General features: G+C 47.3%; 55 protein-coding genes and 1 pseudogene (2 of these 56 cut by a window edge). 34 read left to right on the forward strand and 22 right to left on the reverse strand.

Features of this window, described 5'->3' with window-relative positions:
* Positions 1-603 carry the 5' portion of an acyl-CoA desaturase gene (locus tag J3U76_RS08200; RefSeq protein WP_208005583.1) on the reverse strand. It extends 522 nt beyond the left edge of the window, so 603 of the gene's 1,125 nt are visible here — the first part of the coding sequence; it begins with the start codon at positions 601-603; its stop codon lies beyond the left edge, outside the window.
* 144 nt (positions 604-747) lie between these two features.
* Here J3U76_RS08200 and fabR point away from each other — a divergent pair, with 144 nt between their 5' ends.
* Both fabR and J3U76_RS08210 read left to right on the forward strand, forming a co-directional pair.
* Positions 748-1,359: an HTH-type transcriptional repressor FabR gene (gene fabR / locus J3U76_RS08205; protein WP_208005483.1), complete on the forward strand. Its 612-nt coding sequence runs from the start codon at positions 748-750 to the stop codon at positions 1,357-1,359.
* A 23-nt stretch (positions 1,360-1,382) separates the two neighbouring features.
* The gene (locus J3U76_RS08210) at positions 1,383-1,760 is read left to right on the forward strand and encodes a YijD family membrane protein (protein ID WP_208005484.1); all 378 of its coding nucleotides are present in this window, start codon (positions 1,383-1,385) and stop codon (positions 1,758-1,760) included.
* A gap of 71 nt (positions 1,761-1,831) precedes the next feature.
* Here J3U76_RS08210 and sseA read toward each other — a convergent pair whose 3' ends face one another.
* Positions 1,832-2,689: a 3-mercaptopyruvate sulfurtransferase gene (gene sseA, locus J3U76_RS08215; RefSeq protein ID WP_208005485.1), complete on the reverse strand. Its 858-nt coding sequence runs from the start codon at positions 2,687-2,689 to the stop codon at positions 1,832-1,834.
* Between the two features lie 993 nt (positions 2,690-3,682).
* Between sseA and J3U76_RS08220 the strand changes: the two genes are divergently transcribed.
* Positions 3,683-4,012: a putative signal transducing protein gene (locus tag J3U76_RS08220; RefSeq protein ID WP_208005486.1), complete on the forward strand. Its 330-nt coding sequence runs from the start codon at positions 3,683-3,685 to the stop codon at positions 4,010-4,012.
* A 43-nt stretch (positions 4,013-4,055) separates the two neighbouring features.
* Here the strand turns inward: J3U76_RS08220 and J3U76_RS08225 are convergent, their stop codons facing one another.
* A complete protein-coding gene (locus J3U76_RS08225; RefSeq protein WP_208005487.1) occupies positions 4,056-4,373 on the reverse strand; it encodes a DUF1145 domain-containing protein in 318 nt (105 codons plus the stop codon).
* Positions 4,370-4,966, reverse strand: a complete 597-nt coding sequence (gene rsmD, locus J3U76_RS08230; RefSeq protein ID WP_208005488.1) for a 16S rRNA (guanine(966)-N(2))-methyltransferase RsmD — start codon at positions 4,964-4,966, stop codon at positions 4,370-4,372. The genes J3U76_RS08225 and rsmD overlap by 4 nt, the downstream gene beginning before the upstream one ends.
* A gap of 225 nt (positions 4,967-5,191) precedes the next feature.
* On the opposite strand from rsmD, the pseudogene ftsY reads away from it, so the two are divergent.
* From ftsY to glpX, 6 genes and pseudogenes are all read left to right on the forward strand, one after another.
* A pseudogene (ftsY, locus tag J3U76_RS08235) lies at positions 5,192-6,424 on the forward strand (signal recognition particle-docking protein FtsY); the annotation flags it as partial.
* Positions 6,425-7,099, forward strand: coding sequence for a cell division ATP-binding protein FtsE (gene ftsE, locus J3U76_RS08240; protein WP_208005490.1), 675 nt, complete (start codon positions 6,425-6,427; stop codon positions 7,097-7,099).
* Positions 7,086-8,033, forward strand: coding sequence for a permease-like cell division protein FtsX (ftsX, locus tag J3U76_RS08245; protein ID WP_208005491.1), 948 nt, complete (start codon positions 7,086-7,088; stop codon positions 8,031-8,033). Before ftsE ends, ftsX begins: the two co-directional genes overlap by 14 nt.
* Positions 8,034-8,250: 217 nt before the next feature.
* Entirely contained in the window at positions 8,251-9,108 is an 858-nt protein-coding gene (gene rpoH / locus J3U76_RS08250) for an RNA polymerase sigma factor RpoH (RefSeq protein WP_208005584.1), read from the forward strand.
* Positions 9,109-9,198: 90 nt separating this feature from the next.
* Positions 9,199-9,852, forward strand: a complete 654-nt coding sequence (gene can, locus J3U76_RS08255; protein ID WP_208005492.1) for a carbonate dehydratase — start codon at positions 9,199-9,201, stop codon at positions 9,850-9,852.
* Positions 9,853-9,888: 36 nt separating this feature from the next.
* The gene (glpX, locus tag J3U76_RS08260) at positions 9,889-10,896 is read left to right on the forward strand and encodes a class II fructose-bisphosphatase (RefSeq protein WP_208005493.1); all 1,008 of its coding nucleotides are present in this window, start codon (positions 9,889-9,891) and stop codon (positions 10,894-10,896) included.
* Between the two features lie 214 nt (positions 10,897-11,110).
* Here the strand turns inward: glpX and J3U76_RS08265 are convergent, their stop codons facing one another.
* Together J3U76_RS08265 and J3U76_RS08270 are read right to left on the reverse strand one after the other, a co-directional pair.
* Positions 11,111-12,472 (reverse strand): class II fumarate hydratase, encoded by a 1,362-nt coding sequence (locus J3U76_RS08265; protein WP_208005494.1) that lies wholly within the window; start codon positions 12,470-12,472, stop codon positions 11,111-11,113.
* 53 nt (positions 12,473-12,525) lie between these two features.
* Positions 12,526-12,912, reverse strand: coding sequence for an acetyl-CoA sensor PanZ family protein (locus J3U76_RS08270; protein ID WP_208005495.1), 387 nt, complete (start codon positions 12,910-12,912; stop codon positions 12,526-12,528).
* Positions 12,913-13,035: 123 nt separating this feature from the next.
* On the opposite strand from J3U76_RS08270, the gene J3U76_RS08275 reads away from it, so the two are divergent.
* Positions 13,036-13,287, forward strand: coding sequence for a YkgJ family cysteine cluster protein (locus tag J3U76_RS08275; protein ID WP_208005496.1), 252 nt, complete (start codon positions 13,036-13,038; stop codon positions 13,285-13,287).
* Positions 13,288-13,392: 105 nt separating this feature from the next.
* On the opposite strand, the gene envC is transcribed toward J3U76_RS08275, so the two are convergent.
* Entirely contained in the window at positions 13,393-14,538 is a 1,146-nt protein-coding gene (gene envC, locus J3U76_RS08280; RefSeq protein WP_243454150.1) for a murein hydrolase activator EnvC, read from the reverse strand.
* A 58-nt stretch (positions 14,539-14,596) separates the two neighbouring features.
* Positions 14,597-16,129, reverse strand: a complete 1,533-nt coding sequence (gene gpmM, locus J3U76_RS08285; RefSeq protein WP_208005498.1) for a 2,3-bisphosphoglycerate-independent phosphoglycerate mutase — start codon at positions 16,127-16,129, stop codon at positions 14,597-14,599.
* 246 nt (positions 16,130-16,375) lie between these two features.
* Between gpmM and J3U76_RS08290 the strand changes: the two genes are divergently transcribed.
* The 3 genes from J3U76_RS08290 to gpsA are packed head-to-tail and all read left to right on the forward strand — an operon-like array spanning position 16,376 to position 18,328.
* Positions 16,376-16,804 (forward strand): rhodanese-like domain-containing protein, encoded by a 429-nt coding sequence (locus J3U76_RS08290; RefSeq protein WP_208005499.1) that lies wholly within the window; start codon positions 16,376-16,378, stop codon positions 16,802-16,804.
* Positions 16,805-16,832: 28 nt separating this feature from the next.
* A complete protein-coding gene (secB, locus tag J3U76_RS08295; protein ID WP_208005500.1) occupies positions 16,833-17,324 on the forward strand; it encodes a protein-export chaperone SecB in 492 nt (163 codons plus the stop codon).
* Positions 17,324-18,328, forward strand: a complete 1,005-nt coding sequence (gene gpsA / locus J3U76_RS08300; protein ID WP_208005501.1) for an NAD(P)H-dependent glycerol-3-phosphate dehydrogenase — start codon at positions 17,324-17,326, stop codon at positions 18,326-18,328. The genes secB and gpsA overlap by 1 nt, the downstream gene beginning before the upstream one ends.
* A 145-nt stretch (positions 18,329-18,473) precedes the next feature.
* Here the strand turns inward: gpsA and nfuA are convergent, their stop codons facing one another.
* Together nfuA and J3U76_RS08310 are read right to left on the reverse strand one after the other, a co-directional pair.
* Complete coding sequence (gene nfuA, locus J3U76_RS08305; RefSeq protein ID WP_208005502.1) at positions 18,474-19,052, reverse strand: Fe-S biogenesis protein NfuA; 579 nt, start codon at positions 19,050-19,052, stop codon at positions 18,474-18,476.
* Positions 19,053-19,123: 71 nt separating this feature from the next.
* Positions 19,124-19,819, reverse strand: coding sequence for a ComF family protein (locus J3U76_RS08310; protein ID WP_208005503.1), 696 nt, complete (start codon positions 19,817-19,819; stop codon positions 19,124-19,126).
* A gap of 28 nt (positions 19,820-19,847) precedes the next feature.
* On the opposite strand from J3U76_RS08310, the gene bioH reads away from it, so the two are divergent.
* The 9 genes from bioH to J3U76_RS08355 all read left to right on the forward strand — a co-directional run bounded on the left by bioH (position 19,848) and on the right by J3U76_RS08355 (position 30,629).
* Positions 19,848-20,627, forward strand: coding sequence for a pimeloyl-ACP methyl ester esterase BioH (bioH, locus tag J3U76_RS08315; RefSeq protein WP_208005504.1), 780 nt, complete (start codon positions 19,848-19,850; stop codon positions 20,625-20,627).
* Between the two features lie 366 nt (positions 20,628-20,993).
* Positions 20,994-21,707: an aspartate/glutamate racemase family protein gene (locus J3U76_RS08320; protein WP_208005505.1), complete on the forward strand. Its 714-nt coding sequence runs from the start codon at positions 20,994-20,996 to the stop codon at positions 21,705-21,707.
* A 68-nt stretch (positions 21,708-21,775) separates the two neighbouring features.
* Entirely contained in the window at positions 21,776-23,152 is a 1,377-nt protein-coding gene (locus tag J3U76_RS08325; RefSeq protein ID WP_208005506.1) for an NCS1 family transporter, read from the forward strand.
* Positions 23,153-23,299: 147 nt separating this feature from the next.
* Positions 23,300-23,995 carry a GntR family transcriptional regulator gene (locus J3U76_RS08330; protein WP_208005507.1) on the forward strand — a complete coding sequence of 232 codons (696 nt, stop codon included), beginning with the start codon at positions 23,300-23,302 and terminating at the stop codon, positions 23,993-23,995.
* A 208-nt stretch (positions 23,996-24,203) separates the two neighbouring features.
* The gene (locus J3U76_RS08335) at positions 24,204-24,527 is read left to right on the forward strand and encodes a hypothetical protein (RefSeq protein WP_424022305.1); all 324 of its coding nucleotides are present in this window, start codon (positions 24,204-24,206) and stop codon (positions 24,525-24,527) included.
* Positions 24,528-24,581: 54 nt separating this feature from the next.
* A complete protein-coding gene (locus J3U76_RS08340) occupies positions 24,582-25,064 on the forward strand; it encodes a nucleoside deaminase (RefSeq protein ID WP_208005508.1) in 483 nt (160 codons plus the stop codon).
* Between the two features lie 282 nt (positions 25,065-25,346).
* Positions 25,347-25,994, forward strand: a complete 648-nt coding sequence (locus tag J3U76_RS08345) for an aspartate/glutamate racemase family protein (protein ID WP_243454151.1) — start codon at positions 25,347-25,349, stop codon at positions 25,992-25,994.
* Between the two features lie 167 nt (positions 25,995-26,161).
* Positions 26,162-26,626, forward strand: a complete 465-nt coding sequence (locus J3U76_RS08350) for a PACE efflux transporter (protein ID WP_208005509.1) — start codon at positions 26,162-26,164, stop codon at positions 26,624-26,626.
* Between the two features lie 841 nt (positions 26,627-27,467).
* On the forward strand, positions 27,468-30,629 hold the full coding sequence (locus J3U76_RS08355) for a DEAD/DEAH box helicase (protein ID WP_208005510.1): 3,162 nt from the start codon (positions 27,468-27,470) through the stop codon (positions 30,627-30,629).
* 6 nt (positions 30,630-30,635) lie between these two features.
* On the opposite strand, the gene J3U76_RS08360 is transcribed toward J3U76_RS08355, so the two are convergent.
* The 8 genes from J3U76_RS08360 to J3U76_RS08395 form a co-directional block, all read right to left on the reverse strand.
* Positions 30,636-31,901 carry a type II toxin-antitoxin system HipA family toxin gene (locus tag J3U76_RS08360; protein ID WP_208005511.1) on the reverse strand — a complete coding sequence of 422 codons (1,266 nt, stop codon included), beginning with the start codon at positions 31,899-31,901 and terminating at the stop codon, positions 30,636-30,638.
* A gap of 1 nt (position 31,902) precedes the next feature.
* Positions 31,903-32,208, reverse strand: a complete 306-nt coding sequence (locus J3U76_RS08365) for a helix-turn-helix domain-containing protein (RefSeq protein WP_208005512.1) — start codon at positions 32,206-32,208, stop codon at positions 31,903-31,905.
* Between the two features lie 30 nt (positions 32,209-32,238).
* Positions 32,239-33,450, reverse strand: a complete 1,212-nt coding sequence (locus J3U76_RS08370; protein ID WP_208005513.1) for a Wadjet anti-phage system protein JetD domain-containing protein — start codon at positions 33,448-33,450, stop codon at positions 32,239-32,241.
* A gap of 4 nt (positions 33,451-33,454) precedes the next feature.
* Positions 33,455-36,862, reverse strand: a complete 3,408-nt coding sequence (locus J3U76_RS08375; RefSeq protein ID WP_208005514.1) for an ATP-binding protein — start codon at positions 36,860-36,862, stop codon at positions 33,455-33,457.
* On the reverse strand, positions 36,855-37,460 hold the full coding sequence (locus J3U76_RS08380) for a DUF4194 domain-containing protein (RefSeq protein ID WP_208005515.1): 606 nt from the start codon (positions 37,458-37,460) through the stop codon (positions 36,855-36,857). Before J3U76_RS08380 ends, J3U76_RS08375 begins: the two co-directional genes overlap by 8 nt.
* A 1-nt stretch (position 37,461) precedes the next feature.
* Positions 37,462-38,949, reverse strand: a complete 1,488-nt coding sequence (locus tag J3U76_RS08385; protein WP_208005516.1) for a DUF3375 domain-containing protein — start codon at positions 38,947-38,949, stop codon at positions 37,462-37,464.
* The gene (locus J3U76_RS08390) at positions 38,946-39,842 is read right to left on the reverse strand and encodes a WYL domain-containing protein (RefSeq protein ID WP_208005517.1); all 897 of its coding nucleotides are present in this window, start codon (positions 39,840-39,842) and stop codon (positions 38,946-38,948) included. The genes J3U76_RS08385 and J3U76_RS08390 overlap by 4 nt, the downstream gene beginning before the upstream one ends.
* 197 nt (positions 39,843-40,039) lie before the next feature.
* Positions 40,040-40,909 carry a LysR family transcriptional regulator gene (locus J3U76_RS08395; protein WP_208005518.1) on the reverse strand — a complete coding sequence of 290 codons (870 nt, stop codon included), beginning with the start codon at positions 40,907-40,909 and terminating at the stop codon, positions 40,040-40,042.
* Between the two features lie 388 nt (positions 40,910-41,297).
* Here J3U76_RS08395 and J3U76_RS08400 point away from each other — a divergent pair, with 388 nt between their 5' ends.
* Positions 41,298-42,143 carry a bifunctional allantoicase/(S)-ureidoglycine aminohydrolase gene (locus J3U76_RS08400; protein WP_208005519.1) on the forward strand — a complete coding sequence of 282 codons (846 nt, stop codon included), beginning with the start codon at positions 41,298-41,300 and terminating at the stop codon, positions 42,141-42,143.
* 174 nt (positions 42,144-42,317) lie between these two features.
* Here J3U76_RS08400 and yjjG read toward each other — a convergent pair whose 3' ends face one another.
* The gene (yjjG, locus tag J3U76_RS08405) at positions 42,318-42,992 is read right to left on the reverse strand and encodes a pyrimidine 5'-nucleotidase (protein WP_208005520.1); all 675 of its coding nucleotides are present in this window, start codon (positions 42,990-42,992) and stop codon (positions 42,318-42,320) included.
* Positions 42,993-43,182: 190 nt separating this feature from the next.
* On the opposite strand from yjjG, the gene J3U76_RS08410 reads away from it, so the two are divergent.
* The 8 genes from J3U76_RS08410 to cyoE all read left to right on the forward strand — a co-directional run bounded on the left by J3U76_RS08410 (position 43,183) and on the right by cyoE (position 51,744).
* Entirely contained in the window at positions 43,183-43,791 is a 609-nt protein-coding gene (locus J3U76_RS08410; protein WP_208005521.1) for a LysE family translocator, read from the forward strand.
* 363 nt (positions 43,792-44,154) lie between these two features.
* Positions 44,155-45,696 (forward strand): acetyl-CoA hydrolase/transferase family protein, encoded by a 1,542-nt coding sequence (locus J3U76_RS08415; protein ID WP_208005522.1) that lies wholly within the window; start codon positions 44,155-44,157, stop codon positions 45,694-45,696.
* Positions 45,697-46,133: 437 nt separating this feature from the next.
* A complete protein-coding gene (locus J3U76_RS08420) occupies positions 46,134-46,547 on the forward strand; it encodes a hypothetical protein (RefSeq protein ID WP_243454152.1) in 414 nt (137 codons plus the stop codon).
* Positions 46,548-46,803: 256 nt separating this feature from the next.
* The gene (gene cyoA / locus J3U76_RS08425) at positions 46,804-47,766 is read left to right on the forward strand and encodes a ubiquinol oxidase subunit II (RefSeq protein WP_208005523.1); all 963 of its coding nucleotides are present in this window, start codon (positions 46,804-46,806) and stop codon (positions 47,764-47,766) included.
* 5 nt (positions 47,767-47,771) lie between these two features.
* Positions 47,772-49,748: a cytochrome o ubiquinol oxidase subunit I gene (gene cyoB, locus J3U76_RS08430; protein ID WP_208005588.1), complete on the forward strand. Its 1,977-nt coding sequence runs from the start codon at positions 47,772-47,774 to the stop codon at positions 49,746-49,748.
* Positions 49,748-50,371, forward strand: coding sequence for a cytochrome o ubiquinol oxidase subunit III (gene cyoC, locus J3U76_RS08435; RefSeq protein WP_208005524.1), 624 nt, complete (start codon positions 49,748-49,750; stop codon positions 50,369-50,371). The genes cyoB and cyoC overlap by 1 nt, the downstream gene beginning before the upstream one ends.
* Positions 50,368-50,685 (forward strand): cytochrome o ubiquinol oxidase subunit IV, encoded by a 318-nt coding sequence (cyoD, locus tag J3U76_RS08440; protein ID WP_208005525.1) that lies wholly within the window; start codon positions 50,368-50,370, stop codon positions 50,683-50,685. The genes cyoC and cyoD overlap by 4 nt, the downstream gene beginning before the upstream one ends.
* Before the next feature lie 171 nt (positions 50,686-50,856).
* Entirely contained in the window at positions 50,857-51,744 is an 888-nt protein-coding gene (gene cyoE, locus J3U76_RS08445) for a heme o synthase (protein WP_208005526.1), read from the forward strand.
* 100 nt (positions 51,745-51,844) lie between these two features.
* On the opposite strand, the gene J3U76_RS08450 is transcribed toward cyoE, so the two are convergent.
* Together J3U76_RS08450 and J3U76_RS08455 are read right to left on the reverse strand one after the other, a co-directional pair.
* Positions 51,845-52,225 carry a VOC family protein gene (locus J3U76_RS08450; protein ID WP_208005527.1) on the reverse strand — a complete coding sequence of 127 codons (381 nt, stop codon included), beginning with the start codon at positions 52,223-52,225 and terminating at the stop codon, positions 51,845-51,847.
* Between the two features lie 128 nt (positions 52,226-52,353).
* The gene (locus J3U76_RS08455; RefSeq protein WP_208005528.1) at positions 52,354-53,223 is read right to left on the reverse strand and encodes a LysR substrate-binding domain-containing protein; all 870 of its coding nucleotides are present in this window, start codon (positions 53,221-53,223) and stop codon (positions 52,354-52,356) included.
* 110 nt (positions 53,224-53,333) lie between these two features.
* Between J3U76_RS08455 and J3U76_RS08460 the strand changes: the two genes are divergently transcribed.
* The gene (locus J3U76_RS08460; RefSeq protein WP_208005529.1) at positions 53,334-54,260 is read left to right on the forward strand and encodes a DMT family transporter; all 927 of its coding nucleotides are present in this window, start codon (positions 53,334-53,336) and stop codon (positions 54,258-54,260) included.
* A gap of 83 nt (positions 54,261-54,343) precedes the next feature.
* Here J3U76_RS08460 and J3U76_RS08465 read toward each other — a convergent pair whose 3' ends face one another.
* On the reverse strand, positions 54,344-55,942 hold the full coding sequence (locus J3U76_RS08465; RefSeq protein ID WP_208005530.1) for a BCCT family transporter: 1,599 nt from the start codon (positions 55,940-55,942) through the stop codon (positions 54,344-54,346).
* A 171-nt stretch (positions 55,943-56,113) separates the two neighbouring features.
* Between J3U76_RS08465 and J3U76_RS08470 the strand changes: the two genes are divergently transcribed.
* Positions 56,114-56,848: an endonuclease/exonuclease/phosphatase family protein gene (locus J3U76_RS08470; protein WP_208005531.1), complete on the forward strand. Its 735-nt coding sequence runs from the start codon at positions 56,114-56,116 to the stop codon at positions 56,846-56,848.
* 281 nt (positions 56,849-57,129) lie between these two features.
* Positions 57,130-57,671, forward strand: the 5' portion of a protein-coding gene (locus J3U76_RS14615; RefSeq protein ID WP_208005532.1) for a putative bifunctional diguanylate cyclase/phosphodiesterase. Its footprint extends 1,756 nt past the window's final position; only the first 542 of its 2,298 coding nucleotides appear in the window; the start codon lies at positions 57,130-57,132; its stop codon lies off the right edge, out of view.

Consider the following 57,671-nt stretch of genomic DNA (forward strand, 5'->3'; position numbering starts at 1 on the left):
ATGCGCTAATGAATTAATAAAAAAGGTCACGTGGTGCCCCAAAAACAACCGCAAGCCCCCAGCCAATAGCAGCATGCCCCACATATCGCCGTTCCATAGCCCAAGTAATAACGGCAGGCCCGCGTTCATTAATACTGTTAATAATAAGTAGTGTTTATGCTGAAACGCCAAAATGTTATTACGTTTAAGGTCGGCAATATTGCTGTCGTCTGGGCTGCTGTAATGGCGCAACATCCACCCCATGTGTGAAAACCAAAGGCCTCTACTCGCCGAGTAAGGGTCTTTATCAGTGTGATCAACATGGCGATGATGACGACGATGATCGGCGCACCAATGGTAGGCGGAGTTTTGCAGCGACAAAGCGCCACCCAAGGCAAATATCCATTGTAATAATGGGTGAGCAGCATAAGATTTATGTGCCCATAAACGGTGATAGCCGGCGGTAATCGATAAGCAGCTATAGCTAAATAATATCAGCATGGCGAGCCACTGCCAGCCATCAAAGCCATGGCTGAGTCCATACCAAGGCACGAGTATCAATGCTGCTAATCCCGTAACAGAAAAAACGGCCAGATTGGTCCAAATAATAGGGGGTTTTTGCATCATGATTATCCATTGAGCGAACAACTGTACGCTATTTTTGACCGTAATTGCGATAGGGTCAATCAAAAAATGAGCGAACAGAGCTGATCGTATTGCGACAAAGGGGTATGATCGGAGTTTGAATATGCTAGATCTTGGTGTGCAGTGGGCATTCGCGCAGAACAAAAAGAAAAGACTCGACGCACGTTAATTGATGCGGCTTTTAGTCAGTTAAGTGCAGAGCGTAGTTTTTCCAGTTTAAGTTTGCGCGAAGTAGCGCGAGAGGCCGGGTTAGCGCCTACTTCTTTCTATCGTCATTTCAAAGACATGGAAGAGCTAGGGTTAACATTAGTTGATGAGGGTGGGCTCACTCTAAGACAACTTATGCGTCAAGCTCGCCAACGTATTGCCGATGGTGGTAGTGTTATTCAAATATCGATAAAAACCTTTATGGAGTTTATCGAACGAAGTCCGGATGTTTTCCGTTTATTATTACGAGAACGCTCTGGTACTTCGGCGGCGTTTCGTCAGGCGGTAGCCCGTGAAATTCAACACTTTACGGCTGAACTGACAGATTATTTAGAAGAAAAGCAGCAGACTAGCCGAAGTTATGCTGAAATGCAGGCTCAGGCTATGGTCACTATTGTATTTAGTGCCGGTGCAGAAGCACTAGATATGAATGAACATGAGCGAACGGCTTTGGCCGAGCGTATGACCTTGCAACTGCGGATCATTGCCAAGGGCGCAGATGCATATAATAAAGCAAAAAGGCTTTAAGCCTTATATGAGGAAGGATGATCATGTCAGCAAGTAAACTTATTCGTCGTAAACCGATTTTGTTGGCTCTGTTAGTCGGCCTATGTGGTAATGCCACGTTAGCGACTCTGAGCGTTAGCCAGGTGAGCTTTTCTATTTTCCCGATTATAGCGTTGGCGCTGGCCGCTCGTATGCTATATCGCGAATACCTGAGTGCTCCTATGGAAGGGGATACTCCAGTGTGCACCTTACTTGCCTTTTTGGTAGGGGTGTTTGGTTATTCCGCTATATTACGTACTGAGTTTCCAGAAATGGGGACGAACTTTTTGTCGGTTATGATTAGCCTAATATTAGTTATTTGGTTAGCCATAAAAATGGGTGTAGCCGCGCGCCCTGTAGCAGAAGAAGACGTTAAGTCGTAGCCTGATACTCACTTTTACTGAAAAGCCCGCCTGTTAATGGCGGGCTTTTTATTAGTCGATTTAGTCTGTGACTACTCTGTGACTACGGGGAGTTGGGTTGAACCACCCCACTCGACCCAAGAGCCATCGTAAACGGCAATATGCTGATGTCCGATAATATCGGCTGCTAACGCTAAAATAGCGGCGGTAACGCCAGAGCCACAGCTGCAAATTAAATGCTGTTCAGGTGAAAGTAGTTTGGTAAGTTTATCTGCTAGTTGTGCTTTAGGTAAAAAGTGCCCTTGTTGTAGTAACTCAGCAAAAGGTAAGCAGGCTGCACCGGGCATATGACCGGGTCTTACTCCTGGGCGGGGGTCTGGAGCTTGTCCGCTAAAGCGCTCGATACTTCTGGCATCTAGAATACGGCTAGTTTTTGGTTGTGACAGTGCGGCTTGCACGTGCTTAGTGTCAGCGACCCAAGTCGTTTGTAACTTAGCCTCAAAGTGTCCCTGAGTGACAGTTTCAGCTTCACCGCTTGTAACAGGTAAGCCTTGTGCTACCCAACTAGGTAAGCCACCATCTAACACCGCCACCTGTTTATGTCCCATGGCTTTAAACATCCACCAAGCTCTAGGCGCCGCAAATATGCCGCTACCATCGTAGATCACAATGCGGCTTTGATTACTTACACCTAACAAAGATACTTGTCGAGAAAATTGTTCGGCGGGTGGCAGCATATGTGGCAGTGGACTACTCTCATCTTTGACTTTACTGTCAAAATCAAAGAAACGGGCACCGGGAATACGCTGCTCTTGCCATTCTTGTTTTCCTGAGCGCTGAGCGGCAGGCATATACCAGCTGGCATCCAAAATCACTAAATTGGGGTCGTGCAGGTGGGCCGCTAACCACTGATAATCGACTAAAGGGGTGGGCAAGGTTAGTTGAGTCATCTTGTTATTCCTCATGTATTAGTTGGTTTATCGTAAGCGGACTAGGTTATTCAGGCTACTTTTTGTTAATAATAGTTGGCACTTTTGCTATTGGTTTCAGCGTTCTTTCGTCGCAAGTAAGCTGTTTATAGCAGCACTCTCCTTTCTGTTGATCTTAAATTGTAAGAGATCCGCCCGTTATGTTGTGCGTAATAACTTAACACTGTGGTGGATAACACGCTTTAGGTTGCAGACTTGTTGCCACATAATATTTATTTCATTTAATAAACAAAAGCTTACACTTTTTCTTTATGATGAGCCTTAATTTGATAATGCTTATCCTATTGAGAGATAAGTTAAAACATCTATAGTTAGTGTTGCAGGGAGCGAGGAAGTCCGTCAGGAAGATAGGCTTGCCAAGCAGGGTAAATAGGAACACCCGCAGGATGCGGTAAGGGACACCTCCAGGATGGAGAGAGTACGCGACTCAGGATGAATCGCAGTCAGGATGACACAAAGGACACGCCTAAGGATAGGTAAGAGGAAAGACCTTAAGGATTAAGGTAATACGTCAAGGAGTGCAGGGAGCAACTTGGTTTAAGGAACAGAGCCGAACGACAACCCAAAAGGGGGTGACATAATGTCACCCCCTTTTCTATGGGCGCTGTTCGTCACAATGAAGCATGTTGTTGGTAGGTGCTGTTTGGCGCTAGGTGAAATTAAGCCAGTTTTTGATCTTTACCCAGCCATAGCGTAAAGCTGTTATACCAAGCTTAGAAAGTAGCTTATCTATGTATCGCCCTGTAGAAGTAGAACCCTTCATCCTCCTTGATGCTACAGAGCTGCCTAATCGTGTGGCCTATAGTCAACTCGGTGCCTCAGATATTAAGACTTAAAGGTGATAAGAGCTTTACTGTAATTGCAATAACCCCATACCTATCTCTACTCGATCTTTAGCAAACAATAGCGTAAACCTGTTACTTAATCTGTGTACTGCATTAAAAGGTCAAAGGTATGAGTGAGTGGGTAAGGGTCTATCAGGCGGCCAATAGCTTAGAAGCGCATGCTATTAAAGGCGCCTTAGAAGTCTCTGGCATTAAAGTACAGCTTAAAGGTGAAGCACTGGCGGGTGCGCTAGGTGAACTGCCTGCTAATGCCATAGAAGTGACCTTGCATGTTCGCCCTAAAGATATCACGCAGTCGCAGTTAATATTGACGCGTTATCAGCAAGAGCCGCGACCCGATTGGTACTGTTCACACTGTGGTGAACATAATGCGGGTAGCTTTGAGCTTTGCTGGCAATGTGGCCAAGATGCAAAAGTGCTTCAAAGTGAAGAGTCATAACAGGCAAGTCATTAGGGGCGAGGTTCGCCCCTAAGTCAGCAGATTATTTATCTTGTTGCTGCTTTCTTTGTGCGTTTTTCTGCTTGTTTTCTTCCATGATCTCTTTCAAGCGCGCGCGGTGTTTGTGCATAGCAAAGGAGCCAAACACCAATACACCCAGATAATCTTGAGTGCTGGGGTTCAGTATATTAGCCACGCGCTTCAGCATAAGTACTTGTAATAGATGCATAACCAGTACAATTGCACCCAAAATAAGCGGCATTAAGCCCACTTCTTGAAAATCTGGGCCAACCAGAGCGTAAATAACCCCAGCCCAAAATAGCAACATAATCAGTTTCATTGCTAAGTTTAGTAATTTCATTGTGCATTTTCCCTTTGATAAAGTTGATAAATAACGTGGCCTGCGTGCTTATCTTTTAATAGTCGCCAATTCGTTGGCAGTGATAATGATTCAGATGATTGCTCTCGCTCGATATAAATTTTTGCATTATCATTTAGCCAGCCGTTTTCTTCTAACCACTGGCAGACATTGGGTAGTAATTCACGGTGAAATGGCGGATCGAGAAAAACTAAGTCAAACGCGCTAGCCGGAGTCTGTAAAAAACGTTCGGCATCGTTATGAATGACTTTGCCTTGGGCTGCTGGCAAACTGGCAAAATTGTGTTGTAACTGTTGGGCGACTTTGGCGTCTTTTTCTATTAAAACGACCTCTTTCGCGCCACGGGATAAGGCTTCAAAGCCCAAGCTGCCGCTGCCGGCAAACAGGTCTAAGCATCGGCAATGGCGAATATCGAACATTAACCAGTTAAACAATGTCTCTTTTATTCGATCGCTGGTTGGCCTTAAACCTTCGCTATTGAGCACGGGTAATTTGCGCCCACGCCATTGTCCGCCAATCAAGCGAATTTGTCCGGTACCTGCTGCGGCCTTTTTAATTGGTTTTGCTTTTGCCATCTCGTTTCGCCGTGTTTCAATAAAGTGCTAGTATAAGGCGGTTTGCACCCATAAGGGGTGAGTATTCTAAAGAAGGTGCCGAGTTACGGCTAGTCCTAATCACCCTGACATTTAGTGAGTAATATCAGAATGGCAAAAAAAGGTTTATTTTCTTGGCTGGGCTTTGGCAAAAACAAAGATCAGCAAGCAAGGGACGTAGAGCAAGAACAACAAGCGCAACAGCTTGCTGAAGAGGCTAAGGCGGCTGAGGAAGCGCGGTTGGCGGAAGAAGCCAAAGCGGCCGAGCAAGCTCGGTTGGCGGAAGAGGCCAAAGCGGCCGAGGAAGCACGGTTGGCGGAAGAAGCCAAAGCGGCCGAGCAAGCGCGGTTAGTGGAAGAAGCCAAAGCGGCCGAGGAAGCACGGTTGGCGGAAGAAGCGAAAGCGGCTGAAGCAGCACGGTTAGCGGAAGAAGCCAAAGCGGCTGAAGCAGCACGGTTAGCGGAAGAAGCCAAAGCGGCCGAAGAGGCACGGTTGGCAGAAGAAGCCAAGGCACCTAAAAAAGGTTTTTTTGCTCGCTTAAAAACAGGCCTGCTTAAAACACGACAAAATATAGGATCCGGTTTTTTTGGCCTCTTTAGCGGTAAAAAAATTGATGATGATTTATTTGAAGAGCTAGAAACCCAGCTGTTAACGGCAGATTTAGGCGTAGAAACCACACTCTCAATTATTGATAACCTAACGCGTCAAGCCAACCGCCGTCAGCTAAAAGACGGCGAGGCCTTGTATGAGCTGTTAAAAGAAGAAATGGCCGCTATCTTAAACAAGGTAGAGCAGCCCTTGGTGATTGATAATGATCATAAGCCCTATGTTATTTTAATGGTGGGGGTGAATGGCGTGGGTAAAACCACCACCATTGGTAAAATGGCGCGTCAGTTTCAAGGTGAAGGAAAATCAGTGATGCTGGCTGCAGGGGATACCTTTCGTGCCGCAGCGGTAGAGCAATTACAGATTTGGGGCGAGCGCAATGATATTCCTGTTATTGCCCAACATACCGGTGCCGATGCGGCTTCTGTTATCTATGATGCCGTATCAGCGGCTAAAGCACGAAAAGCTGATGTACTGATTGTTGATACTGCTGGGCGCCTACAAAATAAATCGCACCTAATGGATGAGCTGAAAAAAGTGGTGCGCGTTATGCAAAAAGTGGATGGCGGCGCACCACACGAAATTATGCTTACCTTAGATGCGGGTACAGGCCAAAACGCAATTAGCCAAGCCAAAATATTTAATGATGCCGTGCCAGTCACTGGCATTACACTGAGCAAGCTCGATGGCACAGCCAAAGGAGGGGTTATCTTCTCTGTGGCTGATAAATTTGGTATTCCTATTCGTTATATTGGGGTGGGTGAACAAATTGATGATTTACGCCCCTTTGTTGCCCAAGAGTTTATTGAAGCCCTCTTCACGCAGGATGAATAAATGATCCGCTTTGATCAGGTTAGCAAGGTATATAGCGGTGGCTTTCAAGCGCTGCAAAAGGTCAGTTTCCACCTAGGAAAAGGGGAAATGGCCTACCTCACTGGGCACTCGGGGGCGGGTAAGAGTACCCTGCTTAAGCTGATAAGCGTGATGGAGCGACCCACAGATGGCCAAGTGTTATTTAATGGCCAAGATGTGAGTCGCATTCGCCGTGGCCACATACCCTATGTGCGCCGCCGCATTGGCATGATATTTCAAGATCATCATCTCATTAATGCCCGCACCGTATTTGATAATGTTGCCTTACCGCTAGTTATTGAAGGCTATAGCCATCAAGATATTCGCAGACGCGTGTCGGCGGCATTAGATAAAGTAGGCTTATTGGGCAAAGACCGATATTTTCCTCTGATGTTATCTGGCGGTGAGCAACAAAGAGTAGGCATAGCGCGCGCCATTGTGAATAAGCCCTTATTGCTATTAGCGGATGAGCCCACAGGTAATTTAGATCCTGAATTATCAATGGAAATATTACGGTTATTCGAAGCTTTTAATAGCGTGGGCGTGAGTGTACTCATTGCCACTCATGACACGGGATTAATTAACTCGCAGCGTCACAGAACTTTAACCCTTAATGCAGGCCGACTAGAGCTGGAGAGCCGTGATGAGCAAATATAAATTATCTTTGCTACAGCGCTTGGTGATGTATGGCACTGATCATATACGCCAGCTTTTTACTAGTTTAGGCGAGCTATGGCGCACACCATTAAGCTCGCTAATGACCATTGCCGTATTAGGGGTGAGCTTGGCGCTGCCGGCCAGTTTTTATGTACTATTAAAAAATGCCGAGTCGGTGAGTGCGGTGTGGCAAAGTAAGGCGCAAATTAGCCTCTACTTACAGCAAGAAACAACAGAACAACAAGTGACCGAACTGCAAGCCCATTTGGCCGCCTTACCCGAAATAGACAAGGTGACCTATATTAGTGCCGAGCAAGGGTTGGCTGACTTTAAGGGGGCTGCCGGTTTTGCTGAGGCTCTCGATTTATTGGCAGAAAACCCCTTGCCAGCGGTCTTTATTGTGGGGCTATCGGAAGTAGGGCGCAGCCCAGAAGCTGCCGAGCAGTTGCTGGCCGACATTAAAGCTGAGCCTATTGTTGAGACGGCAAGGTTGGATATGGCTTGGTTAGCGCGTTTATCAGGCATAGTCGACTTATTGCGCCAAGCTGTGGTAGGTATGGCGAGTTTACTGCTGGCAGGCGTATTGCTGGTGGTGGGCAACACCTTACGACTCAATATTTTAAATAGCCGCTACGAAATAGAAGTCATGAAGCTGGTGGGCGCCACGGATCGCTTTATTCAAAGACCTTTTTTATATGTTGGGCTTTGGTATGGCATAATAGGCGGCCTATTAGCTTGGTGGTTAACCTTAGTGATGGTGTTTTGGCTTAGTCACAAGGTCAGTGCCTTAGCTGACTTATATCAAAGTGATTTCAATTTGTTGGGCTTAGGCGTAGAAGAGAGTGTGCTATTAGTGGTGACCGGTACACTATTGAGTCTACTTGCGTCTGGTTTTTCAGTGCGTCGGCATATTCGTGCTATAGAGCCGCAGTAAAGCGAGTCTGTTATTTGATTAAACTTGAACTTAATGAGTGAAGTGTGGTCTTATATGACCAGTACAACACCATTTCTAGAGCTTTGTTTTAAATAAATACATTTTCCGCGTTGCAGCGTTCGGCAGGCATTGCTTGTGGCTAACCCCTAGGGATTAGCATAAATAAGCCGCCAACGCTGCCGTTATACGGAGTCATGTAACAATGAATACGAGTGTAATGACGACAGATTTTCAGCGCCATTTCTCCCTTGTACCGCAAGGTAGCCTGGAGGCTTATATTCAGGCAGTAAATACCATTCCTGTATTGAGTGCAGAAGAAGAAAAGTCACTCGCTGAACGACTACAAAGCGATGGTAGCCTATCTGCTGCCCGACAGATGATTATGTCGCATTTGCGCTTTGTGGTGCATATTGCCCGTGGCTATTCTGGTTATGGTTTGCCACAAGCAGACCTGATCCAAGAGGGTAATATTGGCTTAATGAAGGCGGTTAAGCGTTTTGACCCAGGTGTTGGGGTGCGCTTAGTTTCGTTTGCCGTGCATTGGATTAAAGCCGAAATTCACGAGTATGTATTACGCAATTGGCGTGTAGTGAAAGTTGCCACCACTAAGGCACAACGTAAGTTGTTCTTTAATCTGCGTAAATCTAAAAAACGTTTGGGTTGGTTTAACCAAGATGAAGTTAATATGGTTGCCGAAAATCTAGGTGTGCAGCCCTCTGAAGTGTTAGAAATGGAATCGCGCATGAGTGCGCAAGACCAAGCCTTCGATTTAGCATCAGATGACGACGAAAAAGAAACTAACTTTTCGCCAGTTCAATATCTACAAGATCACAGTTCAGATGTGGCAACTCAAGTAGAAGACGACAACTGGGAGCAAACGGCAAATCGGCGTTTACGCTCAGCGCTAGCTACATTAGATGAGCGTAGCCAACATATTATTCAAGCCCGTTGGCTAGACGAAGATGACAAGACCACTTTACAAGTGTTAGCTGATCAATACGGTGTATCCGCAGAGCGAATCCGTCAGTTAGAAAAAAGTGCACTTAAAAAGTTAAAAGTGGCCATGGATTCTTGAAGGTGAATGAAGACTGAAGAAAAGGCCCCGTTGGGGCCTTTTTTTCCGCCAACAATCTATTCTAATAGAAGAAAAAAGCAGGAATACCCCATGAGAATATTGAAGCAGCTGTTTAACAATAACCAGGAATGGTCAGAGAGGATCAAAGCGGAAGATCCGACCTTTTTCGAGCAATTAGCGTTACAGCAAACACCTGAATATTTATGGATCGGCTGTTCAGATAGCCGTGTTCCTGCCAACCAGTTAACAGGGTTATTACCCGGTGATGTATTTGTACACCGTAATGTGGCAAACCTGGTGATGCATACCGATTTCAACTGTTTGTCGGTGGTACAATATGCGGTAGAAGTACTAAAAGTGAAGCATATTATCATTTGTGGCCACTATGGCTGTGGCGGTGTTAGAGCTGTAATGGATGATATGGAACTTGGGTTGATTGATAATTGGTTATGTAGCCTTAAAGACTTATATCAGCGTTATCGTAAAGACTTACACGACTTAGAAAGTGAGCAGTTACAAGAAGACGCACTGTGTGAACTAAACGTAGTAGAGCAGGTTTCCAACCTGTGCCGAACCAGCATAGTGCAGCACGCATGGCAGCGAGGACAAGAGTTATCTATTCACGGCTGGGTATACGGTATTAAAGATGGCAGATTGCATGATTTAGATGTCTGCGCATCAGAAAAAATGGAGACACCCGATGTATATCGTATTTTGCAGCAACGTATTTTAGATAACAGGTGATGCCAATAGCGATCATTTGAACGATTAGGAAAGATCATGAGACGTGAATTAGCCATTGAGTTTTCCCGCGTAACCGAAGCGGCCGCCTTGGCCGGTTACAAGTGGTTAGGTAGAGGCGATAAAAATACCGCTGACGGTGCTGCCGTGGCAGCAATGCGTCATGTATTAAATGAAATTGAAATTAACGGTGAAGTGGTTATCGGCGAGGGCGAAATTGATGACGCCCCTATGCTCTATATTGGTGAGCAAGTCGGCCTTGGCGGTGAAGACGTTGATATTGCCGTTGATCCCATAGAAGGTACGCGCATGACGGCCATGGGTCAGTCTAATGCTCTCGCCGTGATTGCCGTGGGCGAAAAGGGCGCTTTTTTGCGTGCCCCCGACATGTATATGGAAAAGCTAATTGTAGGCGCGCGGGCCAAAGGTGCCATCGACTTGTCTAAGTCGATTGAACAAAATATAAAATCTGTTGCTAAAGCGCTTGATAAGCCACTATCACGCTTTACTGTGATTACCTTAGCCAAGCCCCGCCACGACAAAGCCATTAAAACCATGCAAGCATTGGGTGTGCGCGTGTTTGCTGTGCCCGATGGTGATGTGGCTGCTTCTATTTTGGCCTGTGTGCCAGAAAGCGAAGTAGACATGCTGTATTGCATTGGTGGCGCTCCTGAAGGTGTGATTTCGGCAGCGGCCATTCGCTCGTTAGATGGCGATATGCAAGCGCGCCTAGTTCCGCGTTACGAAGTAAAAGAGCCAACAGAAGAAAACGTTGAACTGGGTAAGCAAGAAGTAGCACGTTGCCAAGAAATGGGCATTGAAGTGGGTAAAATTTTAAAATTAGAAGATATGGCCCGCACCGACAACGTACTGTTTGCTGCCACCGGCATTACTAAGGGTGATTTGCTAGAAGGTATTAGCAGCGATGGTTATTATGCCCATACCGAAACGCTAGTGATCCGCGGTAAGTCGCGCACTGTACGCCGCATTCGCTCTACCCATATTTTATCTCGTAAGCAACAAGCACTAAAAGATATTATTTTGTAGAAGCTAACATGCTAGCAATAGAAAAAGGGATGCCACGGCATCCCTTTTTATTATGCTATTGGGCCTGAGCCCACTTCGTCATTGCGAGAAGTGCAACGACGCGGTAATCCATCTAACAAGCTGCCGTACGCTTTACGCTGAGCGCCTTACGAAAAAACAAAACCGCCGTTTTCTTTAACATAAAGCGTATGGCGTACCACGTACAGCTGTATGTTTAACGCGTAAGCGCAGCGGGATCGAGCAGGGTGCGTAGTTCGTCCTCCGACAGCTCGGTGTGCTCAAGTGCCACATCCAATATCGGTCTTTGCTCTTTGTAAGCTTGTTTGGCAATTTTAGCTGCATTATCGTAACCAATAACCGGGTTTAATGCTGTTACCAAAATAGGGTTTTTAGCTAAGTTCTCATCAATATGCGCCTGATTGATAGTAAAACCACTAATGGCATCGGCTAACAAGGGCGCTGAGTTACTCAGTAATTGGGTCATGGTTAATAGGTTGCTGGCTACTAAGGGTAGCATCACATTCAGCTGAAAGTTACCCGACTGGCCGGCCACTGTGTTGGCTGAATCTAGGCCAATAACTTGTGCTGCTACCATGGCAATGGCTTCAGGTATTACCGGGTTAACCTTACCCGGCATAATAGAAGAGCCAGGTTGTAGAGCAGGCAATTGAATTTCGCCAATGCCGGTCAGGGGGCCTGAGTTCATCCAGCGTAGATCATTGGCAATTTTCATTAGTGCCACCGCCAATGTTTTTAGCTGACCCGACAGCTCTACCGCTGTGTCTTGACTGCTTAAACTATAAAAATAATCTTCTGCTGGGCAAAAGTGTAACTCTGTTTGCTGATTAAGATAATCACAAGCTAACTGCGCTTGGCGTGGATCGGCATTAATACCAGTACCAATAGCTGTGCCCCCCAGAGCCAGTTGCTGTAGTCGGCTTTGCAGGCCATCCAGTCGCTGGCTGGCATAGCGTATTTGTGTGGCCCAACCGCCTAGCTCTTGGTCAAAGCGCAGTGGCATGGCATCCATTAAATGGGTACGGCCGGTTTTTACTTGGTCGGTTAGCTGCTCACCTTTAGTGAGTATGGCTTGTTCTAGTTGTAACAGCGCCGGCATTAAGCTTCTGGTAAGACTCAGCGTTGCACTTAGGTGCAGAGCAGAGGGGATAACGTCGTTTGAACTTTGGCCCATATTAACGTCGTCATTGGCGCCTACCTTTTTACCCAGCGCGCTACTGGCTAAGTGTGCTAGCACCTCATTTACGTTCATATTGGTGCTGGTGCCAGAGCCGGTTTGGTAGATATCAATCGGAAACTCATTAGGATGCTGACCATCAATGACGGCGTTAGCGGCGGCAATAATGGCGTCGGCTTTGTCTTGGTCTAGCCGCTTAAGTTGAGCGTTAGCCTGCGCACACGCGGCTTTTATGCTGGCAACCGCACTAATAAAAGCGGGGGGCAAAGGCTGGCCTGAGATGGGGAAGTTATTAATGGCTCTTTGTGTTTGCGCACCATAAAGTGCGTTGGCGGGTACTGTTACTTCACCCATAGAGTCGGTTTCAGTTCTCATCTTCATTCTATCTCCTTAAAAGGCTAAGCCATTTGGTTCGATAAACAGTCAGCGTGGTATTAATGACAGCTTAGCAAAGTTGTTTGTGCATTAAAGCCTTGGCTGGTTAAAAACGCGACTAGATCGTTTTGTTGTACCCCAGGAGCTTGTTGAATATGGCAGCTAATGTGTGGGTGGCCATTGGCATGGGCGTCTTGCTTAATTTGGCGCAATAACTCTTGGCCAATACCACGACGGCGCGTAATATCGCGCACGGCAATAAAGTTGAGCTGTGGTGTTTGCTGTGCTTTATGGTGTTGTAACCAAGCCAGTGCCACGGCTTTATCGTTAAAGGTTGCCAGGTAAAACATGGCCTGCTCGGGCAGTTTGTGACCCTGTAAAATAAGGTTCACATGGTGGCAATATTGTTCGGGAATGTGCGCTAAACGATGTACAGTGAGGCGCATAATGGCTCCTTAAAAAGCTCAGTTTATCATGCTATGTGTCTAGCATTAGTGCTAACTAGCTATGTTTTTTGGTCTAATACTCTTTACCTAAAAAGAGAAGCCGACAACAGTGAGAGAGTGCTAATGGAATGTCGAAGTGGTTGCGGTGCCTGCTGCATTGCGCCAAGTATTAGTGGGCCTTTGCCCGGCATGCCTAATGGTAAGCCTGCGGGTGCGCCCTGTGCGCAGTTAATGGCGGATATGCGGTGTGCTATTTTTGGCCAACCCGAGCGCCCAGCGGTGTGTGCAAGTTTTAAGGCGATGAATGATGTATGCGGCGAGTCCAAAGACCAAGCCATTTGGCTGATTAGCGAACTAGAAAAGGCAACGAGTTAGTAGCGCCCGGCACCCAGCACCCAGCTTAACATCCTAAAGCCAAAACCTGATGTGCATCAGGAGGGTGTTTGCTTTTTAGCTAGGCGCTTGGTGCTCGGCGCTGTATTAAGACTTTAACCAGGGTAGGGGATTGACGGCTGAGCCTTGGTAGCGAATTTCGAAGTAGAGGCCAGTTTTATTTTGCGCGCCACTGTCGCCACTTAACGCTATGGGCTGACCGACTTTAACTTTATCGCCTGGGTTAAGTAACAGCGACTGATTATGACCATAAAGACTCATATAGCCTTTGCCGTGCTCAATGACCATCACCATACCAAAGCCATTTAGCCAATCGGCATACACCACCTGTCCATTGGCAATGGCCTTTATTTCTTTGCCTGCGGGGGCACTAATAAATAGCCCTTTCCACTGTAATTGGCTGGTGCGTTTACTGCCAAACTTTTGTATTAATTTGCCTGTTAATGGCCAAGGCAAGGTGCCTTTTTTTAAGCCCGCAAAACTACCACTCAGCTTTGCCACTACTGGGGTTCGCCCCGAGCTGCCGGTTCGTTGCGCGGCTCGCGCTTCTCGCTCAGCACGTTCGCGCTCGGCTTTTTCTTGGGCGGCCTTAATTTGGCGCTCTAAATGATTAGCGGCTTGGCGCAGGCTAGTTAGCCTTTGGTTACCCTTATCTAAGGCGTTATTCAGCTGCTTAGCGGTGGCCGCTCGTTTACGTTGTTGGGTGCTTAAGTTGTCTTGCTCTTGTTGCTGGCGAGCCAGTAATTGATTTAATTGCTGGCGGCTTTGTTCAGCTTGGTGGCGGTTGTTAGCCAGCTGTTGTTGAGTTTTGGCTAATTGCTGTAAGGCTTGGGCGCGCGCTTTATTTAAATGGGCGTAATAGTGTAATAAGCGGTCTATTTCGGTGCTGTCTTGGCCATTGAGCAATAATTTTAAATAGTCGTGGCGACCATTTTGATAGGCAGCGCGGAGTTGTTCGGCGAGTAACACTTGTTGCTGTTGAGCTTGTTGGGTTAATTGCTGATGCTCTTTATCTAACTTAACCAAGGCAGCTTCGTTATCGCTTAACTTATTTTGTGTTTGGTTAAGTTTACGCGCCATGGTAGAAATGGCTTTTTCATCTTTCGCAAGTTGTTGTTGTAACTGCTTTAATTTGTTTTTTTGCTGCTGCAAGTTTTGTTGCTGGCTGGCAATTTGTCCTTGTACGTTTTTTAGCTCTTTACTGTCGTCTGCCAATGCGAAAGTGCCGATCATAAGACCGGCACTTAATAACACTAATGTAATGAACTGTCGCTTTTTGCCCATAGGCTGATTATTTCAGAACCATCAGCGGCTTACCAGTCATTTGCTCAGGTGTTTCCATGCCTAGCAAGTTCAACATGGTTGGCGCTAAGTCCGATAAACGTCCTTTAGCGGCAGGCGTTGCGTCTCTGCCCACATAAATAAGCGGAACCGGCAGAGTAGTGTGTGCGGTTTGCACTTGTCCTGTTACTGGGTTGATCATTTGTTCAGCGTTACCATGATCGGCAGTAATTAATGCCTCGCCACCCACTTCTTTTAGTGCCGCGACAGCGCGGCCCACAGATTTATCTATGGCTTCACAGGCTTTTACTGCTGCTTCAAACACACCGGTATGGCCCACCATATCGCCATTGGGGTAATTACAAATAATCACATCAAAGGCTTGGCTTTTAATGGCTGCTACTAGCTTGTCGGTGAGTAGTTCAGAGTTCATTTCTGGCTGCAAGTCGTAAGTGGCCACTTGTGGGCTTGGGATCATTTCCCGCTGTTCACCCTTAAAGCAGGCTTCGCGGCCGCCATTAAAGAAGAAGGTAACGTGAGCGTACTTCTCGGTTTCAGAAATGCGCAGCTGAGTTTTACCGTGCTCCGCTAGCCACTCCCCTAGGGTATTAGGCAAGTCCTCGGGCGGATAAGCACAAGCAGTTTCAATATCGGCGGCATACTCGGTGAGCATCACAAAGTCACTCAGCGCGGGGCACTGGGTGCGAGTAAATTCGCTAAAGTCTTTTTGCACAAAAGCGCGCGTCAGTTCACGGGCGCGATCGGCGCGGTAATTCATAAAAATCACGGCATCGCCGTCTTCAATACGCACCGGCTCGCCTAAGGTAGTGGCGGTTAAAAACTCATCGCTTTCGCCTCGCTCGTAAGCCGCCTGCAACCCGGCTGTGCCATCAGCGGCATGATATTCAGCCGCACCTTGGGTGAGTAAGTCGTAAGCCACTTGCACCCGCTCCCAGCGGTTATCGCGGTCCATGGCAAAATAACGACCCACAATAGAGGCTAAACGGCCTTTACCTAGTTTGGCGCATTCATTTTCGATTAACTCAATAGAGCTTAATGCCGAACGAGGAGCCACATCTCGACCATCTAAAAAACCGTGTATATAAATTTTATCAGCCCCGCGCTCGGCGGCCATTTTTATCATAGTCACCATTTGATCTTGGTGGCTATGCACGCCCCCCGCCGACAGTAATCCCATAATATGCACAGCTTTGCCCTGCTCGGTGGCACCGTCTATGGCTTTGGTTAGGGTGGGGTTAGTAAAAAAGTTGCCGTCTGCAATGGCTTTATCAATGCGTGTTAAATCTTGATAAACAATACGACCCGCACCAATATTAACGTGTCCCACTTCAGAGTTGCCCATTTGGCCCTCGGGCAAGCCTACATCATGGCCCGAAGTGGAAATCAGCATTGAAGGACAGTCTTGCATTAAGCCATCCAGTACCGGGGTGTGTGCGGTGTGAATAGCGTTATGTTCGGTGTTTTCACTATAGCCCCAGCCATCCATAATGATGAGCACTAGGGGCTTTTTGGTCGAGTTCATAGTGTAAGCCTAAGTTTGTGATTTTAAAGTGCAAGTCGAGAACAACAATCATTGCTATTTTACTCTGGCCATCTTACTACAAATGGCAATTTACTGGCCACCCGAAGCCGATGGCGGTAGCGAAAAGAGTGACCTGTGTCCGGTATTTGTGGCCGTTCACAAAAACGGAGCTGCTGTTATTTACCGATACGCCATGTATACTCGTTTTTTTGTGTATTTTGACCTTAAACTTAAAGAAGTAATCCCATGCAAGAGTATCTTGATTTTTTTACAGACAGCCCCATGCTGGTCATTGTTTGGTTTGGTTTAGTGGTTGCCATTATTGCAATGAGCATTATGGCTAAGTTGAGCAAAGTAACTGTGCTTAGCACGCAAGAGGCAGTGACGCTTATCAATAAGCAAGAGGGTGTGGTTATTGATATACGAGGCGCCGAAGACTTTCGTAAAGGCCATATAGCCAATGCCATTAATGTGCCCGCCTCTCAGCTGAAAGAGAATAACTTAAACCTGATTAAAAAATATCAGGGTAAGCCCGTTTTGTTAGTCTGTGAAACGGGTGTCACAACAGCGAGTGTGGGTCGATTATTATCTAAGGGTGGCTTTGCACAGGTTAACACCTTACGCGGTGGTATGACCGAATGGCGCACTCAAAATTTACCCGTGACTAAACGTTAATTTTTAATACATTTAATAAGGATATCCCATGGCTGAAGAAGTAAACGGTGCAGGCGCTGAAGAGCAGCAACAAGTTGAATTTCAAATCCAGCGTATTTATCTAAAAGACGTGTCTTTTGAAGCACCAGGTACGCCGGTTGTTTTTCAAAAAGAATGGCAGCCCGAAGTAAAGCTAGACCTAGACACTAAGAGTTCTCGTTTGGGTGACAATATTTTTGAAGTGATTTTAACGCTCACAGTAACCTGTAAGCTGGGTGAAAACGAAACGGCTTACTTGTGCGAAATTCAGCAAGCGGGTGTGTTCACGATTGGCAATATGGCCGATCAGCAACTGGCGCACTGCTTGGGTGCCTTCTGCCCTAATGTTTTGTTCCCATATGCACGTGAAACTGTGAGTAGCTTAGTGGGCCGAGGTTCTTTCCCTCAGCTAAACTTAGCGCCCGTTAACTTTGATGCTTTGTTTGCGGCACACGTACAGCGTGCTCAAGAGCAGCAGCAAGCACAGCAGGCTGATGCCTAATGCATAACGACGCCGCCATCTCGGTATTGGGTGCCGGCTCTTATGGTACCGCCTTGGCCATTGCCCTTGCGCGCAATGGCCATAAAACCCTGCTGTGGAGCCATAGGGCTGAACAAGTTGCGACCCTATCAGCTGAGCGCTGTAATCGGGTGTTTTTACCCGATGCGGCTTTTCCTGATAGCTTGATACCCATAGCTGATTTGCAGCAAGCGGTGCAGGCTAGCCGTAATTTGCTTATTGTGGTGCCCAGCCATGTGTTTGCCGATGTGCTAAGACAAGTTAAACCCTTTTTGCGTCCAGACAGTCGTGTTGCTTGGGCAACCAAAGGTCTTGATCCTAATACTGGTGCATTGTTGCAAGACGTAACGCGAGATGTATTAGGTGAGCAAACGCCATTGGCCGTATTGTCGGGCCCTACCTTTGCTAAAGAGCTGGCCATGGGCTTGCCGACCGCGATTTCTTTGGCGGCTACTGAGCCCGAATTTGGCCAAGATTTAGCGGATTTATTGCACTGTGGCCGTTCATTTAGGGTGTATTTGAATGACGACATGGTGGGCTTGCAGCTAGGTGGTGCGGTTAAAAATGTGATTGCGATAGGAGCAGGCTTAGCCGATGGGTTAGGCTTTGGCGCCAATGCCCGCACCGCACTAATTACTCGTGGCTTGGCAGAGTTACAGCGCTTAGGGGTTGCCTTAGGTGCTCAGCACGAAACCTTTATGGGCATGGCCGGGCTTGGCGACTTAGTACTAACCTGTACCGATAATCAGTCCCGTAACCGTCGGTTTGGGTTAGCGTTAGGTCAGGGCAAAGATGTGCAAACCGCCATGGCTGATATTGGCCAGGTGGTAGAAGGGTATCGCAACGCCGCTGAAGTACAGCAATTGGCACAGCGCAATGGGGTGGAAATGCCCATTTGCGAGCAAGTGTATCAAGTCTTGTATCAAGGCAAAAATGCCAAAGAAGCCGCCATTGCTTTACTTAGCCGCCATCGTAAAGCGGAATAACTAAAAGCAGCGCCTAGCGCCCAGCACCAAGCGCCGAGCTAAAACGGTCCAATGAATTGGACCCTACAGAAGCCGAATTGCCATAAAAAAGGGAACCGTTTAGGTTCCCTTTTTATTTGGTAGTGCGGGGCCAACAGACTGTTAATTAGTAATAAGAGTGCTCGCCGCGTTCGTGATCTGTGGCATCACGCACGCCGGTAATTTCACCGGCAAACTGCTCAAGCAGTTGTTTTTCTATGCCATCTTTTAAAGTGACATCAATCATAGAGCAACCATTACAGCCGCCGCCAAATTGTAAAATGGCTAACCCTTCTGGTGTAATCTCGGTTAACACCACTTGGCCACCGTGGCTGGCAAGCCCTGGGTTAATTTGCGATTGCAACACATACTCAACGCGATCGGTTAAGGGGGCATCATCAGGCACCTGCGCCATTTTAGCGTTAGGCGCTTTTAGGGTTAACTGCGATCCCATTTGGTCGCTCACAAAGTCAATTTCAGCGTCTTGTAAAAAAGACTCACTTTGCTTATCAACCACAGCTTCAAAGCCGTTATACGGCAAATGTATATCATCATGCTCAACCGCATCCGGTGGGCAGTAAGACACCCCACACTCCGCATTTGGGGTGCCGGGATTGACCACAAACACACGAATATTAGTGCCTTCTGGTTGCTGCGATAGCAATTTACAGAAGTGTTCCTGTGCTGTTTCGGAAATATTAATCATCGCTATCCTCGTAAACCTGACTAGACAACTCAACTTTTATCATACTCTTGTTGCCCCTGCTTGAATAGCCGTTAACGGCCAAGAGTGCGGCATACTGCCCATACTTCTACTTTTACAACGCCTTGATCGTACAATAGCTGGGTCAGCTCGGCCATGGTACTGCCAGTGGTAATCACATCATCTAATAGCGCCACATGCTGATAAGAGATTGCACGGCAAGCAAAAGCTTGGTGCAAATTTTGTTGGCGCTCGCGGCGACTCAGGTGGGTTTGTGAGGCTGTTGAGCGCACGCGTTTTAAGCTGGTGCTATCTATAACAATCGGCAAGATATCTTGTATTCCACGAGCAATTTCATCGGCTTGGTTATAACCACGGCGCATTTTTCGCCACCAATACAAGGGTACCGGCATAACTACCTCTGGGTAGGGGGCGGTTACCTGACGCGCTAACAACTGGCCCAGTAAGCGGCCATTAAGTGCTCGCTGGTGATACTTTAAGTCATGAATTAGTCGCGCATAAGGAGGCTCAAAATCGGCAAGTACTTGCATGCGCTGCCACAGTGGTGGGTGGCGTTGGCACTGGCCACAGCTGGCATCGGCCACTGACAACGGAAATGCACATTGCGGGCAGGGATACAGCAAATACGGCAATTCAGCTTGGCACAAGTCACAAATAAGTGGCTGTTGCTGGCAGTCGTGCCGACACAGCAAACACTGGCCCCACCATAACGGGGGAGATTGTAAGCGAGTCAGCAAGCGTTTTATCATGGCGGCATAACCAGCAAAGGGTAATCTAATGAGTGTATACGTAGAAAGGCGAGGCCAGGGCCCAAACTTGGTGTTATTACACGGTTGGGGCATGAATAGTGCGGTATGGGACGGTTTAGCCATGCGACTAGAAAATGACGCTAGCCTATATCTAGTTGACCTACCCGGTTTTGGCCAAAGCGACGCGCTGCCCCCAGATGCCACTTTATCTGACTGGGTGCAGGCCATATTAGAGGTGGTGCCCCATCAAGCCACTTGGCTGGGCTGGTCGTTAGGGGGCTTGCTGGCAACACAAGCGGCATTGCTCGCGCCCAATAGAGTAAGTCAGTTGATCACTCTTGCCAGCTCGCCTTGCTTTGTCGCGAATGACACTTGGCCAGGTATTAAGCCTCAGGTGTTGGCCAACTTTGAACAGCAATTATTAGCCGATCATCAGGCGGTGGTTAATCGCTTTTTGGCGCTGCAAGCCATGGGCAGTGAGCATGCTCGCGAAGACATTCGTCAACTAAAAGCCAGTCTAGCCGCCAAACCGGCACCCAGCCCAACTGCTTTAGCGGCAGGCTTAGCCTTGTTAGGCGAGGTAGACCAACGCGCCCAGTTATGTGAGTTACGCATGCCTTTATTGCGCCTTTATGGTCGGTTAGACGGCTTAGTTCCTCACCAAGTTATTGTCAGGGTGGAGGCGTTACTACCAGAAGATGTTCAGTATCGGCACAGCCATATAGAAGCCAAAGCGTCCCACGCGGCCTTTATTTCTCACCCAGATGCCACCGCAGAGCGCATTAAGCTCTTCTTGCAGCAAAACTGACTCCAGCCAAACCATGTATTTGGTCGTTATTTTAACTGCAAAATAATATTCCGCTCTAAAGCTTCACACTGCAAACTGTAATTAGAAATGTCTAATTTACAACCTTGATCACATAATCGTTAATGTATTTCTCGTTTTCGTTAACGATTTAAGTCTGTTTTTTTACTTGTGAATACCTCGCCCTCTTATTTTAATCTTTATTAAACAAAGGTTTGTTGATTTTCCTGTGTCTTTTGGTGAGCGTTTGAACGACTTACTCTATGGTGCTGCTTATCACCTGAAAAAATAAATAATTTACATTTTTCACTGATATCGTTTACATTGGTATTGTTAACGTTAAGTTTCTGTATTGTGAATGAGGTGAGCATGAAGATTAAAATTATTAACCCTAATACTACCCAAGCATTTACTGATGCGCTGCAAACCTTGGGCAATGCTGTCTGTCAGCCTGATACTGAGATCGTAGCGATCAGCCCTATTAATGGGCCAAGTACCATCGAAAGCTTTTATGATGAAGCGCTAGCGGTACCTGGTGTGTTTGAAGAAATAATCAAAGGGAATAAAGAGGAAGGTGTCGATGCGTACGTATTAGCTTGTTTTGGTGACCCTGGGCTTTATGCTGCTCGAGAGTTAACGAGCAAACCAGTTCTTGGTATTGCTGAGGCAGCCTTTCATATGGCAGTGATGGCTAGTGCATGCTTTAGTGTAGTGACGACTTCAGCGCGAATGCGTTTTATGACAGAGCACTTAGTTACCCGTTACGGTTTTGATGCACAGTGTAAAAAAATACGCACCACGCCGATGCGAGTGGCTGATCTTGCTAATTCACCAGATGAAGCCGTGGCCAAAGTCATTGCGGAATGTATTTCGGCACGGGAAGAAGATCATGCTGAAGCCATCGTATTAGGCTGTGCAGGCATGTCACCGTATCGTGAAAAAATTGAACAAGCGGCAGGCATTCCGATCATTGACGGCACAGTAGCAGCGATTAAGTTGTGCGAGGCTATGGTGGGCATGGGTTTAGGTACTAGCAAGGTGTTGACCTTTAACTGGCCGCGCCCTGAGATGAAGACCAACTAATAGTAACAACTGGACGAAGAGATCTACTAGGGTCGAAGCCAGTGTGACGCAATGCTGAGGATTATATTATGTCTACGCAACATATAAAAATTGAAGGTGCCACCGCAAAGCATATTGATGCTGTGGAGCAAGTAGAGAGTAAGAAAGCAGGTGAAGAGTCACTAGCTCCGCAAAAAGTGAGGATTATGGGGCGATTTTCTTATCTGCTAGCTTGGTTTGGTGGGTGTGTCTCGATAGGTACATTTACTATGGGTTCGAGCATTGTCGGAACGCTTAACCTGACACAAACAGTAGTCGCGATTACTATTGGTTGTTTCATTATTGGTATCGCACTCGCTCTCAATGGTGCCGCTGGCTATCGGTATGGTATTCCTTTTATGGTGCAGGCGCGAGGCTCGTTTGGCTTTGCCGGTACGCGTCTCCCTGGCTTGGTGCGGGCAGTTCCTGCAATTGTTTGGTATGGCTTTCAAAGTTGGATTGGCGCCGGTGCGCTAAACGCAGTATCTGCGACTTTGTTTGGTTTTGACAACTTAGTACTTTTTTTCATCGTCTTCCAATTTCTCCAAATTGGGTTATCACTGTTTGGTTTTAAAGGAATTAAGTGGTTAGAAAACTTTGGAAGCGGCTTTATTCTACTTGCCTTAATGTACATGTTTTATAGTGTGATTAATCGCTACGGTGATGAGATTACAACTAATTTAGTGAATGTAGAAGGTACGTGGGGATTACCGTTCTGGGGCGCTACTATGCTGTTTTTGGGCATTTACAGCACTATGATGTTGAACGTTAGTGATTACTCACGCGAACTTAAAGAAGGTGCAAAACCTAGCTGGTTAACGGTACTTTATGCAATGTCTATTTTACCCTGTACCTTGTTTATGGGATTAATTGGCTTAATGGTATCGGGTGCTACTGGCATATCTGACCCTATTCAAGTGTTTTCTAGTGCGGTAGATAACCCTCCTTTGTTAATGATCACTCTATTGTTTATCGCCTTTGCTCAGGTCACAACTAACGTATTAAATAATGTGGTACCGCCTACTTACATATTGATGGATGTGTTTAAGCTGAAGTTTCGTACATCTACTACTTTAGTGGGGTTGTTAGCTTTTTGTACTTTCCCTTGGAAGTTAGTACGGGAAGACTCTGCGCAAGGGCTACAAATATTTGTACAAACCTATTCGGCTTTTTTAGGACCTATCTTTGCGGTTATGGTGGTGGATTACTTTATTCTTCGTCGCCGCAACTTAAATTTAGAGCACCTCTATAATGCTCAGGGCCCTTATAAAGGGATTAACTATGGTGCCTTTGCTGCGGTTGCCGTTGGTGCTACAGTGGCATTAACTTTCACTTCTATCTCTTGGTATGCCAGTTTGGTACCTGCTGGTCTTGTCTATTACTTGTTAATGCAATATTGGCAGCCATGTCAGCGCTTTCGCCAGTAAGGTGTAGTGATACCTGCTTATACAAACGATGAATGTGTTAATGTTATATTGAGCTATCGTTAGCAATAACTATCTGTCGGCGCTAATGCGTCGGCAGCTTTGTATTGGTAGAGTGTCTAATTAAATGGGTGAGAAGAGGCGAAAGATATGAGTAGTAAGGCGAATGATGTAGATAAGGCATACCAGCGTATTTGGGAAGCGATAGTGGCTCATAAATTACAGCCTGGTATTCGACTTAAAGAAGAAGAGCTAAGCGAAACCTTTGATTTAAGTCGAGGATTTGTAAGAAAGCTATTATTGCAATTGTCTTATCACAAGCTTGTTAATTTAGTGCCGAATAGTGGTGCTTTTGTAGCAGAGCCCTCACCCGAAGAAGCTCGAGAAATATTTCAAGCACGTCGGTTAATAGAAGCAGAGCTAGTGCGAGAGCTGGCAACCAACAGTACGGCCCAAGAAGTTAAGTTATTACAAGCTCATCTTGAGCAAGAGCATAATGCCTTAGAGCAGGGTAAAAATAGTTTACAAATTCGCCTTTCTGGTGAGTTTCATTTATTGATAGGGCAGCTGGCAAACAAGCCGGTTTTAACCTCTTTTTTACATGAGATCATTCCTCGTTCATCCCTCATCGTTGCTTTATATCAAGGGTCAAGACATATTCATAATAGTCACTCTGGTATGTTGTGCAATGAGCATAACGCATTATTAGAAGCAATAGAGAGTCATCAGGTAGAGAAAGCAGTGCAGTTAATGCTTGATCACCTAAACGAAATAGAAGCTCAACTACAATTAAACACTCAAATAGATGATGAGCACCATCTTAAGCATATTTTCACTGATATTTAATTGGTCTTTCAACATTTAGCAAGCTTGGCTAGCAAAACTCAACTGTTTATTCAGTTTGTTGATAGGAACGTGTTGTATGTTTTTTCATCACTCGAGCTGCTAATTCATGCAGCTTGGCTTATAGTAAATAGCGAAGGTGGGGGGATCAAAAGGGTGTTTGTCTAAATTGCTTAGCAAGCACACAAATGAGTACAGCAGGGAGTTGAGGGTGATGATAAATCCGATGATGATACCTACTATTGCTCCTGTGGCGGTAGACCCAACTAGCGAAACGGCCAAAACCGATAAATCTCGTCGGGCTAGCATGCCGGTTATTACTGCCATTATGCCTTACGCGGCTATTCGCCCGCGGCATAAAGACCGAGAACGCGACCGCCGCCAAGCTGCTTTTGAGGCATGGTTAGGCTTACGCCACGGAGAAGTCTGCTGGATTGGGACTAACGCAGGTATGAGCCGCCGATTGAATGTGATTAGCCAGCGTTATGCAAGCTCAGATGACGATGAAAGCCTTATGTTAGATGTAGAAGTCTAAGCTTGGGCCAATGCTATTCGCCTAAATTTATTGAGCTAATGGAGTTTATAAAGCATGTCTGATGTTGATTTTATTAAAACCACCATCGAGCTGGCGCGAGACAATGTGGCGCGAGGTGGCCAACCCTTTGGTGCCTTATTGGTGCAAGATGGCAAAGTATTGAGCGAGGGCGTAAACGAAAGCTATATTGATCATGACTGCACCGCCCACGCCGAAATTCAGGCGATTCGCAATGCCGGCAAGCAACATCAAACCAGTTCTTTTGTGGGTAGCACCATGTATGCCAGCGGCAAACCTTGTGCTATGTGCATGGCGGCGATGATCCAAGCGGGTGTGTCTAAGTTGGTATATTGTGCGGGTGACGATGTGGGCGAGAGCTACGGCTGGTCTACCGAATATTTATACGAGCGCATGCAGCGTGATTTTGGTAACCAAGGTATAGACACCACACACCTGCCATTAGACGAAAAAACACAAGTATTTGAGCTATATAAAGAGCAGCACGGTAAAGGCAACAACGAGCAAATGAAAGGTTAAAAGATAGCTGTAAGCCGTCAGCTATAAGCTATCAGCTAAAGACAGCGCCGAGCGCCTGGCGCCTAGCACCAAGCTCAACAAAAGACGGTGTTTGTATTTTAGCTCGGCGCTGCTCTTAAGCCGTCAGCTATCAGCGAAAGACAAATCGGCCGCTGTGTCTCAAATGCAATTTTGTGAGCTGGGGGCAGAATCTCGCTGGCAATATGGCCTTCTTTTATGGGATAAAAGAAGGCCATTATTTTTTGGGTTAACCGCTAGGAGCTCACCATCAAACACTTGATCTTGATTAACCCTAATAGCAATAGCGATACTACCGCTGCCATGGTGGCACAGGCGCAAGCCGTGCTGGGTAATAGTGTGCGTGTTATTGGTAAAACTAATACCCAAGCGCCGCCGTTACTTGCAAGCCCCGGTGATATGCAACTCGCCGAGCAGGGGGTATTGCAGTTAGGCATACAGGCCGAACAAGTGCTGCGCCATTTAGAACAAAACGGCGTCATTATAATTGCCGCCTTTAGTGATCCGGGGCTCGCGATACTCAGCGAGCGTGTATCGGTACCCGTGCTGGGTATTGGGCAAAGTACCTTGCAAGAGGCGGCCATGGGTGAGCGTCGCTTTGGCATTGTGACAATTACGCCTAATAGCGACTTATTAGCTTCATTTTACACACAGGCGGCCACGCTGGGTCTCAGTAATTTATATTGTGGTGCCCGGGTGACGCAAGGCGAGGCACAGCAGCTGTTAGCTAACCCAGAACAGCTTGATCTTGCACTGGCGAGCGCCATAGATGAGTTGATTAACGATGGTGCACAAGCCGTTATTCTCGGCGGCGGCCCCTTGGCTGCAGCGGCTGAGCGACTACAACCGCAGTTTAATGTACCCCTGCTTAATCCGGTGGCAGCGGCTGCACGAGCAGCGTTTAAGGACTAATACTGAGTTGCAGCTCCCTTTATCTGGCTTTGCTAGCAAAATAGCGTTCGGCTACAATATCGTGCCAGCGGAAACCGTGGCTGGCATGAGATACGTCTATCTCACTCTTTAGTAAAGAAAGTAAAACTCCGGGACGGGCCGGCTCTAGTATTAACTAAGAGCCATATATGGCTCGGGAGAAGCTTTTGTTTACCTTAAGTGCAGTTAAACGTCGCTTGCTGTATGTTGCCCTTTTTGAAGTGTTTGCCATTATCCTTTCTACTTTCATACTAATGGTGTTAAGCGATGGCAGCGCCGATGACTCTTTGCCGATAGCGATTATTATTTCTACCGCCGCTGTAATTTGGAATTATATTTACAACGCCTTATTCGAGCGGTGGGAAACCCTTGCCAATGTCACTAAACGCAGCTTGGCGATTCGCAGCCTGCATGCCGCTGGCTTTGAAGGCGGCTTATTTCTGTTTTGCTTACCGCTTTATATGCTGTGGTACGGGGTAGGGCTTTGGCAGGCGATAATGATGGAGTCGGCTTTACTGCTGTTTTTCTTAGTGTTTACCTTTGTGTTTACCCTTGCCTTCGATAAGGTCTTTACCTTGCCGCATCAGATGCGATCTGCAGAAATATCTCAGTAAGCATTTATGCAACTTTGATATCTGCCATATTTTAGGAAAGAGTGCACGAATGTAGAAGCCGCTTTAGCTGGCTGGTTTTACGTAGTAAAACAAAAACCATCAGGCAGCGCCAAGCCATCAGATAACCCCATCCCAAGCACAAGTTCACCCCCATACGCTGGTATTTTGTGTGTATGTAACAGCCGAATAAAGGGCCAGCTCCTCCGACACGCCGTGAATACCTCCTTGTAGGCTCCGCCGCGCCATCCTTGGCGCGGAGGGTCGGCTGAGCCGATCCCTTTATCCGGCTTTCGGCTGCGGAGTTGTCGGTTAGTTTTTGTAGTCCCGCGCTTTAACTGCGGGCTCTGCGAAGCAGAGCAGCATTAAGCTTTATCATCACAGGCAGCTTTGATGCCTGCCATATTTTAGGAGAGTGCACGAATGTAGAAGCCGCTTTAGCTGGCAGGTTTACGCAGTAAAACAAAAACCATCATGCAGCACCAAGCCATCAGATAGCCCCATCACAAACAGCTGTGATATCAACCTATCGCAGCAAAGCAGTTGCTTTGCGGTGGTCGCGCGTTTTAACCGTGAAATGGTGCGAAGCGCCATCCCATGCACAAGATCATTCCATACGCTGGTGTTTTGTGTAACAGCCGAACAAAGGGTCAGCTCCTCCGACACGCCGTAAATACTTCCATGTAGGCTCCGCCGCGCCCTCCTTGGCGCGGAGGGTCGGCTGAGCCGATCCCTTTATCCGGCCCTATGCTGCGGAGTTGTTTGTATGGTAGCTACAAGCAGAGCATTGCCTGGTAACATAGCTTGCATCAATCGGAGTTGAGCAAGTCCAAGGGATAAATAGATGCAGCAGATGGGTATTTATGAGCAGCTGATTACTCAGTTGGTTGATTCACGTTTAAATCGTGAACAGTTTTATGTGGGTGAGCGCGTATTAGAAACAGAGGAAGCATCAACTTGGTTATCGCGTTTTTTAAGTGGTATTTTGTCCCATGCAGTCGACTTGATTCCCAATGATGCTAACCGATTAGAACAGCAAATTGAGCTTGCTAACCAACTGCTGCTGTGGTTAAAAACTCAGCTTAATGATCCCGACTTCTTTGAAGAGAACTTACTGGAAAGCCAAGGTAAAGTTCTGACTGCCCTGTATAAGTTAGATAATCCGGTTGCGGCGGATCTTAAAAAATACGTCGCTGATATATTTCCATTAACGGGGCTTACACAAAGTGAACTGTTCTGCGGCAGTAACGCTGGGCTTTCATTAGAGTCTGAGCTGAAGCGGGAAATATTGTCGTCCGATAAAATCTACTGGTTGGTGTCTTTCATTAAGTGGACCGGCATTCGCATTTTTCGTAAAGAGCTGGAAGAATTTACCCGCAGTGGCCGCCAGCTCAAGGTGATTACTACTTCTTATATGGGAGCCACTGATGCTAGGGCGGTGGAGTTTTTAGCCGGCCTACCTAATACCGAAGTTAAGCTTAGCTATAACACTCAGAGTGAACGGCTACATGCTAAAAGCTATCTGTTTCTGCGTGATACAGGCTTTAATACTGGTTATATAGGTTCTTCAAATTTATCGCATTCAGCGCTAACCAGCGGCTTGGAGTGGAACCTAAAGATCACCTCTCAAGAAATCCCACATATTATTAAAAAATCCCTGAGTACCTTTGAAACCTATTGGGCTTCAAATGATTTTGAAGTGTTTGACGGCCAAGCTGAAAGTCAAACCAAGCTAACTACTGCGCTGCGCGAAGCGCGGGGTAGCTATGCGCCCGCTAATACGCACTTTTTCGACTTAAAGCCTTTTCCCCATCAGCAAGAAATACTGGAACAGTTAGCCGTTGAGCGTGACTTACATCAACGCTTTAGAAACTTAGTGGTGGCGGCGACCGGCACGGGTAAAACCTTAATTTCCGCTTTCGACTTTGCTCGATTTTTGCGTAATAAACCGGATGCCACATTTTTGTTTGTAGCCCACCGCCAAGAAATTCTGCAACAAGCCCAAGCTTCCTATCGGGGGGTGTTACGTAACGGTAACTTTGGAGAATTGTGGGTGGGCGGTGCTAAGCCTGATCACTACCGTCAGTTGTTCGCCTCTATTCAAACGCTTAATAATCAGCTCGAAGACTTGTCTTTATCTGCTGATTATTACGACTACATTGTGATTGATGAGGTGCACCACATAGCGGCTAGCAGTTATCGTGCCGTGCTGAAGTACTTTGCGCCACAAATATTATTAGGCTTAACGGCAACACCTGAGCGACATGATGGCAGTGATATTCTGGCCGACTTTAATGGTGTGATTGCCGCTGAAATTCGCTTGCCAGAAGCTATCAATCGCCGTCATTTATGCCCGTTTCAATACTTTGCGGTGGATGATGACACTGACTTGCGCAGTATACCTTGGAGTCGTGGTCGCTACGATATTGCTCAGCTTACTAACTTATATACCCACAATCAGGCGCGAGTGGATAAGATAGTGCAGAGCCTACAAGATATTGTTACCGATATCGGCAGTGTTAAGGCGTTGGCGTTTTGTGTCAGCCGTAAGCATGCCGATTTTATGTGTAAGCAGTTTTTGCTAAAAGGCATTAACAGCGATATTTTAACGAGTGATAACAGTGCTGAGCGTCAGCAAAAGCAGCAAGCACTGCGCTCCGGCCAAATTAATGTGTTATTTGTGGTCGATATCTTTAATGAAGGCGTCGATATACCTGAAGTAGACACATTATTGTTCTTGCGGCCCACCGAAAGCCTGACTATTTTCTTACAGCAATTAGGCCGTGGCTTACGACTGTCTGACGGTAAAGAATGCTGTACAGTTTTAGATTTTGTCGGCAACTCGCGACCAGAGTATGATTTTGCCGAAAAGTTTAGAGCTTTAGTCGGTAAAACCAATCGCGCCATTAGTGATGAGGTCAAGCAGGGTTTTCCGCACGCGCCGCTAGGCTGTCGCATTGAGTTGTCTAAGCGCACCCAAGAAATGGTGCTCGGCAATATCCGCAAGGCGACGGTGAACTTAACGCGCTTGCTGGGTTTGATCCGCCAGTTTTCCTCACATTCTGACTTGCCATTAACGCTGGCGAATTTTTTGAAAATTAACCCTAATTTAAAATTAGAAGACATCTATAAAAGAGGCAGGAAAGACGGCAGAAATAGTTTGGCTGGCTTAATTGAGCTGGCTAACCCTAGCCAAGATGGCATTAGCGCTGATGAAGAGTTAATAAAAGCTTATGAAAGCGCCATCAAAAATAGGCTGTTGAATTGTGACTGCTTTGGTTATCTGCAGTTTTTACGTGATCTCGCGGCTAACGATTTCACGCTAACCGAACAGATGGACGATCGTCATGCAGTGATGTGCCATTACGACTTTTGGCAAAAGTCCGGGCCAGTATTGGACTTTTCTACGCTGGAAGAAAGTTTGAGCGCGCTACAGCATCCCGTCTTGAAAACTGAGTTGTTAGATGTACTCGATTTGTTGATTAATCGCATTCGTCATGAGCAGTTCTCGCTGGTTAATTTGCCGCTTAATCCACTAAAAGGTCATGCTCGTTATACTCGAGAGCAAATTTTAGCAGGCTTTGGCGTGACCACGTTTGACTATCAAAAGCCGGCGCGAGAAGGGGTCTTGATGATTGCGGAGCAAAACGTTGAGCTGCTATTTGTCACGCTGAATAAGAATGAAAAACAATTTTCACCCACCACTATGTATCATGATTACGCCATTAATGAGCAGCTGTTTCACTGGCAATCCCAGAACAGTGCCCGGCCAGAGCGTGGTAAAGGCTTAAGTTATATTCAGCATCAGCAAACTGGTAAACGGCTGTTTTTATTTGTGCGCGAGCAAAGCAAAGATGAATACGGCGCTACCATGGCTTTCGTAAACTTCGGCGAAGTGGAATATGTCTCCCACTCTGGCAGTCAGCCGATGAACATTACTTGGCAGCTGAAAACAGCCATGCCAGCCTTTATGTGGCAGCAAGCGGCTAAATTAGCAGTGGGGTAAGAGAGCTCATGCTTTAAGCAGGTTAATATTTTCGTTAATACGGTCCTGAATGAGTTGTAGCGTGTTTTTCGTTATTTGATTATCAAACAAGCTCTGAGCTCTATTGCTAAAACCTTCTGCCACAGCGCAGTATCGGTCAATAATATTTTCCGCCAAACTGGGTGATAAGTCTGCTTCTTTAACGCCGAGCGAGACCATGATTTTGCGGTTAATATTCAGAGCCTCGCCCATAATATCCATCTGATGGTAGCCGCCTGGGCCTTCACAAAAGGTAACATCGTAGGCTGGGGCTAGCTGCCACTGACCCTTGGCTGACATTATATAAGCAAAGTTTTTAGGGTGGTCATCACGGTTATTGAATACCACATTAAACACCGCTCGTTCAAAAGCACTGGTTTTTTCGCGAGCATCATTGGTACATATTTGTGTCGCCCGCAAAAAATTTGCATAGTCTAATGCGCCTGGAGACTGGTAATTAGCACCAGTAAAGGCAGCAAGGCTTTGCATGGGAACGCGCATATTATTGAGCCGGTCAAAGCGTTTAGTGGCAAAAGCCGCCTGACCATTTGGTAAGTTAAAATGCAGGGTGTCGGGAGTGCTAATACCGCACTCGCGCAGACACTGAGAATAGACAGCTTCAATCGCACAAACTTCAGGATGTTCTGCTTGAGCGGGAAATTTAATTAACCAAGCTTCTAAATTTGCAGTTTCAGCCGTGCTAAAAACACCCGTTTCAGGATTGCGATAAAGTAAGACTTTTGGTCGTGCGCCTTGCGGCGAGCCGCCGATTAGCATGAGCTGCTGTAAAAACTCTCCGCCTTCACCATCCAATACCGTTTGTACGTCTTGTGCTATTTTTTCAAGGGTGATTTCTTCAGGCGTCGCCGTATCATCTATTGATACTGGCCTAAACGACATGGCACCCATGGCCTTATCACCAATGTAACCTAGCCGTACTAAAGGGCTGATGCGAGCAGGATTAAGGCCATTACGCTTAAACAAACGATCCATCAGCAGCATGCCCCAACCATCGGGTAAGGCATCATAAACGGGGCCCGGTAACCCTAGCTGATGTGCGGGGAAATCTTTACGTAACTTAGTTTCGTTTAGCGGTAGCAAATAAGACGATAACTCAACGCCCTTACTTAAGGCCTCATCGCTATACTCGAACAAGATTAAAGGGCGACCCGTTAGTGTGGTTGATGAAGCTAGCGTGCCCCAATGCCAGCATTCCCCCCAGCCTTCGTAATAAATGTGTATTTTTTCAGGCATGTTACGACTTCCTCCTAACGCGGTGTCGCTTATTACTTTCTTCAAAGCGCTGTAGATCATCTAAGCTGTCGATCTTGGGCTGAAACAGCGCTTCTAGCTCTGTAATTCGGCCGAGCACCATGGCGATGCGCACTAGAGTTTCGAAGCTAGTATTCTGGCCATTTTCTAGGTTAGATAAGGTATTCACACTCACGCCGGCACGCGCTGCCAGCTCTGCCTGAGTCATTTGCTGGGCAAGGCGCTCTTTGCGCAGCCGCTGACAAAGTAATTCGACGACCTCGCTGGGTTTAGTGAAGGTTAAATCCATTATATTGTGTCTTAAGTGGGCTTTATTGACTTAATGCCCATTATTATAGGTTTTAATTGTAAGGTTCGCCAGTGCGGTTTGCAGTAACGAGAAGGGAATTCTTTCTTGTTCTAAGCGCAAGTTGGCTTGCCAATGGTGTTGTTTAAGTTGCTGATAAAGTGCCTGTTCAAATTCATTTAGATGCGGTAATTGCGCTGCGCTATGGGGGTTGGTTTCTACTCCCCAGAGCGGACGACAGTGTGCTAGGGTGTCGTTGTCCATTAGTAGAGATTGCGCCTGTGGAAAGTAGCCGCGTAACTGCGAGAGCATAGCAAAGCCATGGCTGTCGATATCTCCCCAATAGTGAATACGACAGCTTGCCAACCAAGGCACGTTTTGTAGCATTTGCACACCATAGCCTAAGCCGTAGATCACTAAGGCGTTGCGCACGGGCGGAAAGGCCAAGCCATTCACTTTGTTCTCGGTAATGAATACCCGGTCGAGTAACAGATCCAGTTTGCTAAAAGCGCTTAGCGGAATACTCAGCTCGTCGAGCCCGCCTAGTTCGGCGGCCAGCGCGGGATCGAGCAGCCGAAAACTGACTGTGGGTTGCTCGTAGTTAAGGCCGTAGCGTTTTTCAAAACCGTGCTCTCTTAAGCCGCTAATGCTGTCATCTATTGCCGTGGCGGGCAGCAGTTGGTCGAGTAGTATTTTAAGGATCGGCTTATGAGCTTCAATAAACTTACTGTCTACGCCAGGTATATCGAGCTGGCGTATATAAAGCCCCGGCCTGGGCTGGTTGACTAAATAACGGCACACCGCCAGTAGTTGCGGCCAGCAACCGGCATATTTACCTATAGTGGCGGCGGCTTGTGGTAACCAGTGGCTAAGTTCGGGGAAACGGTTGCTAATTAGCGCGCAGTCGCCAACAAAGTGGCGCCAACTTTGTAGTTGACCGACAAAGCGCGCCAATGCCTCCATATTGGCAAATTCGATGGCCACCGGTAAACGCTGGCGGCCCATGGTTGAGAATTGAAACTCGTGTTCAATGAGTGTCAGCTCTTTTACCCTTGCCAGATCATTGCGCAGTTGCACTAGTTGGCGTTGATATAAGGCAAAGTCATGTAACAGTTGCTTATCACTGAGGCGAGGGAGCTTGACTTGGTAGGGAAAGTCGAGCGTTTCCTCTAGCCAAGCTCGGTGCCAGCCTAGGCGCTGCCACTGTTTAGTGAGCTTGTTGCGAATGGCCTTAACATCCAACATAAAGCTAGTTTATCTCCTGGATCATTTGCTGATAAGGCTGTAATTGTTGTTGCTGAGAGTGCTGATCTAACTGCTGGCGATATTCGGCAATAGTCATATTAAGCACCATAGAGAAATTTTGCTGCTGATCGACAAAGTGCACATGCTGCACATAGTGCTCTATGATATCGATCTTTTGTAATGGCGTAACCAGCAACAATTGCAGACCCAGTTTTTTAAATAATTCTAGGCCAAAACGGGTGCTGTCTTTTGAGCCACGGGCAAAGGCTTCGTCGATCACCACTAGGTTAAAGCGGCGGCGCTGCTGCTGGCCTTCTTGGCCTACTAGCCGGTATTGCAACAAGATGGCGGCAGCCAGAATAGAGTAGGCGAGTTTTTCTTTTTGGCCGCCTGACTTACCTCCGGAATCTGAATAACATTCTTTTTCGCTATTATCTTCACGATAACGTTCAATTACGTTAAATAGCTGCCAATAACGTACATCTACCACTTTTTTGGTCCATTTTGGCTCATTGCGCATTTGTTCAATTAAGCTTTTAACCTGTTCAAACTTTTGTTCTGAATATAAGTTGTCGTCGGTGGCGTATTCTACGCATTGCTTCAGTCGCTGTTTAAATTCGCGGATCTCGACATCCGGTGAGGCCACGCCATCCACTTCTATATAGGTGCCATCTTGATAATCCAGCGCGTGTAGCGACTGGTTGATTAAGCGAATGCGCGCAGCTATGTCTTCTTCTTGGCGGTCGAGCTGGCTGCGAAATAGCGCCATGGCACGAATAGTGTCTTGATTCAGCATATCTTTAAAGCGCTGTTCGTGGCGTGGCAAATCTTCTTGCTGCAACTGGCTCAATAGCGCTTGATACTCCGCTAACGCCGCTAAACTTTGGTCTAACTCGGTGACATCGTTAGGGAAGGCGTAACCAAATTGGCCCATTGCCTTGATCATTTGGCTTTCTTTGCGACCGCGCTTTTCTTCTAGATGCTGAATTTTATCGTTTAACTTACTGCGTAATAAGCTGCCCTGGCTGCCCAGCATTTCTATACGCAAATTCTCGTGGGCGCAGTGTTGGCGGAATAACGCGCTAAGGCTTGGGAAGTATAGATCTTGAGTGGTTTGGGCTAAGGCCTGCAACTGAGCTTCACTTGCTGCTAACGCTTGACTGAAATGCTCGATTTCAGTGTCTAGCTTACCTCGTTCGGTGAGCCGTTGATCTCGCCGCTCTTGTAGCTTGGTATGGCTTGCTTTGGCCGTTTGCAAGGTGTGTTGCAGTGCTTGCAACTGATCGGAAGATTGTTCGAGCTGTTGATATTCTTGTTGTAACTGCTCTATGTGCGCCGTTAATTGCGGCCAGTTAAGCTGTTCAAAGTCGAGATCAAATTCCGCCAGATTCAAGGCTTGGCGACGAACTTCATCCAACTGTTCACGTTGTTGTTGATGCGCTGCTAGTTGCGCATGTAGTGAGGTGATTGCTTGTTGCAGTTGCTGATATTGGGCGGTTAACAGTTGTATTTTTTGCTTGTTGCTCCAACCCAGCACATAACGGCTTTGGTCGTTAATGGCATAACGGTCATCTTTTTCATGGCGAGAAGGGCCAGACTTTATCTGCCCTTGGGCGGTGAGGCCTTTATTGCTACGGCGAAAATCGTCCAAATTAGCACAGCAGTGATAATTAAAGCGCTGCGCCAGTTCTTTATCTAGCCAGGCATACAGCGGGCTATCGGGCTTGATCTCCACTTTATCGGGCAACTGGCCGGTATTGGGCTTAATGGGTACATAATCGGTTAATGGTTTCACTCTGTGATACACCAAGCGCGAACCCAGTTTGGTTTGCTCAATAAAGTTGCTGACCGACACATATAAGTGCTCGGGTACCAGCAGGCTAAGGGCAAAGTTATGCAGCACTCGTTCGATAGCGCCTTGCCAAGCCTGTTCGTGGGGCTTTATTTGTAATAGCTCGCCAACGAAGGGTAGCTCGGTTTCGGGCACATTTAATGCGGCACTAAGTTGCTCGCGGATCTTAAGCTGACGCAAGGGGATATTAGACTGGCGCTTTTTTAACGCGGTAAGTTCATCGTTAATGGCACCTTGTTGAGACTGTTGTTGGTTTAAGTCTTGCTTGAGGGTGTCTCTTTGTTGCTCTTGCTGTGTTTGTTGCTGACTAATGTGCTCAACATGCTCTTTAGCTTGGGCTAAGTTACTAACAAAGGTGTCGGTGGTTAGTTGCTCATTCAAGCCTAAGGCACGCACCAGTTGTTGATAGCGATGGGCGTTGCCTTGGCGTTGATCGCGATCTTTGCCGAGGCGCTGTATATCTGTGGTTAATTGCTGTAACCGACCGCCACCTTGGCTATAAATGTCTTCGCTCAGCTGCTCAATTTGCAAGAAGTGCTGGTTTAGCTGTTCGGTGAGCTGTTGTAAGTTGAGGTTAACTTTATCTTGGTCTTGGCGCTTTTGCTGTAGCCGTTTTTGATATAAGGGCACGGCGAGGCTGGCCATAAACACCTCGCTGAGATCGCGACTGTGATTGAAGTGCTCTTTTTCTTGCGCAGCACTTAGCGCGTCATTACCCAATTGGCTCACGGGTTCAAGCAAGCTCACTTTTTGTCGTGCTGCCACCACTGCATCATGCACGCGTTTAAGGGCGTCATAATTGCTTTCTAGCTCAACAATCTGTTTTTCTATCTCAGGCGCAGTTAGCATATTTTGCCGCACAAAATCAGTCACCGATCCGACCGACTTCATAGAAATTGTTTGGTTGAACAATTCCAGTGCGCGACCATCGGCACCCAAGCCTAGCAGTTTACTAAAGCACTGTTGGTAGGGGGCAAAGCTGTCAAATATCTCGATACCAGCCTGTTTGCGGAGACTTTTTCGAAGGTCGACTATCTTGCTGCCAAAGTGAGTGAAATGGCTGGCTAAATCCAGTTTAATAGGGGCGACCACAAACAGTCGGCGAACTTTACGCTCGCCGGGCTTTAGCCAAAATACTTGCGCCAAGGTGACGTCTTGCGCTAATGCCGAGGAATAAAATTGCGCCAGTAATACGCTGTAATGATCTGCGCCGCGCAAACCCACGGCCTTGGCTTTACCATAGTCATCTTGCTGGGAGGTGTAATAACCGTGAAAGTAAGATTCAAGTGAGCGCTCTTTATCATCGGCCCCTGCGGCCTTATTAAAGGCGACCTTGCGCGGTGGCACTAGCAGGGTGGTTAGCCCGTCTACCAAGGTGGACTTGCCACTACCAATGTTGCCGGTCAGTAGGCTGTTATTACCGGCGAGGTTAAGCTGCCAAATTTTTTGATCGAAGGTACCCCAATTCAGCACTTCAAATTGTTGCAATCGAAAGCCATTTAAGGCGCCGGCATTGGCATCAAGATCAGTGCCGGCATGAGTCAGTTGGGTATCAGTCATCTTTTTGCTCCTGCTGTGGCGTTAGCAATTGGCTAAATTCGGCAATCTGTTCGGCATTAACAAAGGCCTTGATGATGCGCTGAACTTCAAAGTCGTTGGGGTGATTGGTAATGCTGCTAAGAAACCCCATTTCGATGACTTTTTTGATCAAGGCATCGTATTCACGCTGTTGTTTTAGCTCGTTGCTTACCTCTGGGCTGTAAGGCTGCAACCATTGGTATATTTCTTGGCGGCTCACGATCAATCGCGGGGCGCTCTCTTGGTCGTCGTGTTCGGCCAGTCGCTTACGCAGCGCCACCAATAATAGGGTTTGCGCCAAGGTGAGGCTGCGCCTAGAGATCAGGCGCGGTAATTCGGCATCGTCATTTTCAAACTGCAGCTGTGCCATAAAGGCATAGCCTTCGGCTTCATCTAGCGTTAGCCCTAAGCCAAGGTGTTGAAAATAATCACGAATAGACTGTTGATCACGCAGCAGTTGCTCCCATAAATCCCGATGACGAGCGCGATATACCGGACCTTTAAGTAGTTTTATCAACAATGCTGACTGGTCGCGCTGTGCTTGTTCTGAAAGCGCATGGCTAGTTAAGGTGTCTGACATATCAGCGGCTCCGAATAAAGGTGATGGTAGGTATTTGAATGGTGCGAGTCAGCTCTGGCTCAGGCTGCCAGCGAATGGTTTGTTGTTGTTGCTCGTCAATATGGGCGGGCAGTATTTGCTCGCAAGCCAGCTTAATATAGGTCAGCAGCTCATCTAAGCCATAGCGCAGTGGGTAGCGTGTAATAACTTGTTCCAGCGTGGTTTGGCCACCGTTATCGAGTAAGCATTGGCTAATGTTTTTTTGTAACTGGAGTTCATCAATATGGCTAATCGCTAACAAGGGCGTGAGGTCAACTTGAGCGGTGGCGTCGCCTAATTCTGGCTGTGAGTTAAGGTGTTCGCTGCCTTTATCTTGATACAGCTGGCGACTAAAAATAGTATTAATGGCTGCTTGGGTGCCCGCCAGCGTGGTTAGCTCGGCTTTCAGGTCAATGGTGGGCTGGTCGCTTGCTTGCGGTGAAAGGCGTTGATGAGCAAGGGCTTCAAACTGATTAATTAGCTCGATAATGCGCCGATTATCCTGAGATTGTTCCTGAATATAACGGCGTAGCTGATCGGTAATTTGCTGGCGAGTGCCGTGCACCTTGGCGCCGGCCTCTAATAGATAACTATAAAGATGGCTCAGCAGTGCGTCTTGCTGCACTAATACTTTACCTTGCTCTTGGTCAAGCAGCTGTTGCAGATTGTGGCGCATGCTGTCGCGTAATTGCGGCGTCATCAATAATTCAAAAAAGGCGCTAAAGGACTGACCTTCGTCGGAGTCATCAATCACATCTTGATGGCTAAAGATATGATCTAACACTTCGCCTTTATGGCCACCGCGTAGGCTAATAGTTTTGCGGGTTTCTTTGTCGAGGCTACGAAAGTTGGCTTCCACTTGGCGAAAGTCCCCCAGCAGTTGCCGTGACATATTGGCGAGCAAGAACAATCGTTCACGTATTTGTGTGTCGGAGAAGCCGCTGTCTTGGCCCAGTTCGACGGCGATGATCTCTTGTTCTATTTCGGCCTTGCGTGCTTGCAGGGTGTGCAACTTGGCTGTGCGGTCTTCGCTGGTGCCTTGCACCAACTCGCCAATCAAGTCGAGCAGCATCTTGAGTCGTGATTCGGTGCCCACAAACTGGCGGCCTTGTATTTCTTCTAACCAGCGCAGTACTTTTTCGACTTCTGGCAATAAATCGCATTCTGGCTCATCGGCCTGCTGCGGCAGGTATTTGCGTAAATAGCCGCCTTTGGCATTAATCCAATCATCAATATAGGCCCGTGCCGACTTGGGGTATCTTTCTTCGCCGTAGCTGTCGGTAATATTAAATAGGTGCTGCTCTAGCATCGATACTAATTCTAAATAAGGAATGCTGCGTCTGTTGGTGGCAATAAAAGCATGATGAAAAAAGCTTGCCAGCAAGGCGAAGTGCTGAGAGCGCAATAAGCGCAAGGCCAAGCTGTGCTCTTTAAACTGCTCAAGCTGGTCATAATTTAGGGCGGTATTCATAAGCAGGCTCCAGGCAATAGGGCTTTATTGGTGATGGCAGCTAGCTGCTGGTGATCCGCGAGCGCCAGCGGATATTGGGCCGGATTAAGCCGATAATCGGCTGAGCAATCGACCAGCCATTGCTGCATAACATAGCCGAGCAAGGCTTCTCGTATTTCTAGGTTAAGCCGATCTTGGTGCATGCCATAATCGAGTGCTATGGCCTGTGGGTACGGCAATTTAGGGTGTGCCATTAAAGTGAGCGGCAAAATATGATGCCAGCTGGCATCTTGTGCCTGCTGCTCGCAGTCAGTTACTGTTTGGTCTAGCGGCTGAATACGGGTAAAGCGAGTTAATACAAAATCACGAAAGCTCTGGCTGCGTCGGTCGAAGGCGCGTACATGCCAGCGCCGACCGTTATTGACTAAAGTGTGAGGCACCAACTCGCGACTTTGCTGGCCAGAAGACAAAGAAACATAATCGCAGCTAATGGCTTGGCGTTGGCTAATGGCCAGCAGCAGCGGCGCTAATAACTGTTCGGCCGGCATAATAGTGGGCACCGCATTCAAGCAAATACCGCTCAGGTTCGGCCCCATGGTGAGCCCTTGCCAAGCGTGCTTGCTGAGTTGGTCGAGTATCAGCTGGGGATCATGTTCGAACAATGGGGCAAAAGCCGCGGTGCGGTAATACAGCTTGGTATCGTGGCGCAGCGTTAGGTTGTTGGGGGCTAATTCTCGATAAAGAGCTAAATCACGAGTGCCCGATGCCAGACCGGTTTTAAAGGTTTGCAGCAAGTCGGTGCGCGCCACTTGGCCAAAATAATGTAAACAACAGTCGATAAAACGCAGCCGCTCACGCTGGGCATGAGGGTAAGCAGTAAGGTCCAGTGTTTGTGACATAAAATCTTGAGACATAGTAGCCAGCCAATAATGAACATGACTGAATCATAATGATTAGACCGGCATGGTGCAATCATTATGATTAGATCGGGTTGTTTTACTCCAGCTCTAAGGCGAGATCCTGACCTGCGTGAGGAAGACGTCTGAAATACAGCGCCAACAACAAAACACCGCATGATATGAACGGTACTAATTTTACTTAGATATGAGAGTCACTGCCGGCAAATTTCATCACAGGCGGAGATCAAGCGTTCGGCCAGCATTTTGCTGTGGGTAGAGAGCTTATCTTGGGCGTGTAGGGTGAGCTCTAGGTTGGGCACGGCGGGTAGGCCGTCTTGCTCGGTTAAAATTCTATGTTCTGGCGTAACCAAGCGCCGTGGTAACAGTGATATGCCAAAGCCGGCTTCTACGGCACAGCACACGCCAGACAAGCTGGTGCTGACATACGCGAGTCGCCAGCTGCGTCCGAGTCGGTCGAAGGTGTGGGCCATTTCGCTACGATATAAACCGCCAATGGGAAAGGTCACTAATGGCACAGGGTCGCGACTAAGGTTGTTGCTGTGTAGGCTGTCAATCCAACATAGGGGCTCGGGCCAGCTGGCAAGGCCGGGGGCGCTGCTTTCGCGTTGTTTTACTAAGGCTAAATCCATATCGCTACCCTGAAACTCTTGCCAAATATCGCTGCATAGGCCGCTGGTTACTTCGAGTCGAATGCCGAGGTGCTGATTAGAAAAAGCCGCTAGGGTGGGCATAATGGCGTGAGTGGCAAAGTCTTCGGGTACCCCTAAACGAATTTTTTGTTGCTCGGCGCTAATGCTGGTTTGGGCTATGGCTTCGTTCATCATCTGCAAGATGCGCCTAGCATAGTTTAATACCCGCTCGCCTTCTAGAGTGGGGGTAATGTAGCGTCCTTTGCGGTGTAATAGCTCGCAACCAAATTGCGCTTCTAGTTTGCGCACCTGTTGGCTAACGGTCGATTGAGTAAGATGGGTGCTTTCACCGGCACGAGTAAAGCTGCCGGTATCGGCCACCGCAATAAAGCTGCGTAGTAAAATGGGATCTAAAGTAACGTTTAAGTTCATGGTTTTCTCTGAATGCAATGAAGGGTGAAGAGGGCAACATAAGAACAGCTGTAAGCGATCAGCTTTAAGCCGTCAGTTAAAAGCAACAGCAAAACACATGCTAGTATCGAGTATGACGAAGTTTCAGGGACTCGTTTTAAGTATTAGTAATTAAAGCATTTCAAGCTTAGCGCTGTTCTCTTTGTCGTGCTCTTCACTCTTTACCCCTCGCACTGTACTGGGTAGTGGCTTAGCCACTAGTTTCCATTAAATTATTTAATTTATCAATCTAGATGCTTTGTTATACAATAACGAGGTTGAAATAAGACACTATCATTTAAACAGCTATGCCGTTCGGCGTGGCTTTTGTCGGCAACTGGCCGGCCCCTCGTATTAAAGGACAGAAATCATGGCCCGTAATACCTATTATGCACCTAAGGGCGGTTTGCCGCCTCAAACTCAGCTGATCCACGATCGTGCTGTATTTACTGAAGCTTATGCCGTTATTCCTAAAGGTGTCATGAGCGACATCGTTACCAGCTTCTTGCCTTTTTGGGATGAAACTCGCCTGTGGGTTATCGCGCGCCCGTTAAGCGGTTTCGCTGAGACTTTCTCACACTACATCATGGAAGTTTCTCCAAAAGGTGGTAGTGATAAGCCTGAGCTAGATAAAGGCGCAGAAGGCGTTATTTTTATCGTTGAAGGTGAAATGACGCTGACCCTAGAAGGCAAAGAGCACCACATGGACTTAGGCGGTTACGCTTACTTGCCAGCCGGCGCCAACTGGAGCGTTCGCAACAACAGTGGCGAGCCTGTACGTTTCCATTGGTTGCGTAAAGCGTACGAATTTGTTGATGGTATTGATGTACCAGAAGCGTTCGTAACTAACGAAAATGACATTGAGCCTACGCCAATGCCAGACACTAACGATGCATGGGCAACCACTCGTTTCACTGATCCAACGGATCTGCGTCACGATATGCACGTGAACATTGTAACTTTCCAGCCAGGCGGCGTTATTCCATTCGACGAAACTCACGTTATGGAACACGGTCTGTATGTATTGGAAGGTAAAGCGGTTTACCACTTGAACCAAGACTGGGTTGAAGTTGAAGCAGGCGACTACATGTGGTTGCGCGCTTTCTGCCCACAAGCTTGCTACGCTTCTGGCCCAACTCGCTTCCGTTACTTGCTATACAAAGACGTTAACCGTCACATGGTGTTGAACTCTTCACCTGCTTACCGCGGCCGCTAAGCCACAGTAAGTTGCAGCTTTTTAGTTGCAGCAAGTAAATTAAAAGGGCAGCCCACGGGTTGCCCTTTTTAATGCGTATGAGACGCCGTGCGCCTTACGCTATACGTCTTACGTCTCTAAGGTCTCGTTTTGTGTTTAACGTACCGCGTAGGACGTAAAGCGTATGGCTTTCCCTTACCCCAACAACAACCGCTGTAATTGCTGTAGTGAACTGACTTGATAATGCGGCTGTATGCCTTTGGGGGTAGGGTGGCCGGCGCTATTGAGCCAGCAGGTGTCTATGCCGGCATTAAGGCCACCTAAAATATCCGAGTGCGGATTATCACCCACCATTAAAATTTGCTCTTTGGGTGGATGGCCCATCAGCGTAAAGGCATGCTCAAAAATAGCCACATCGGGTTTAGCCACACCCACTTGTTCTGAGATGACTAAGGTATCAAATGCTTGTTGCCAGCCGGCACGGGTTAAGCGGATATGTTGCATAGCGCTAAAGCCATTGGTAATAATGCCCAGTTTCGCTTTACCCTGTAGTGCTGATATTAACTCAGGCGCGCCGGGCAAGGGCGGCGATACCTCGGCCATGGCACTTAGGTAGTCTTGATTAAGGCGCTCTGTGGTTACATTTAACCGCTCAGCCCAGTCTTTAAATCGAATATGTTGTAATTGAGCGGCATTAATGGTGCCGTTTTGATAATCCACCCACAGTGGCGCACTTAAGGTGCGATAGTCTTGGTAGTCTTGTGCAGTAAAATTAACGTCAAAAGTCTCAAACATACGCGTTAAGCCAAGAAACGCATCAAAATGAAATAACGTTTCATCGGCATCAAACAAAACCCACGAATAACGCATAGTGTTATTGCCCTTATTTATTGTCGCTGCTTGCTAGCTTTTAGCATAAATGCGGTTAGTGTAGAGGGTTCGCCCGAGTAAAGACAAGTTTTGCTAATAGTTAGTGGCTGTTTATGCTGCTTTGGGCTGTGAGTTTTGGCGCTTATTAATAGCGCGGTGTGTTATTTACTTTGTGATACAAGGCAACAGCATGGAATTTTCTAACTGGTTAGCGCTGGCCACTATTTGTGTGGTAGGAGCTATTAGCCCTGGGCCAAGCTTGGCGGTGGTTATGCGTAATACCATGAAAGGTGGGCAAAGCCATGGGGTGCTAACGGCCATTGGTCATGGTACGGGCGTGGGCTTATATGCACTGTTAACCGCCTTGGGGTTGGCGCTGGTTATTGCCAATCACCCTTTGTTATTTGACGGCATTCGTTATGGGGGCGCCGCCTTTTTAGCTTGGTTGGGTATTAAGGCGTTATTGGCTAAACCGAGTACCCAAGATGAGGGAGAAAGGGTACAGCAGGTGGCCGGCCGACAAGGCGCGTTTGAAGGTTTTATGGTGGCGTTTTTAAACCCACAATTAGCTATCTTTTTTGTGGCCTTGTTTAGTCAGTTTGTTCATGCCGATACCAATTGGCAGCAAAGCAGCATTATGATGCTAACCGCTGGCGGGATAGATGCACTTTGGTATGTGCTGGTGGCCTTGGTGCTTTCTCGTGGACCGGTATTAGTCTGGCTAAAAGCCAAGTCAACTTGGTTAGATAGGCTAAGCGGTGTGGTGCTTTTAGCATTGGCACTTAAAGTTGTGCTATAGCTTTTTTTGAACTGAATAGGTCTTAGCTTGCTGTTTTGTAATTATGTAAATGTGACCTAGCTTAAAGATTGCTACATCGGGTGATCGCGCATATAGGCCAATAAAAGCGTATTTTACGAGCTTGTTATCTCTATGTAACGCTTTGTATTAATTGAGTTTGTTTGCTTTTTTTTTTGCTGCTGCGCCCCCATTTTTTGCGGTTGCTGCGCTATTGTCTTTTAGTCGTAGAGCGGCTTGTTTATTTTTGACATGAGTAAATAATGTCTGGGTATTCAACACGATTTAACCAATATGCAGCGCATATACAATGTATAGCGATGCCTAGCGCAGACCTAGTCAGGCGCAGTAGCAGGAGACTTTAGAATGTTTGATGAAGCAATCACGGCACAACGTTGCCAGTGGGCACCTTGGCAAAGCAAACTCTGTTCAGCTGAACAAGCCGCTGCGTTAATTAAAGACGGTATGACGGTCGGCATGAGTGGATTTACTCGTGCCGGTGAAGCGAAAGCCGTACCGATGGCGTTGGCCGAAATGGCCAAAACAAACCCGCTGTCTATTACGTTAATGACAGGGGCTTCTTTGGGTAATGACCTAGACCGTTTGTTAACAGAAGCCAATGTATTGGCACGCCGTATGCCATTCCAAGTGGATAGTACATTGCGTAAAGCGATTAACGACGGCAAAGTGATGTTTATTGATCAGCACTTGTCAGAAACCGTCGAGCAGTTGCGTAATCATCAGTTGCCTAAAGTTGATGTGGCTGTGATTGAAGCTTGCGCTATTACCGAGGGCGGCGGCATTGTGCCCACTACGTCATTGGGTAACTCGGCCAGTTTTGCTATGGATGCCGATAAGGTCATTATTGAATTAAACTTAGCTGCTCCCTTAGCGCTGCAAGGCTTGCATGATGTGTATTTCCCTGAAATGCGCCCCGAGCGTACGCCTGTGCCCGTGGTTGCCCCTAACTCGCGCATTGGTGGTACTGAAATTGCTATTGATCCGTCAAAAATTGCGGCCATTGTGGTTTCTAATATTCCTGATAGCCCTTCTACGGTATTGCCGCCAGACGAAGAGACTCAAAGTATTGCGGATCACTTAATTAAGTTTTTTACGTATGAAGTTGAGTCGGGGCACTTAACGCCGTCGTTATTGCCGCTGCAAGCTGGTATTGGCACTATGGCGAACGCGGTAATGAGCGGTTTTGCTCATGGCCCTTTTAAAAACCTCACCATGTATTCAGAAGTGCTGCAAGACTGTACCTTTGATTTGCTCGATGCCGGCGTAATGGACTTTGCATCAGGCTGTTCAATTACGCTGTCTGAAGAGCGTGGCAAAACGGTGTGGAATAACCTAGATAAATATCGCGACCGTTTAATTTTACGCCCGCAAGAAATCTCAAATTTGCCAGAAGTGGTGCGTCGCCTTGGTATTATTGCTGTTAACACGGCACTAGAAGCCGATATTTACGGTAACGTTAACTCTACTCATGTGTGCGGAACGCGCATGATGAATGGTGTGGGTGGCTCGGGTGACTTTGCTCGTAATGCTCATATGTCGATTTTTGTGACTAAGTCTGTGGCTAAAAACGGCGATATTTCTAGTTTTGTGCCTTTTGTTAGCCATGTAGATCATAACGAGCACGATGTTGATATTTTAGTGTCTGAGCATGGCTTGGCTGATTTGCGAGGCCTAGCACCCCGTGAACGTGCACAAGTGATTATTAATAACTGTGTCGATCCTAGCTATCGCCCTGCATTGCAAGCTTACTTTGATGAAGCCTGTGAGCGCGGTGGCCATACCCCACATTGTTTAGAGAAAGCACTGTCGTGGCACCATGCGGTGAATGTAGAAGGCAGTATGCGCAGCTTTATTAAAGAGCAAGAGTTAGCCGAAGCTGAAGCATAGTTACAGATAAAGTGAAATATAAAGCCCGTTTAGCGATAGCTAAGCGGGCTTTTTTTATTATTTTTAATATTTGGTGAAAAGGTAAGTCAGTGTTGCTCGCTGGGTTAAGCGTGTAAGGCGATGTTCTGGCAAAGGTAAGCAGAAAGACAGAGCATTCAATACGGCACTAAAAGTTGTTTTTTACGATTAGGGCTACCCTCGCTTTGTTAGAATAGTTGTGCGCTAGATCAAGTTTTGTTAGGATATTTGCGCAAGTTACTGCGGTTTTCCTGATTTAACCAGCAAGATCTAAGCATTAACCTAAAAGTAACAAAATAGCTTACCTGTAATAGAAAGGCGTAAACAGAATTTGTTACAACTCAATAAAACGATAACAATTAAATAGAAAGCCCATTTAGGGCCGTTCATTTCTTATCATTATCCACCGGACTTAGCCGTTGAACCCTACACCTTTGCTTACGCTGACTGATAAATGGCACGACATAGCGTCGTTGTCACAAATTGGCGTGGATGGCGTAGGCGTGGTTAGCTTGGTGATGATGTTAGAAGTAATCAGTGAATGGTTATTATCTTGGGCCGGTTTGTCGGGTGATGTGCTTGAATATCAAGCTCAACTTAGTGACTTACTGCCCATAGAGACTATTCAATCTCTTATTATTACTAGCTTGCTCGTCTTTGTGCCTTTATTACTGCAGTGGCTATTATTGCTGTTGTATTTGCTGCTGCAAACGCTGCATTGGCCACGCTTAACCTCGGTTAAGCCCAATTTTGACTCTCCGCTCCCACAATACAGCGTACTGCGCTCCGATCACGGCTGCCGCGCTCCCCCTTTGGCCCTCTCTGGGTTTTAGCACTCCTTAGGCTCAAATAAGTACTTTTACTGATGCTTGCTGCTGACTTTTAGTTAGTTAACACAGTAAAGACTGGTTGACGTCTGCATTCGAGTGTTTGCCCCATATTGGGTCTGCGTGTTGTTAATTATTGCGCATTTGCTTGTTTGGTTTATGCCCGCAAATGTAGCTTATTCATCTACACGGATACCTCTCATGGTCTTATCGCTTGGCGATAAGGTAATTCCTTAAGGAATAGGGGAAAGGGTTCTTGTTTATGCAAAACCTAGTTATTCGAAATTCATTACTGTCGGCTTTAAAAACCGCGTTGATTGCTGGCACAAGCGCCTTAATGCTGGCCGGTTGCCAAGGCGGCGTGCTTGACCCTAAGGGCCAAGTGGGCGTCGATGAAAAGCACCTGATCGTGATCGCCACGCTCTTGATGCTAATTGTGGTGGTGCCGGTTATTTTTATGACGCTGTTTTTTGCGTGGAAATATCGCGAAGGCCGCACCCAAGAAATCTATACACCTAAGTGGTCGCACTCCACCAAAATCGAGTTAGTGGTGTGGATTATTCCCATCATTATTGTGGCAATTCTAGGAACCATAACTTGGCGCTCTACGCATGATTTGGATCCTTACAAGCCATTGGTGCATGAGAAAGATCACATAGTGGTAGAAGTTGTGTCACTGAATTGGAAATGGTTGTTTATTTATCCTGAGCAAGGTGTGGCATCCATCAATGAGTTGGCGTTTCCTACCGATGTACCGGTGGAATTTAAGATAACGTCAGACACCACCATGAACTCGTTTTTTATTCCGCAACTCGGTGGCCAAATTTATTCTATGGCCGGTATGGAAACCCAGCTGCACTTAATTGCCAATGAAGCCGGCACTTACGACGGTTACTCCGCCAACTACAGTGGTGAAGGTTTTAGCGGTATGCAGTTTAAAGCCATAGCTACACCCGATGAAGCAGGCTTTGATGCTTGGGTTAATAAGCTCAAACAGTCACCCAACACCTTAAGCCCTGCGACTTATGCGCAGCTGGCTAAGCCGAGCGAAAATAACCCTGTGCAATATTTCGCAAATGTGAATCCAGGAATGTTCCACCACATCTTGCATCAGTTTATGCCGAGCATGCACGGCGAAAAAGCCGTGGCCAGTGAGCAGGGCCTAGATGCCTCGCACACAATGCACGACATAAACGATGAGATGACCATGGAGACTGAAAAATAATGTCCTTGCTAGGAAAACTCACATTAGACGCCGTACCGTACCATGAGCCTATTATTATGGTCACGCTGGGCGTAGTGGCAATTGTCGCCTTGGTGATTGCCTTTTTGATCACAAAATATAAAAAGTGGATGGTGTTGTGGCGCGACTGGATTACGTCGGTAGACCATAAGCGTTTAGGTATTATGTATATTATTTTGGCGTTTGTGATGTTGGTGCGCGGCTTTGCCGATGCCATTATGATGCGAACCCAATTAGCGCTCTCGACCAATGGTGCCGATGGCTACTTGCCGCCGGAGCATTACGATCAAATCTTCACCGCCCACGGTGTCATCATGATCATCTTTATGGCCATGCCATTTATGATTGGTTTGATGAACATAGTGGTGCCCTTGCAAATTGGTGCGCGGGATGTGGCCTTTCCGTTCTTGAATAATCTTAGCTTCTGGCTAGCAGTGTCGGGTGCGGTATTGGTGAACATTTCACTGGGCTTGGGTGAGTTTGCTAAAACGGGCTGGGTGGCGTATCCGCCGCTGTCCGAGATGGATTTTAGTCCGGGGGTTGGGGTGGATTATTACCTCTGGGCCTTGCAAATTTCAGGTATCGGTACCTTGCTAACCGGTGTGAACTTCTTGGTTACCGTATTTAAGATGCGCACGCCTAGCATGAAGTTGATGCAAATGCCGATTTTCACTTGGACCTGTACTTGGGCCAATATTTTGATCGTCGCGTCCTTCCCGATATTAACCGCAGTATTGGGTATGTTAACGCTAGACCGTTATGTGGACTTCCACTTCTTCACCAATGAAGGAGGCGGGAATGCCATGATGTACATCAACCTGTTCTGGGCTTGGGGTCACCCCGAGGTGTATATCTTAGTGCTGCCAGCATTCGGTATTTTCTCTGAAATTATCTCTACCTTTACTGGTAAGCGTTTGTTTGGTTACAACTCCATGGTGTATGCCAGCGGTGCCATTTCGGTATTGGGCTTTATCGTTTGGCTGCATCACTTCTTTACCATGGGCTCCAGCGCTAACGTTAACGCCTTTTTTGGCGTAATGACCATGATTATTGCGGTGCCCACCGGCGTTAAGTTGTTTAACTGGTTGTTTACTATTTACCGTGGCCGTTTGCGCATAACGGTGCCAGTACTGTGGACGTTGGGCTTTATGACCACCTTTACTATTGGTGGTATGACAGGCGTATTACTGGCCTTGCCCGGTGCCGACTTTGTGTTGCATAACAGTCTGTTTTTGATTGCTCACTTTCATAACACCATTATTGGTGGCGCTGTGTTCGGTTATTTGGCCGGCTTTGCCTTTTGGTTCCCGAAAGCCATGGGTTTTCACTTAGATGAAAAGCTGGGCAAGGTTTCCTTTTGGTGCTGGCAGATTGGTTTCTACGTAGCCTTTATGCCCTTGTATGTGCTGGGCTTTTTAGGCATGACGCGTCGTATCAATCATACCGACAACCCCGCTTGGAACTTCTGGCTATATTTAGCCGCCGTGGGTGCTGTGTTTATTCTGGTGGGAATCGCAGTGCAGTTCTATCAGTTGTATAAGGCCTTTCGTGATCGCGAACTAAACCCTGATGTGACAGGCGATCCTTGGAATGGTCATACGCTGGAATGGTCTACCTCTTCACCGCCGCAGTTTTATAACTTTGCCGAGCTGCCAATGGTGGAAGACATAGATGCCTTTACCCATATGAAAGAAAAAGGCAGTGCCTATCAGGCTCAGGCTGACTACCAAGCGATCCATATGCCGAGAAACACCAGTACGGGCGTGCTGATTGCCGCGGCCATTACTGGTGCAGGCTTTGGTGCCATTTGGCATATTTGGTGGTTAGTGATTGCCAGTTTGCTGGCCAGCTTTGTGGTATTTCTATGCCGCGCTTATGACAGTGACACCGACTATTACGTACAGCCCGATGAAGTTAACGCCATCGAGTCTGCGCATATACGTAGCCAAATCAAGGAGGCCTGATGCAAGCCGTAGCGATAGATAACAATCAAGTGCAGCCACACTCGCACTCATCTGAGCATCACGATACCAGTGGCAATACGCTGTTTGGTTTTTGGCTCTATTTAATGACCGACTGTTTGTTGTTTGCCTCTGTATTTGCCACCTATGCGGTCTTGTATATGAATACCGCTGGTGGTCCTGCTGGCAAAGACTTGTTTGACTTAAACTTTGTGCTAGTGGAAACCGGTGTCTTGTTGGTCAGTAGTATTACCTACGGCTTTGCCATGCTGGCCGGTCATCACCATAAGCGTGGTACTACTTTGCTGTGGTTATTGGTGACCTTTGCATTGGGTGCCTGCTTTATCGCCATGGAGGTGTATGAGTTTCAACATCTGATCGCCGAAGGGGCGGGCCCCAGTCGCAGTGCCTTTTTGAGTTCCTTCTTCACCTTAGTGGGCATGCACGGTTTGCACGTGACTGCCGGCTTGGTGTGGATGGCTATCTTAATGGTCGAGCTGGTGATGAAAGGCACACAGCCTCGCACCTTGACGCGTTTAAGTTGCCTGAGCATGTTCTGGCACTTTCTTGATGTGGTGTGGATTTGTGTATTTACCGTGGTCTATTTATTAGGGGCAATGGCATGAGCAGTCATGATATAACCGCCGATCACGGCAGTGTGTCTTCTTATCTAACAGGTTTTGTACTGTCTATTTTGTTAACCGCCATACCATTTTGGGCGGTAATGACCGGCCAAATGAGCAGCAGCCAAACGCTGTTTGTAGTGGTTGGGTTAGCAATAGTACAAATTTTTGTTCACCTTAAATACTTCTTACACCTGAGCTTTAAGCCTAACAGTCGGGCCAATACGGTGGCATTTTTGTTCTCCGCTTTGGTGATTATTATGGTGGTGGGTTTATCGGTGTGGATCATCATTAGCTCTAACGAAATGATGATGTAACGCAAATAAAATAAGTAACGTCGGCCAAAGGGTTTACTCCTGCGACACGCCATCTTTGGCATGTCACGGTTAGCGGAGTAACTCCCTTTGGCTTCTTTGCTGAACTTGGTGTCGTTTGTATCGTCACTGAGGGGAAAATACATAGCGGGATATGCATCCCGAGGGGATTTTATGATCCGACCTTATTTAAAGGTAACCAAGCCCGGCATCATTATGGGCAATCTTATTTCTGTGGCGGGCGGCTTTTTTATGGCGGCGCGCGGCAATATCGACTGGTCTTTGATGTGGGCAACCGTGCTTGGTTTATCGCTGGTTGTAGCCTCTGGCTGCGCCATTAATAACTGTATAGACCGCGATATAGATGTGCGCATGCAGCGCACTCGTCATCGAGTGACGGTCACTGGCGAATTGTCGGGCCGCGCCGCTTTGATCTACGGCCTGATACTGGGTGTCATCGGTTTTTTTGTATTGGCGATATTCACGAACGCAGTGGCGCTAAGCTTTGCTGTATTGGGCTATGTGGTGTATGTGGGTGTTTATAGCTTATATATGAAGCGTCAGTCTGTGTACGGCACTCTGGTCGGAAGCTTGTCTGGTGCTGTGCCGCCTGTGGTGGGCTATTGTGCCGTAACTGGCCAATTTGATATGGGAGCTGCCATCTTGCTGTTGATGTTCAGCCTGTGGCAGATGCCGCACTCTTATGCCATCGCCATTTTTCGCTACCAAGATTATGCGGCGGCCAATATTCCGGTGCTACCTGTAGCCGAAAGTGTTGCCAAAGCTAAGCGGCAAATCGTGCTTTATATTGCCGTATTTTGTTTGGTGACGACGTTATTGCCGCTTAGTGGCTACACTGGGTTAACCTTTATGGCGGTATCGTGCGCCACCAGTTTATGGTGGTTGGTGCTGGCCTTTAATGGTTTTTATAAAGGTGTAGAAGAAAAGGGTTGGGCGCGGCGAGTGTTTGTGTTGTCGATTATTACCATTACTGCCATTAGCCTAACCATGGCGCTAGATTTTAAAGCCGTGCCCGACACTTTGTTGGTGTTGAACCACTAAGGTGCAGGCTCTATTTTTGATGTTGTGCCCTTTAGCTAAAGCAGCTCATCCAACTGCTTTGGCTTTTCTATATCCATTTATTTTGGTATTTGGGCGCCATTTAGTCCATAGAGTGCAGGCCGATCATATTGCCTTCGGTATCGGCAGCGAGGGCAATAAATCCGTAGGGGCCAATAGCAAATTTCTCTCGTATCACTTGGCCGCCGTGGGCTTGTACTCGACTCGCCTGCTCGGCACAGTCATCACAGCTAAAGTACACCAAAGTGCCGCCACCTCCGGGTGAGACACCGTCCATTTTTACCAAGGCACCACAAGCACCGCTAGCGGTTTCTTCACCCGGAAACATCCACATATCGGGCCAATCTTCAGCCCTGTTTTCTGTAGGCTCTAACGTTATTTGTAACACGGCTTCATAAAAAGTGCGTGCTCGTGTCATATCTGCTACGTAGATTTCAAACCAAACTATCGGATTCGCTTTCATGACTAGCTCCTTGGCTGCGGCCGAAACTGGCACCAGTATTTAGTATAGCGAACGCTGTTTTGTGCCGTGGTTAATCAACGCAATGGCGTTTATGGAGCAAGCAGCGTGAATAAATCACACTGGGGCGGCTATAAGGGTTCATGAGACGCCAGATGGGTGCGAATTAAATCTGCTAGCTGACGCGCGGGCTCAGAAGGGCGCCCCACAGATCTGTGCAGGGCAATTTCAACAGACTGCAAGGGCGGCATGCCACTGCGCTCGTCAATTACGCGCAGTTGGCTGGTCAGCATATTTCGCGTGACCACTACGACCGCCAACCCGGCCACCACCACCGGCATTAATCCGGTCATCGACTGGCTAGAGTAGGCCAGTCGCCAGTCGCGCCCAGCAGAAGCCAAGGCTTGCTCTGCTACATCTTTAAACACATCGGCGCCCGGCGAGTAGAGTGCTAACGGAATAGGATCACTCAAAGAGGGTTGCGCCTTGGCACCCACGGCCCACACTAATGGCTCGCGGCGGATCACCTCGCCTCCTGGTGAGCGAACCTGACGGGTCACTATGGCTAAATCTAGGGTGCTGTCTTGTACTTGATTGATAAGCTCTACACTCGAGCGACAAATGACTTGCAGTCTAATGGCGGGAAATAACTGACTAAAATGCGACAACACTGAGGTCAGTAAAAATGCATAATCTTCTGGAATACCCAGACTCAGCTCCCCAGACACTTGGCGTTGCTGAAGGTCGTCAATGGCTTGGTTATTGAGCGCCAGCATCTCTCTTGCATACCCCACCAGCTTTTGCCCCTCAGCGGTAAGGCGTATACGACGACCATCGCGCTCGTGTAACGCCACCCCCAAAGCCGACTCTAGACGATTTAACTGCATACTCACCGCCGATTGCGTGTAAGCAAGGCGTTCTGCCGCTTTGGTAACCGTGCCGGTATCTGCCAGCACCACCAGCGTATGCAAGGTGTTGAGATCAAGAATGTGACGTCTCAAGTATCAATCCTTGTGATGATAGTTATCAAATAATGTCGATTTTGTGATGTTTTGAAAGTGTATAGAGTCGTAGCTTCACTCACAACACTAGCATGACAGGAGTAACGACGATGAGTCATTTGGCAGTTTCCTCACCCCATTCGATTGTTCTCAGTGTGTTATCGGCATTGATCGCCGTTATTCTGTGGGCCATTGCCCCTTTGTTGGTGGATGCCGCAGGTGTGGTGCCGCCGCTACGCTTGGCCAGTATCGCTTTGTTTAGCGGTGCGCTGGCCGCTTTACCCATGGCGCTGCGTCGCCATAAGCAACGCCAAAACACAGCGGCTGTGCCCATGCGTTGGAAGTTGGCTATTTATGGGTTGGTGCCGGCATTAATGCTGGGCGCAGTAGGCAGTTATTTGGCCGGCATGGGTAAAGCTCCGGCGGCTGAAGCGGCACTCATTACTTATACTTGGCCGGTGATGTTTATTGTGATCAGTCATTGGATGTTTTATCGACATCTATCCATGCCGGTGTTGCTGGGGGCGCTTACCGCGTTTTGTGGCGCCGCTATTTTATTGTCACCGGAATCATCAAATGTAGGGGGCGCTGAGCATGGTCTGGGTTATGCTTTGGCTTTACTAGCGGCTTGCTGTTGGGCTTTATATTCTTGGATTTGTCAGGTTGCCCCTGTGCCCATTGCGCCTATGATGCCCACTTTGTTTTTAATTGCGGCGAGTGGGGCGGCGGCTGGCGATATATTATTAGGTGGAGCCGCTGGCCTACCTTCAGGAAGTGCGTTAGCGGCCGGTGTCGCCTTGGGGCTGGGGCCTTATGGGTTAGCAATGGTGGCATGGGACTTAGCATTGCGCAGTGGCCCTGCGGCATTGGTGGGGAGTCTTGCCTATGCGGTGCCGGTATTGGCTGCGGCTTTTTTGGTGATTGCAGGTATAGCCGCACCGGATTGGCGATTGCCAGTGGCTGCACTGCTGGTGGTGGCTGGCGCTATTATTGCTTCAATGAAGCGCAGAAAGCAGCCATCGGGGGGCGCGATCTAAATAGAGAAAGTGATTAGGACGCTGCCAAAAAAATGCCGAAGCTTAGGCTTCGGCATTGGTAGATAGCAGTAAGAGACGACAGCTTACTTGGTTGCTTCTTCCTCTTCTTTAAGTCGACCAACAGGGTCTAGGGTATCTTCTTCATCACTGTGGCGCTCTTTATGGGGCACTATGCCTTGCTCATAAGCCATAATATGGGCAATACGCGGGCCTGTCCAAAGTACCGGTAACAGTAATAACGAAACCGGGGCGGCAGTGATAACAATAAAGGATTGCAGCGCGTTAATACCGCCTTCTCCCATGCGTAGCAATACTGCTGCTACTAAGCCCATGGTGAGTGCCCAAAAAATACGGTCACGAGTACGAGGGGTATGATCACCACTAATGGCCATAGCAATAGCATAAGCCATGGAGTCACCTGTGGTTGCCACAAAAACAATGGTTAACACCAAGAAGGCGGGCACCATAAATTCAGCAAAAGGCAATTGCTGGGTAATACCCAGAAGGGCTGCGGGTAGGCCACCTGCTTCTAACGGAGCTGAAATAACGCCTGCGGTTGTTTCTTCATAGAAGATACCCGCGCCACCTAATACAGCAAACCAGAAGTTAGTTACTAATGGCGCCATAATAGCCACGGCTACCACTAACTCGCGCAAGGTGCGACCGCGAGAAATACGGGCAATAAACAGCGCCATCATAGGGCCGTAACCAATAAACCAACCCCAGAAAAACAAGGTCCACCAAGCCATCCAATCGCCTTCAGGGCGAACTAAGGCCAGCGGCATAAAGTCTTTTAGGTATAAGCCCATGCCGTTCATGAAGGAGTCAACAATGAAGCCACCTGGGCCAAATAACAAGATCATGGCAATGAGCACCAAGGCTAAAACAACGTTAGCGCTAGATAACCACTGAATGCCTTTATCAATCCCGGTTGACGCTGAAATGGTATAAATTAATACTAAGCCACCTAGGATCATTAACTGCAGGCTATAGTTATTTTGCCAGCCCAGTAGCGCTTCAAAGCTAAAACCTAATTGGGTCGCTAAGAAGCCAATCGGGCCGATAGTGCCCGCCGCAACGGCGACAATAGACACCACATCGGCAACAGTACCAATCCAATGGGTTTCAATCTTTTCCCCAAAAATAGGGTAAAGCAACACGCGAGGGCGCATAGATAAGCCTTTATGGTAGTGTGCATACACTACGATTAAGGCTGATAAAGTACCCAGTGCCGCCCAAGCCATAAAGCCCCAGTGCAAAAAGCTTTGTGCTAAACCGGCAGAGATTTTTGACACACCTTCAGCTTCGGCAAAGGTCGGTGGTGTACTTAAGTAGTGGTACATTGGCTCGGCGGCAGACCAAAACACCCCGCCTCCTGCCAATAAGGTACACATAATAACCGCGAGCCACTTAAAGGTGGCGGCATCGGGTGTGATGTGCCCACCTAAGCGTATGTCGCCGTATCGGGTAAAGCCAAGCAGCAGTGCTATGACTAAGTTAGCTAACATCCACAATTGCCACATAGGACCAAAAACGTCGATCACCCAGGCAAAGCCGGTATTGATCCATTGGGTCATTTGTTCAAGGTCAAATAGTGCGAGTATTACGAAGATTAGGAGGAAGCCACCACTTAGGCCGGCCACGAGACGTTTGTCGTTCGTTCGGGGTTTAGAAGAGTTCATTACTTCACTTTGTTCAATGCATGAACGCGCCAATTGTACATAGCTAGGTGTGAAATGTGAAGTAACAGCTGTTTTTTTCCGCAGCTTATATATGATTTACTAGGTGAGTTATATATAAAGTCTAAGCTGATAATTTAATAGCAGCTTACCAAAGATAGGGTATTTAAATTTATGCTTCGTCCTCGCGTGACACCTCATCAATTAGTGCACCAGCATCAACCATTAGATGACAATATGTTGGGCGTAATGTGTTGGAACACGCAGAAGTTAACGCTTAGCCCAGAGTTTGAGTTGTGTTTAACGCAATTACTCGCTCAGTTTCCTACTCGGTTATTGCTACTACAAGAAGCTAAGCTGGCGTTAAGCCAACGGTTAAGCTTAGACGGCTGGTCTTATGCCGTCTCCCCTAATATTCAAACACAATCGCATTTGTTTGGTGTGCTAACAGCGGGCGAATGCGCTTTTGACGATATCACCACTGTATTAAGTCAGGGGCGAGAGCTCACCTTTGCCACTCATAAAAGCCAAGTGATTACTCATCATCCATTGCAGGGTGGCGATACTTTATTGGTGACCAATATTCATGCCATTAACTTTGTGCGCCATGGCCAGTTTCACCAAGAAATTGCCATTTTAAGGCAAATATTATTGCAGCATAAAGGACCGTTAATCGTCGCCGGAGACTTTAACGTATGGAGCCGCTCGCGCCGCCTATATTTAGCGCAGTTTTGCCGTGCTATGGGGCTTAAAAAAGCGGTGATGGAAGATGCCAAATACATTAAAACCTACCGTAATCAGCCGTTAGATTTTATCTTTTACCGAGACTTAAAACTTAAATCAGCGATTGCCATCAACACCCCTACCGTTTCAGATCATAACCCCATTTATGCTCAGTTTTCGCGTTAAACGATAAATAAACAGGTTGCGCTGGCTGGTAGTGACTCTTTATGGTTAAAAATAACTAGCCAAATTGGTAGCAGTAATGATAAAACAACCCCTAATATTACAATAACTTATGTGTAACTTTTAATCTGTGAGAAGGTGAGATAAGTAATATAAAAGCCTATTTGTGTTAAGTTTTAAGCTTGATCTAGCGTAACCTAAGCGAATGATAACTGTGTTTAGATGCTCGACTGTCTTTTCACTACCTTTGCGTAACGCAAGTAAAAACTCAAAGGTGATTATTTTTGATTATCCAGTTTGTGGAGCACTCTGCGTTATTACTCGCACTGTGCTGGTTGATGACTTTAAACATCCGTCGCTGGGAACGTAATAACAGCGTTGCTAAAGTGATTAGCGGTGTGATCTTTGGCCTAACCTGTGCTATTGGAATGATGATAGCGGTGACGTTTGATAATGGCTGGGTGTTTGATGCGCGCTCTGTGGTACTAAGTATCGCAGCCTTTGTGAGTGGCCCATTAGTTGCCGTTATTGCAGGTATAATTGCAGCCAGCTACCGCCTGTGGCTTGGTGGCGCTGGTATGACGGGCGGCTTGGTTGTTATTGGGGGATCGATATTATTTGGCCTACTTTATCGTCATTTATACCAACACAACAAAGTAGGCAACGGGCTTATCTCGCTATTTTGTTTTGGCCTATTGGTGCATTTAAGCTTGCTTGGGCACTTTTTGTTGTTGCCAGCCGCGGGAGAGATAGCAGTACAAGCAGGTATCGCTATGCTGTTAGTGATGCCATTAACCACAGTGTGCTTGGGGTGGATGTTAGAAGA

The sequence above is a fragment of the Oceanisphaera pacifica genome, from assembly GCF_017498065.1.
GTDB lineage: Bacteria > Pseudomonadota > Gammaproteobacteria > Enterobacterales > Aeromonadaceae > Oceanimonas > Oceanimonas pacifica.

Bases quoted from the DNA above. Each gene is read 5' to 3' on its own strand.
- J3U76_RS08355 (WP_208005510.1), top strand. From the start codon at position 27,468: ATGCAGCAGATGGGTATTTATGAGCAGCTGATTACTCAGTTGGTTGAT.
- rsmD (WP_208005488.1), bottom strand. From the start codon at position 4,966: ATGGCAAAAGCAAAACCAATTAAAAAGGCCGCAGCAGGTACCGGACAA.
- cyoE (WP_208005526.1), top strand. From the start codon at position 50,857: ATGATCCGACCTTATTTAAAGGTAACCAAGCCCGGCATCATTATGGGC.
- J3U76_RS08275 (WP_208005496.1), top strand. From the start codon at position 13,036: ATGGAATGTCGAAGTGGTTGCGGTGCCTGCTGCATTGCGCCAAGTATT.
- rpoH (WP_208005584.1), top strand. From the start codon at position 8,251: ATGACGACAGATTTTCAGCGCCATTTCTCCCTTGTACCGCAAGGTAGC.
- gpsA (WP_208005501.1), top strand. From the start codon at position 17,324: ATGCATAACGACGCCGCCATCTCGGTATTGGGTGCCGGCTCTTATGGT.
- cyoD (WP_208005525.1), top strand. From the start codon at position 50,368: ATGAGCAGTCATGATATAACCGCCGATCACGGCAGTGTGTCTTCTTAT.
- J3U76_RS08400 (WP_208005519.1), top strand. From the start codon at position 41,298: ATGGCCCGTAATACCTATTATGCACCTAAGGGCGGTTTGCCGCCTCAA.
- ftsE (WP_208005490.1), top strand. From the start codon at position 6,425: ATGATCCGCTTTGATCAGGTTAGCAAGGTATATAGCGGTGGCTTTCAA.
- J3U76_RS08325 (WP_208005506.1), top strand. From the start codon at position 21,776: ATGTCTACGCAACATATAAAAATTGAAGGTGCCACCGCAAAGCATATT.
- sseA (WP_208005485.1), bottom strand. From the start codon at position 2,689: ATGACTCAACTAACCTTGCCCACCCCTTTAGTCGATTATCAGTGGTTA.
- J3U76_RS08395 (WP_208005518.1), bottom strand. From the start codon at position 40,909: ATGAACTTAAACGTTACTTTAGATCCCATTTTACTACGCAGCTTTATT.
- glpX (WP_208005493.1), top strand. From the start codon at position 9,889: ATGAGACGTGAATTAGCCATTGAGTTTTCCCGCGTAACCGAAGCGGCC.
- J3U76_RS08225 (WP_208005487.1), bottom strand. From the start codon at position 4,373: ATGAAATTACTAAACTTAGCAATGAAACTGATTATGTTGCTATTTTGG.
- J3U76_RS08415 (WP_208005522.1), top strand. From the start codon at position 44,155: ATGTTTGATGAAGCAATCACGGCACAACGTTGCCAGTGGGCACCTTGG.
- J3U76_RS08340 (WP_208005508.1), top strand. From the start codon at position 24,582: ATGTCTGATGTTGATTTTATTAAAACCACCATCGAGCTGGCGCGAGAC.
- J3U76_RS08265 (WP_208005494.1), bottom strand. From the start codon at position 12,472: ATGAAGATGAGAACTGAAACCGACTCTATGGGTGAAGTAACAGTACCC.
- J3U76_RS08450 (WP_208005527.1), bottom strand. From the start codon at position 52,225: ATGAAAGCGAATCCGATAGTTTGGTTTGAAATCTACGTAGCAGATATG.
- J3U76_RS08465 (WP_208005530.1), bottom strand. From the start codon at position 55,942: ATGAACTCTTCTAAACCCCGAACGAACGACAAACGTCTCGTGGCCGGC.
- J3U76_RS08370 (WP_208005513.1), bottom strand. From the start codon at position 33,450: ATGTTGGATGTTAAGGCCATTCGCAACAAGCTCACTAAACAGTGGCAG.
- J3U76_RS08310 (WP_208005503.1), bottom strand. From the start codon at position 19,819: ATGATAAAACGCTTGCTGACTCGCTTACAATCTCCCCCGTTATGGTGG.
- J3U76_RS08320 (WP_208005505.1), top strand. From the start codon at position 20,994: ATGAAGATTAAAATTATTAACCCTAATACTACCCAAGCATTTACTGAT.
- can (WP_208005492.1), top strand. From the start codon at position 9,199: ATGAGAATATTGAAGCAGCTGTTTAACAATAACCAGGAATGGTCAGAG.
- J3U76_RS08220 (WP_208005486.1), top strand. From the start codon at position 3,683: ATGAGTGAGTGGGTAAGGGTCTATCAGGCGGCCAATAGCTTAGAAGCG.
- J3U76_RS08460 (WP_208005529.1), top strand. From the start codon at position 53,334: ATGAGTCATTTGGCAGTTTCCTCACCCCATTCGATTGTTCTCAGTGTG.
- ftsX (WP_208005491.1), top strand. From the start codon at position 7,086: ATGAGCAAATATAAATTATCTTTGCTACAGCGCTTGGTGATGTATGGC.
- gpmM (WP_208005498.1), bottom strand. From the start codon at position 16,129: ATGAACTCGACCAAAAAGCCCCTAGTGCTCATCATTATGGATGGCTGG.
- J3U76_RS08380 (WP_208005515.1), bottom strand. From the start codon at position 37,460: ATGTCAGACACCTTAACTAGCCATGCGCTTTCAGAACAAGCACAGCGC.
- J3U76_RS08375 (WP_208005514.1), bottom strand. From the start codon at position 36,862: ATGACTGATACCCAACTGACTCATGCCGGCACTGATCTTGATGCCAAT.
- J3U76_RS08385 (WP_208005516.1), bottom strand. From the start codon at position 38,949: ATGAATACCGCCCTAAATTATGACCAGCTTGAGCAGTTTAAAGAGCAC.
- nfuA (WP_208005502.1), bottom strand. From the start codon at position 19,052: ATGATTAATATTTCCGAAACAGCACAGGAACACTTCTGTAAATTGCTA.
- J3U76_RS08350 (WP_208005509.1), top strand. From the start codon at position 26,162: ATGGCTCGGGAGAAGCTTTTGTTTACCTTAAGTGCAGTTAAACGTCGC.
- J3U76_RS08470 (WP_208005531.1), top strand. From the start codon at position 56,114: ATGCTTCGTCCTCGCGTGACACCTCATCAATTAGTGCACCAGCATCAA.
- envC (WP_243454150.1), bottom strand. From the start codon at position 14,538: ATGATCGGCACTTTCGCATTGGCAGACGACAGTAAAGAGCTAAAAAAC.
- J3U76_RS08360 (WP_208005511.1), bottom strand. From the start codon at position 31,901: ATGCCTGAAAAAATACACATTTATTACGAAGGCTGGGGGGAATGCTGG.
- J3U76_RS08210 (WP_208005484.1), top strand. From the start codon at position 1,383: ATGTCAGCAAGTAAACTTATTCGTCGTAAACCGATTTTGTTGGCTCTG.
- cyoA (WP_208005523.1), top strand. From the start codon at position 46,804: ATGCAAAACCTAGTTATTCGAAATTCATTACTGTCGGCTTTAAAAACC.
- J3U76_RS08290 (WP_208005499.1), top strand. From the start codon at position 16,376: ATGCAAGAGTATCTTGATTTTTTTACAGACAGCCCCATGCTGGTCATT.
- bioH (WP_208005504.1), top strand. From the start codon at position 19,848: ATGAGTGTATACGTAGAAAGGCGAGGCCAGGGCCCAAACTTGGTGTTA.
- J3U76_RS08330 (WP_208005507.1), top strand. From the start codon at position 23,300: ATGAGTAGTAAGGCGAATGATGTAGATAAGGCATACCAGCGTATTTGG.
- J3U76_RS08365 (WP_208005512.1), bottom strand. From the start codon at position 32,208: ATGGATTTAACCTTCACTAAACCCAGCGAGGTCGTCGAATTACTTTGT.
- J3U76_RS08270 (WP_208005495.1), bottom strand. From the start codon at position 12,912: ATGCGCCTCACTGTACATCGTTTAGCGCACATTCCCGAACAATATTGC.
- J3U76_RS08390 (WP_208005517.1), bottom strand. From the start codon at position 39,842: ATGTCTCAAGATTTTATGTCACAAACACTGGACCTTACTGCTTACCCT.
- yjjG (WP_208005520.1), bottom strand. From the start codon at position 42,992: ATGCGTTATTCGTGGGTTTTGTTTGATGCCGATGAAACGTTATTTCAT.
- cyoC (WP_208005524.1), top strand. From the start codon at position 49,748: ATGCAAGCCGTAGCGATAGATAACAATCAAGTGCAGCCACACTCGCAC.
- secB (WP_208005500.1), top strand. From the start codon at position 16,833: ATGGCTGAAGAAGTAAACGGTGCAGGCGCTGAAGAGCAGCAACAAGTT.
- J3U76_RS08410 (WP_208005521.1), top strand. From the start codon at position 43,183: ATGGAATTTTCTAACTGGTTAGCGCTGGCCACTATTTGTGTGGTAGGA.